Here is a 54,816-nt window from a genome sequence, read left to right on the forward strand (position 1 = left end):
CCTTTCCTGAAAAATATCATTTATTATCAACAAACTGACCTGATGCGGCATCGGCTTGACTCGGGGGGCTGCACCCCCTATCACCCCCGCAACCGAATTGGGGATGCTGGCTTTGAAGGAACCATCCGAGAGCGAGGCCGAACGGGCCCGCGACGCGGCGCGGTTGAAAGAGCTTGAAACCCGATTGGGCGGCATCGGGGGCGAAAAAGGCCCCTCGCGCGTCGGAGAACATATCAACCAGGCGAACATGGCCTGGCGCATGGTGACCGAACTGGTGGCGGGGCTGCTGCTGGGGCTGGGAATCGGATATGGGCTTGACCTGCTGTTCGGCACCTCGCCGATCATGCTGGTCGTCTTTATCCTGCTGGGCTTCGTGGCCGGGGTGAAGGTGCTGATGCGGACCGCCGCTGAAATGGGCAAGAAGCCGGGGCATCCCGGCAAGGACGAGGGTGAATGACGATGGCGACAGAAGAAACGGGCGGTTTGTCCTTCCATCCGATGGATCAGTTTCTGGTCAAGCCGCTGTTCGGCGACGGGGCCGTGCATTGGTATACGCCCACCAACGCCACCCTGTGGATGGGGATCTACGTCCTGGCCATCATCGGCCTGCTGGTCCTGGGCACGCGCGGGCGCGCGATGGTTCCCAGCCGGACGCAATCCATCGCCGAGCTGATGTATGGCATGGTGCGCAAGATGGTCGAGGACATCACCGGCAAGGAAGGCGTCAAATATTTTCCCTATGTCATGACGCTGTTCTGCTTCATCCTTTTCGCGAACTCGGTCGCGCTGCTGCCGATGTCCTTCTCGGCCACCTCGCATATCGCGGTGACGGCAGTGCTGGCGTTGCTGGTCTTTGTCGGCGTCACCATCCTGGGCTTCGTCAAGAACGGCTCGCATTTCCTGGGGCTGTTCTGGGTCAGCTCGGCCCCGGCGGTCATGCGGCCCGTGCTGGCGCTGATCGAGCTGATCTCGTATTTCGTGCGGCCCGTCAGCCATTCCATCCGTCTTGCCGGCAACATCATGGCGGGCCACACGGTGCTGAAGGTCTTTGCCGTATTCGGCTCGATCGCGGCGCTGATGCCCTTCACCGTCCTGGCCATCGTCGGCGTCTATGCGCTGGAGGTGCTGGTCGCGACCATTCAGGCCTATGTCTTCACCATCCTGACCTGCGTCTATCTGAAGGACGCGCTGCATCCGTCGCACTAGGCGGCCGGTCGGGATCACGTCAAACCTTTCCAAAGCCTCAAGGAGCATGAACATGGAAAGCCAACTCGCTCAACTCGGTCAATACCTCGGCGCGGGCATCGCCTGCTTCGGTATGGCCGGCGCTGCAATCGCCGTGGGCAACGTTGCCGGTAACTACCTGGCAGGCGCTCTGCGCAACCCCTCGGCCGCCGCATCGCAGACCGCGACGCTGTTCATCGGCCTGGCATTCGCAGAAGCCCTGGGGATCTTCTCGTTCCTCGTCGCGCTGCTGCTGCTGTTCGCAGTCTGATCCTTTTGCCATCCTTGCGGTTGGGTGGGGGCCTTCGCGCCCACCCGATTGTGAAACGACCGGCATGGGGTAGGATATGATCAGCCTGTTGCAACAGACCGCGCCCGCCGCGGTTGAAAATACCGATCCGGTGACCATCACCGAATCCGCGGATGCGGCAAATCAGGCCGCTGCCGCCGCAGAGGCGGGCGGATTGCCGCAGCTTGACCCCACCATCTTCGGCAACCTGATCTTCTGGTTGGTGGTGGCGCTTGGCGTGACCTATTGGGCGCTGTCGCGCATCGCATTGCCCCGTATCGGCGGCGTGCTTGCCGACCGTCAGGGCGCGATCACCGGCGATCTCATGGCGGCGGAAGAATTCAAGCAGAAGGCCAAGGAGGCCGAGGCCGCCTATGACAAGGCGCTGGCCGATGCCCGCGCCGAGGCGCAGAAGATCGTCGCGGCCAATCGCGCCGAGATCCAGGCCGAACTGGACCAGGCCATCGCCCATGCGGATGCCGAAATCGCGGCCCGCGCGGCGGAATCGGAAAAGCGGATCGCGGATATCCGCGCCTCGGCGCTGGATGATGCGCGCAGCGTCGCCCGCGACGTGACCGAGGAACTGGTGCGCGTCTTCGGCAGCGGCGCCGACCGCAACCTGGTCGATCAGGCCGTGGACCGGCATCTTGGGGGGACCGTGCAATGAAACGCCTTGCCGCCTTGCTGGCACTGACCGCCAGCCCCGCCCTTGCCGCCGACGGGCCGTTCTTCAGCCTTGGCAATACCGACTTCATCGTCACGATCTCGTTCCTCGTCTTCGTCGGCATCCTGGTCTATTACCGCGTGCCGCAACTGATCGGCGGGTTGCTGGACAAGCGCGCCGCGGGCATCCGCGACGACCTGGCCGAGGCGCGCCGCCTGCGGGAAGAGGCGCAGGAGATCTATGCCTCGTATGAGCGCCGCCAGCGCGAAGTCGGCACCCTTGCCGATGAAATCGTCGCCAATGCCCGGCGCGAGGCGAATGCGCAGGCCGAAAAGGCCAAGCAGGAACTGAAGCAGTCCATCGAGCGCCGCCTGAAGGCCGCCGAGGATCAGATCGCCAGCGCCGAAAGCGATGCCGTGCGCGCCGTTCGCGACCGCGCCATCCAGACCGCCGTGGCCGCTGCCGCGGGCATCCTGCAACAGCAGGCCAGCCCGGCGGATCGCAGCGCGGCGATCGACAAGGCGATCGACGAAGTCGCCCATCGCCTGAACTGACGGTCTCGTCAACCGATAGCAAGGCCCCCGTCTGGCGACAGGCGGGGGTTTTGGCATATCCGGCGGCAGATCATGAGAACATGAAAAAACCGGCCCCTTGCCAAGGGCCGGTTTCATGCTGTCGGGCAGCCTTTAGCTGTTGGGGTGGATCAGGATCTCGACCCGGCGGTTCTGCGCGCGGCCTGCGTCGGTGTTGTTCGACGCCACCGGCTGGGCCGAGCCGCGGCCCGTCGTGGTGACGCGCGACTGGTTCACGCCCGCCGCCGTCAGGATACCCGCGACCGAGCGCGCCCGGCGCTGCGACAGGTCCTGGTTATAGGCCTGCGAGCCGGTGGCGTCGGTGTGGCCGATCACCTGGATGGTGCTGTTGGGATATTGGTTGAGGTTGCGCGCGATGGTGTAGAGGTCGTTCTGCCCCTGCGCGCTGACCGCCGCCGAATCAAAGCCGAACAGCGTCGATTCCGGCATGCGCACGGTCAGATACTGGCCATTGTTGACCACCTGGATATTGGGGTTGTTCAACTGCTGGTTCAGCGCGCGTTCCTGCTGGTCCAGCATGCGGCCGCCGATCGCGCCGACCCCGGCCCCCAGGATCGCGCCCTGCGCGGCGCGCTGCTTGCTTTCGCCGGCGCCGATCAGGCCGCCGACGACGGCACCTGCGATGGCACCCTGCTGGGTCCGGCTGGGCGCGGTGGTCTGCCCATATTCGTCCGTGCAGGCGCCAAGCGCGATCAGGCCAGTCGAGGCGATGAGCAACGAGATGCGGGTTTTCATTCGTCTTACCTTTCTTTGAAGGCAGTTCACGACTGCCCGGCTGAAAATGGCGCGCGGTCTGCCGACTGCACGGTCACGTTCAAAACGACGCCAGCCTCTCACAGGTTCCGGGCAAGCGCCAGTATTTATCCCGCGAGGATCGTTGACCTTTTTTCAGATAATCGCGATCAGCCCCGACCGGCGGCGCCTTTCTGCCGATGGCGCCGCCGGTCGAGGGTGCTTGAACTGCCGCGCGGGGCAGGGCATCAGGTCGCCATGACGAAACCGCGCACCCTCCGCCCGCCTCCGGCCCTGCCCTTCGCCAGCCAAGTCGCCTTTTTCTCGCGCCTGCGGGAAGGTAACCCCGAGCCTCGGACCGAGCTGGAATATGTCAACGCCTTTACGCTGGTCGTCGCCGTCGCACTGTCGGCGCAGGCGACGGATGTGGGCGTGAACAAGGCCACGCGCGCGCTGTTTGCCAAGGTCCGGACACCGCAGCAGATGCTCGACCTGGGGCTGGAGGGGCTGACCGAACATATCAGGACCATCGGCCTTTACCGGCAAAAGGCGAAGAACGTCATCGCCCTGTCGCGCATCCTGGTCGAGCAATACGGCGGCGAGGTTCCCGACAGCCGGGCCGCGCTGACGGGTTTGCCCGGCGTCGGGCGCAAGACCGCGAATGTCGTCCTCAGTGCCGCCTTCGGCATGCCCGCGCAGGCGGTGGACACCCATATCTTTCGCGTCGGAAACCGCACCCGTATCGCGCCGGGCCGCGACGTGGACGAGGTCGAGCGCGCCATCGAGGACAATGTCCCCGCCCGCTTCCAGCACGACGCCCATCACTGGCTGATCCTGCACGGCCGCTACATCTGCCAGGCGCGGCGCCCACGTTGCGCCATCTGCCCCGTCGCCGATATCTGCCCCTATGAGGAAAAAACCGCATGACTACCCCCTATGTGATCGGCATCGGCAACGCGGTCATGGACATGATCGCCCCTTGCGAGGATGCCGAGCTTGACCGGCTTGGGATCGAGAAGGGGATCATGCAACTGATCGACCGGCCCCGCGCCGAGGAACTGACCGCGGCCCAGGGAAAGGCGCGGCTGGTTCCGGGCGGCTCGGTCGCCAATACGCTGGCGGGGATCGGGATGCTGGGGCTGCGCACGGCCTTTGTCGGGCGGGTGGCCGCCGATCCGCTTGGGCTGAGCTATGCCGAACAGACCGAGGCGGCGGGGACGGTCTTCGTCAACCCCCCGGTGGCGGGGGATGTGCTGCCGACCTCGCGCTGCGCGATCTTCGTCACGCCGGACGGTGAGCGGTCGATGAACACCTATCTGGGCATCTCGGCCGAACTGGATGAAGAGGACGTGAACCCGGCGGTGTTTTCCGGCGCGCAATACCTGTTCCTGGAAGGCTATCTGTTCGACAAGGACCCCGGCAAGGCGGCGTTTCTGAAGGCCGCGAAGGCCTGTCACGCGGCGGGCGGGCAGGCGGGGATCGCGCTGTCGGATCCCTTCTGCGTCGACCGCCACCGCGCGGATTTCCGCAAGCTGGTCGCGGGGCCGATGGATTACGTCATCGGCAACCAGCAGGAATGGCAATCGCTGTATCAGGCCACCGATCTGGAAAGCGCGCTGAAGATGGCGGCGCGCGACTGCGGGCTGGTGATCTGCACGCGATCGGGCGAAGATGCGATCCTGATCCGCGGGGACGAACGGGTGGGCGTTCCCGTCGACAGGATCGTCCCGGTCGATGCCACCGGCGCGGGCGACCAGTTCGCGGCGGGGCTGATCTGCGGGCTGGCCCTTGGCGTGCCGCTGGCGGCTGCGGGGCGGATGGGTTGCATCGCGGCTGCCGAGGTCATCGCCCATGTCGGCGCCCGTCCCGAAACCGATCTGCGCGCGGCATTCCGGGCCGAGGGGCTGATCTGACATCGCCTCTTGCACCGTTTTTTGGGTATTTGGGTGATGAAGAAAGGGAAGGGGACGCGAGGCAGGGAAGGGGGTCGCCCCTTGCCCTGCCGCTGTCTTCAGGCCGCGTCCTTAGCCGGGGCGAAACGGGTGTAGAAGCTTTCCCCTTTCGCGGCCATGTCCCTGAGGAGCGCGGGGGCGGCGAAGCGGTCTCCGTGTTTTTCGGCCAGCCTGTCGGCGATGGCCGTGGCGGTATCGCTGCCCAGCATGTCCAGCCATGAGAAGGGGCCGCCCGTCCAGGGTGCGAAGCCCCAGCCGAGGATCGCGCCGACATCGCCTTCGCGGATGTCGGTGAGGACGTTCTGTTCCAGCGCGCGCACGGCTTCGAGCGACTGGATGAACATCAGGCGGTGCTGAATCTCGGTGAACTCGGGCTGAGTGTCGGCTATGGGCCATTCGGTTGCGAGGCCGGGCCAGAAGCCTTGCCGCTTGCCCTTGTCGTCATAGTCGTAAAAGCCCGCGCCCGCCTTGCGGCCCATGCGGCCCTGTTCGGCCATGCGGAAGATCACGCCGTCCACCGCATCGTCGGGGTAGGCGTCGCCCATTGCCGCGCGCGTGGCCCGGGCGATCTTGACGGCAAGGTCGATCGAGATCTCGTCGATCAGTTGCAGCGGGCCAAGCGGCATCCCCATCATCCGGGCGGCGTTTTCGATCAGCACCGGGCTCGTGCCTTCGGCCAGCAGGCGGATGCCTTCGTTGATATAGGGGATGATGCAGCGGTTGGCGTAGAAGAAGCGCGCGTCGTTGACCACGATGGGCGTCTTGCGGATCTGGCGCACGAAGTCCAGCGCCTTGGCCACCGCGCGCGGGCCGGTCTGTGCGCCCCTGATGATCTCGACCAGGGCCATCTTGTCCACGGGGCTGAAGAAGTGGATGCCGATGAACTGATCGGGCCGGGCGCTGGCGTGGGCCAGTTCGCCGATGGGCAGGGTCGAGGTATTGGTGGCGAAGATCGCGTCCTGCGGGATCACGGCTTCGGCGCGTTTCGTGACCTCGGCCTTGACGGCGGGGTCTTCGAACACCGCCTCGACGATCAGGTCGCAGCCGTCCAGCGCGGCGTAATCGGTGGTCGGGGTGATGCGGGCCAGCACTTCGGCCTTCTTCTCCTCGGTCGATTTGCGGCGGCTGATGGCCTTGTCCAGCAGACCCGCGGAATGGGCCTTGCCGCGATCCGCCGATTCCTGCGTCGAGTCGATCAGCACCACTTGGATGCCCGCGAGGGCGCTGACATGGGCGATGCCCGCGCCCATCATCCCTGCACCCAGAACGCCCAGCTTTTTCACGGTCTGGTCGGGGGCGTCGGGGCGGTTCGCGCCTTTCTCCAGCGCCTCCTTGTTGATGAACAGGCTGCGGATCATCGCCGTGCTGGAGGGGTTCATCAGGACGTTGGTGAACCAGCGCGCCTCGATCCGCAGGGCGGTGTCGAAATCGACCAGCGCGCCTTCGTAGACCGCGCTCAGCAGCGCCTTGGCGGCGGGATAGACGCCAAGGGTCTTGCCATGCACCATCGCGCTGGCGCCGACGAAGGTCATGAAGCCCGCCGGATGATATGGCGCGCCGCCGGGCATCCTGTAGCCCTTGGCGTCCCAAGGCTTGACCAGGTCGGTATCGCTGGCGGCCAGCACCCATTCGCGCGCGGCGGCCAGCGGGTCGGCGGCGATCTCATCGACCAGCCCCGCCGATCTGGCCTTGGCGGGGTCGTTCAGCTTGCCCTCCAGCAGCAGCGGTGCCGCCCCCATCGCACCCAGCTTGCGCACCAGTCGCGTCGTGCCGCCGCCGCCGGGGAAGATGCCGACCATGATCTCGGGCAGGCCGATCCGGGCCTTGGGGTTGTCGGTGGCAAAGATGCGATGCGTGGCCAGCGGCAGTTCCAGCCCGATGCCAAGCGCGGTGCCGGGCAGGGCCGAGGCGATGGGCTTGCCCCCCTTCTTCGTCTTGCGGTCCATGCCCGCCAGTTCGATCTTGCGCAGCAGGTGGTGCAGGCCCATCACGCCGTCGAAGACCGCCTGCGCGCCGCCCTGTTTCATCCCGGCGATGACGTTGAGGTCCATCCCCCCGGCGAAGTCCTTCTTGCCGCTGGTGATGACGATGCCCTTGACCGAGGCATCCGCCAGCGCCTGGTCGATCAGCGCGTCCAGTTCCGCCGCGCCGTCCAGCGACAGCACGTTCATCGACTTGCCGGGCACGTCCCAGGTGATGATGGCGACGCCTTGGGCGTCGGTCTTCATGGTGAAATCGGTCATGGCTTTCCCTTTCACACGCGTTCGATGATGGTGGCCGCGCCCATGCCCGAGGCGACGCAAAGCGTGGCCAGGCCGGTCGTCAGGTCGCGCCGTTCAAGTTCGTCCAGCAGGGTGCCGATCAGGATCGCCCCGGTCGCGCCAAGCGGATGGCCAAGCGCCATTGCGCCGCCGTTGACGTTGACGATATCCGGCGAGACCTCGAAGGCCTGCATGAAGCGCAAGACGACACTGGCGAAGGCCTCGTTCACCTCGAACAGGTCGATGTCGGAAATCGACATGCCGCTGTCGCGCAGGATCTTTTCGGTGACGGGCACGGGACCTGTCAGCATGATGGTGGGATCGGTGCCGATCTTGGCGGTGGCGCGGATGCGGGCGCGGGGCGTCAGCCCATGGGCCTGACCAAAGGCCGCATTGCCGATCAGCACGGCGGCGGCGCCATCGACGATCCCCGAGGAATTGCCCGCATGGTGGATATGGTTAATCGCCGCCAGATGCGGGTATTTCAGCATGGCCACCTTGTCGAAACCGGGCATGACCTCGCCCATATCCTTGAAGCTGGGCTTCAGCTTGGCCAAGTCCTCGATGGTGGTGCCGGGGCGCATGTGTTCGTCGCGCTCCAGCATCACCAACCCGTTCTGGTCGCGCACCGGCACGATGGATTTCGCGAAACGTCCCTCGTCCCAGGCCCGCGCGGCGCGGCGTTGCGATTCGACGGCCAGCGCGTCGGCCTGATCGCGGGTAAAGCCGTATTCGGTGGCGATGATGTCCGCCGAAATCCCCTGCGGCACGAAGCAGGTCGGGAAGGTCAGGCTCGGGTCCACGGCGATGGCGGCGCCGTCGCTGCCCATTGCAACGCGGCTCATCATCTCGACCCCGCCCGCGATGTAACCCGCGCCCGCGCCGCCACGGACCTGGTTGGCGGCAAGGTTCACCGCCTCCATCCCGCTGGCGCAGAAACGGTTGATCGACAGGCCCGGAATCCGCTCGTCCAGGTCCGATGCCAGCACGGCGGACCGCGCAAGGCAGCCGCCTTGCTCCATCACCTGCGTGGCATTGCCCCAGATGACGTCCTCGACGGCATGGCCTTCCAGCCCGTTGCGGGCCTTGACGGCGTTGAGCAGCCGGGCCGACAGCGCGACCGAGCTGACCTCGTGCAGGCTGCCGTCGGGCCGTCCCTTGCCGCGCGGCGTGCGGGCGGCGTCATAGATGAATGCGTCTGTCATGTTTCCTCCTTGACGGCCGGGCCATGCGGGCGGTGGATTTCTGCATGGACGTAAACCGTATCTTAACCCCTGCAAGATTACGATGACACCGCGGTACAGGCTGGGGAGCCGATGACCGCTGATGGAGAAAGCCCCGACCCACGCCTTGATGCCCAAGGGCCGCGCGCGGGTCGGGGCCGCCTCGTTTTCTTCATCACCCAAATACCCCCGCCGGAGGCGGTCCCGGACGTGCAACCCGGCGCGGCCTTTGCCAGGGGGGCGCGTATCGGGCGATAGGCATGGGCCTAGAACCGCTCGGGCGGCAGCGCCATGACGGGTGCGGCGCCGGACCGGATGCGGGCCAGGTGGACCGCCGTCGCGGGCAGTTGCCGCGCCATGTAATAGCGCCCGGTGTGCAGCTTGGTTTCCAGAAACGCGCGGTCGCCCTCGCCTGCATCCAGCGCGGCCTGCGCGGCGACGGCCATGCGCGCCCACATCAGCCCAAGCACGACATGGCCGGACAGGTGCATGAAGTCGTAGGATCCCGACAATGCCTCGTCCGGGTTCTTCAGCCCCTTTTCCATGAAGAAGGTCGCCGCCGCCTGCATGTCCTTGGATGCCGCCTTCAGCGGGTCGAGGAAATCGGCCTTCAGCGCCGCGTTGCCCTCATGTTCCTTGATGAAGGAAATCAGGTCGCGGAAGAAGGCCATGACATGCTTGCCGCCGTCCGCCGCCAGCTTGCGGCCCACCAGGTCCAGCGCCTGCACGCCGTTGGCGCCCTCGTAGATCGAGGTGATGCGGGCGTCGCGCACGAATTGCGACATGCCCTGTTCCTCGATATAGCCGTGGCCGCCATAGACCTGCTGCGCCAGCACGGTCGCGTCGAAACCCTTGTCGGTCAGGAACCCCTTGATGATCGGCGTCATCAGCGACACCAGCCCGTCGGCATCCGCATCGCCCGTGCGGGTGTGGCGGTCGATCAGGTGGCCGGCCCACATGACCAGCGCGCGCGCGCCTTCGACAAAGGATTTCTGCTCCATCAGGCTGCGGCGGATGTCGGGGTGGACGATCAGCGGATCCGCCGGGCCTGCCTGGTTCTGCGCACCTGTCGGCGCGCGGCCTTGCAGGCGCTCGCGGGCATAGCCCACCGCGTTCTGATAGGCGCCCGAGGCGATGGCGTAGCCTTGCAGGCCGACGCCGACGCGGGCCTCGTTCATCATGGTGAACATGGCGCGCATGCCCTTGTGCAGCTCGCCCAGCAGCCAGCCCTTGGCGCCGTCATAGTTCATGACGCAGGTGGCATTGCCGTGAATGCCCATCTTTTCCTCCAGCGCGCCGACCGAGACCGCGTTGTGTTCCCCGATCCTGCCGTCCTCGCCGACCAGGAACTTGGGCACGATGAACAGGCTGATGCCCTTCGTGCCCTCGCCCCCGCCCGGCGCCTTGGCCAGCACCAGGTGGATGACGTTTTCCGCCATATCGTGATCGCCCGCGGAAATGAAGATCTTCTGCCCGGTGATCAGATAGCTGCCGTCCTCCTGCGGCTCGGCCTTGGTGCGCAGAAGGCCGAGGTCGGTCCCCGCATGGGGTTCCGTCAGGTTCATCGTGCCGGTCCATTCGCAACTGGCAAGGCGCGGCAGATACATCTCCTTCTGCGCCTGCGTGCCGTGGCTGTGGATGGCGGAATAGGCGCCGTGGGTCAGGCCCTGATACATGTTGAAGGCCATGTTGGCGGCCACGAACATCTCGCCCGCTGCAAGGCTGACGACATAGGGCATGCCCTGCCCGCCATATTCGGGGTCGCAATCCAGCGCGGGCCAGCCGCCTTCGCGGATCAGGCCGAACGCCTCCTTGAAGCCGTCGGGCGTGCGCACGATGCCGTTTTCCAGGCGGCAGCCCTGCCGGTCGCCGGTGGCGTTCAGCGGCGCCAGCACGTCGCTGGCCAGCTTGCCCGCGGCGTCCAGGATGGCGGCGGTGAAGTCGCGGTCCAGCTCGTCATGCCCCGGCAGGCCGGATTCGGACAGCTTCAGCACATCGTGCAGGACGAATTGCAGGTCGCTGATGGGTGGTGCGTATTGGTTCATCGGTCCTCCGGTTTCGAGGCGGCCTCGGCCTTCAGCTTGCGCAGCGAGGCCTCGCCTTCCCCGATCTGCTGGTTCAGTTCGGCGATCGCCTGTCCCAGTTCGGCATATTGCTGGCGCATGTCGACCAGGCGTTCGCGCGCGGTGGCCAGCGCCGTCTCGGTCTGCGTGATGTTGCGCTCGGCGGGGTTGTAGAGTTCCAGTATCTCGCGGATCTGTTCCAGCGAGAAACCGAAACGCTTGCCGCGCAGGATCAGTTTCAGCCGGGCGCGGTCGGCCTTGCTGTAAAGCCGCTTCTGGCCGTGCCGGACGGGCGCCAGCAGGTCGCCGGATTCGTAGAAGCGCAGCGCCCGCGGCGTGACGCCGAAGGCTTCGCTCATCTGTCTTATGGTCATCACGTCGTCGTCCGGCATTGCGCCTCCCCTCCGGCTGACTGCGAACGGTCCGAGGATAGGCAGGCTTTACGCGAACGTAAACGTAAACGTGGCGTCAGCTTTCGGGCGGTGACGCCGCGTCGCCGCCTTCCATCCCGCGCAGGATCTGGCGGGTTTCGTCGCGCAGATGGCGCAATTCATCCATCGCTGCCTGCAAATCGGCCAGTTGCGCCGAGAGCGTTTCATACTGGCGGTCCGCCAGTTCGATCCAGGTGCGATATTGCTCGCGCGTGCCCTTCTGTTCGTAAAGCAGCAGCCATTGGCGGATGTCTTCCAGCGAAAAGCCGAAGCGCCTGCCGCGCAGGATCAGCTTCATCCGCGCGATCTCGCGCGGGCCATAGAAGCGCGCGCGGCCGACCTTCCGGGGGCTGAGCAATTCGATATATTCGTAATAGCGCAACGTGCGGGGCGTTACGTCGAAGCGGGCGCACATTTCCTTGAAATTTATGAAGCCGTCTTCAAGCATCAATCACAACTCATCCACGAATGGGATCACGCTAGACCACGGCCCGGCGAAACTCAACATCCATGCCTGCGCGCGAAGCGACGACATCCATGCCGGCGCGCAAGGCGACGACCATGCCCGCAGGCGGAAAGGGGCGGAGATACCCGCGCCGAAGCAGCGACCATACCCGCGCCGGGACGGCGACCATACCCGCGCCGGGACGGCGACGGGCCGTCACGCTTGCGGGCGGGGGCGGGGCTGGTTAACCCTGAAGGCGTCACGGTCAGCGGAAAAGTGAGACGATGGTCCCCTCCGATAATGCGCGGCATCGCGCCAAACTCGCCCGCCAGTTCATCGAGGCGATCCCCCATGCCGCGGCCCTGGGCATGCGCATCGACGGGCTTGGCCCCGAGGGTGCGGTGATCTCGATGCCCTGGGACGCGCGTTTCGTGGGCGATCCGCGGTCGGGGGTGATCCACGGGGGTGTCGTCTCGGCGCTGATGGACACCTGCGCCGGTGCGGCGGTGCTGGGACGCGAGGCGGGGATCGTCTCGACCGCGACGATCGACCTGCGCATCGACTACATGCGCGGCGCGGCGCGCGGGCAGCGGATCACGGCGCATGCGACCTGCTACCATATGACGCGCTCAGTCGCCTTCGTGCGGGCATGGGCCTCGGACGAGGATAGCGAGAACCCCGTGGCCGTCGCCACCGGGGCCTTTACCTACGAACGCGCGGGGGCGGCGACCAGCGAACGCGCGGGGACCGCGACCGACGAACGCGCGGGGACCGCGACCAACGAACGCGCGGGGACCGCGACGCCATGACCGCCCCCGAACCCGTCGAAAGCCTGCGCCGCCGCCGCGACGACGCCCTTGCCGCCATCGTGCAGGGCATCCCCTATGCCGCCTGGCTGGGTGTCGGCTTCGACCGGCGCGGGGACGAACTGACCGCCGTGCTGCGCTACGACCGCAAGCAGATCGGCAACCCGCTGCTGCCCGCGCTGCATGGCGGGGCCATCGCCGCCTTCCTGGAAATCGCCGCCGTGGTCCACCTGACATGGGCGCGAAGCTGGGACGGGATGGAGGCGGGGCGGATCATCCCCCGTGCGGGCGATCCCGACAGCCTGCCGCGCCTGCCCAAGACCATCGACATCACCATCGACTACCTGCGCAGCGGGCTGGCCCGCGACGCCTATGCCCGCGCGCGGATCGTGCGTTCGGGCCGCCGCTACGCCAGCGTCCAGGTCGAGGCGTGGCAGGACAACCGCGACCGCCTTTTCGCACAGGCGACCTGCCATTTCCTGATGCCGCAGGATCAGCCCCCCTTACCCGGAGGCAAGTGACTTGACCGCAGGCGGGGCCGAGGCCCGGACACCGCCCGATCAGGGCGCAAGGCCGGCGCTGACCGACCGGCGGGTGCTGGCGATCGCGCTGCCCATCGTGCTGTCGAACGCCACCATCCCGATCCTGGGGGCGGTCGATACCGGGGTGATCGGGCAGTTGGGCGATGCGGCGGCGCTTGGTGCGGTGGGGCTGGGGGCGGTGATCCTGACCTCGATCTACTGGGTCTTCGGGTTTCTGCGCATGGGCACCTCGGGGCTGGTGGCGCAGTCGCGCGGCGCGGGCGACGCGGTCGAGGAAGGCGCGCACCTGCTGCGCGCGCTGGTCATCGCGCTGGTGGCGGGGCTGGGGCTGGTCGCCTTGCAGGGACCGCTGGTGCATCTGGCCTTTTCGCTGGCGCCCGCATCCCAGGGGGTCGAGGCGCTGGCCCGCGACTACCTGTCGATCCGCATCTGGGGCGCGCCCGCGACCATCGCGCTTTACGGCATCACCGGCTGGCTGATCGCGGTCGAGCGCACCCGTGCCGTCCTGATGCTGCAACTGGTCATCAACGGCACCAATATCGCGCTGGACCTGTGGTTCGTCCTTGGCCTTGGCTGGGGCGTCAAGGGCGTGGCGACGGCCACCCTGATCGCGGAAATGGGCGGCCTGGCTCTTGGCCTGTGGCTGGCGCGGGCGGCCCTTGGCGCGGCATGGCGGGGCACCGGCAGCGCGGCGGTGCTGTTCGCGCGCGACAAGCTGCGCCGCTTCATGGGGGTGAACGGGGACATCCTGGTGCGCTCGGTCCTGTTGCAGGGCAGTTTCACCAGCTTCATGTTCCTTGCGGCGGGGCAGGGCGACGTGACGTTGGCGGCCAACCAGGTGCTGATGCAATTTTTGTCCTTCACCTCTTACGGGCTGGACGGCTTCGCCTTTGCCGCCGAAACGCTGGTCGGGCAGGCGGTGGGCGCGCGCGACCGGGCGCGGCTGCGGCGCGCCGTCGCGCTGACCTGCAAATGGGGGGCGATCGGGGGGCTGGCGATCAGCCTGGCCTGGCTGCTGGCGGGACCGGCGATCATCGACCTGCTGACCCGCTCGCCCGAGATCCGGGCCGAGGCGCGGCTTTACCTGCCCTGGCTGATCCTTGCGCCCGCCATCGGCGTCGCCAGCTATATGCTGGACGGCATCTTCATCGGCGCGACCCGCACGGGCGAGATGCGCAATGCGATGATCGTCTCGGTCGCGGTCTATGCGGGGCTGGTGGCCGTGCTGGCGCCCTTGATGGGCAACCACGGGCTATGGGCGGCGCTGACGGTGCTGAACCTGCTGCGCGCGCTGACGCTGGCGCGCTACTGGCCGCGCGTCCTGTCCGCCGCCGACGGGAATGGCTGACGCGCCCCGGAAAGGGACGCGCCGAAGCGGTCAGGATTCCTCGACGATCTGGCGGCGTGCCTCAAGGCGCAGCTCGGCCATCCTGGCGCGGATGGCGGCTTCGTCGACCTTGCCCGCAAGATCGGCATGCAGCTTGCGAAAGACGTCCTCTTCGCCCGGTTCGTCGAAATCGGCGCTGACGACTTCCAGCGCATAGGCGCGCGCCTCGTCGCCGGACTTGCCCAGGACCTCGGCCGCCCATTCGCCCAGCAGGCGGTTGCGGCGCGCCTCTGCCTTGAAATTCAGCTCGGCGTCATGGGCGAATTTCGCCTCGTAGCCGCGCTCTCGATCGTCAAAAGTGGTCATCCGGGCCTCCGTTGCCTTGGGGGTCGCTGTTTTCCCGTCCGGTATGCGCAAGTGACCGCGTTCCTGCAAGCCCGTATTGCCCAATGCCCCCGACTTGGCCTATAGCCCGTTAAACACGGGAAAGGCGCGACACATGGCCCCACGGCGCAAGAAGATATACGAAGGCAAGGCGAAGATCCTTTACGAAGGCACCGAGCCGGGCACATTGATCCAGTATTTCAAGGACGACGCCACTGCGTTCAACGCGCAGAAGAAGGCCGTGGTCGAGGGCAAGGGGGTGCTGAACAACCGCCTGTCCGAGTTCTTCATGACCGGGCTGACCAATATCGGCGTGCCCAACCACTTCATCCGCCGCATCAACATGCGCGAGCAGTTGATCCGCCAGGTCGAGATCATCCCGCTGGAGGTGATCGTGCGCAATTTCGCCGCCGGTTCCATCGCCAAGCGGCTGGGGCTGGAGGAAGGGACGCCCCTGCCGCGGCCCATCGTCGAATATTCCTTCAAGAACGACGAACTCGGCGACCCGATGGTGTCCGAGGAATACATCATCGCCTTCGGCTGGGCCGCGCAGCAGGATCTGGACGACATCGTTTCGCTGGCGCTGCGGGTCAACGACTTCCTGTCCGGCGTGTTCTTCGGCGTCGGCATCAAGCTGATCGACTTCAAGATCGAGATCGGCCGCATCTGGGACGGCGATTTCATGCGCCTGATCGTGGCCGACGAAATCAGCCCGGATTCGTGCCGTTTGTGGGACGTCAAGACCGGGCAGAAGCTGGACAAGGACGTGTTCCGCCGCGACCTGGGCAACCTGACCGACGCCTATACCGAGGTCGCACGCCGCCTTGGCCTGATGCCCGCCAACACCACCAACATCACCAAGCCCACGCTGATCAACTGAAAGGCCCGCCGATGAAAGCCCGTGTCACCATCATGCTGAAGGACGGCGTTCTGGACCCGCAGGGCGAGGCGATCCGCCACGCGCTTGGCGGGCTTGGTTTCGGCGGGGTCGAGGGCGTGCGGCAAGGCAAGGTGATCGAACTGGACCTGGCCGCCACCGACGCCGATGCCGCACAGGCCGAGGTCGCGCGCATGTGCGAAAGCCTGCTGGCCAACACGGTGATCGAGAAATACGCGGTCGAGATCGTCTGATCCCGGCCCGCAGCCGGGGGGACGGCGATGATCGACCGGCTGAACATGTTCATCACCCTCGCGCGCGAACGCCATTTCGGGCGCGCCGCCGAATCGCTTGGCATCACCCAGCCCACGCTTTCCTCGGCCATCCGCGCGCTTGAGGATCAACTGGGCGTCCAGCTTGTCCGGCGCGGTTCGCGCTTTCAGGGCCTGACCCCCGAGGGCGAGCGGGTGCTGGCATGGGCGCGCCGCATCGTCGCCGACGCCCGCACCATGCAGGCCGAGATGCGCGCCAGCCGCGAAGGCGTCACGGGCCGGCTGCGTCTCGGCGTGATCCCGACCGCCATGCCGCGCATCGCCGAACTGACCGGCCCGCTGCTGGTGCGCCACCCCAATATCGGCGTGACAATCCTGTCGCGATCCTCGGACCAGATCCGCGACCAGATCGAGGCGCTGGAACTGGATGCGGGTGTCACCTATCTGGACAGCGAACCGCTTGGCCGCGTCCAGTCGGTGGCGCTGTATCGCGAAACCTATTGCCTGATCGACCGCACCGAGGCCGCCGGTCCCGTAACCTGGGCCGAGGCCGCGCGCCGTCCGCTGTGCCTGCTGACCACCGACATGCAGAACCGCCGCATCGTCCAGCGCCATCTGACGCAGGCCGGGGCCGAGGCCGCGCCGCGGGTCGAATCGACCTCGATGCTGGCGATCCTTGCCCATGTGACCACCGGCGATTGGGCGGCGATCCTGCCGCGCGGTCTGGTCGAGGGCCTGCCGATGCCCGAGGGCGTCCGCGCCCGCGCCCTGTCCGGGCGCGGCCATATGGTCGGGCTGGTCGCCCCCGCGCGAGAGCCGCATCCCCCGCTGGTCGATGCGCTGCTGCGGGCGGGTCGTGCGATAGAAAAATCCAATGGATAGACGGCACATCGCGATTGTTTCGGCTATCGTTCGCCCCTAACCTGCGGCGAATTAAGCCAGTTTGGAACAGACCAGCCATGCCCTCGACGCCACAGGACAGCGTTTTCGACAGCGATTCGCAGGACCGCCTCGACCGGATCATCGCGACCCATGCCGGGCGCGAAGGTCCGTTGCTGCCGATCCTGCACGACGTGCAGGCCGAATGGGGCATGATTCCCGAGGAAGCGCAGCCGATCATCGCCAAGGCGCTTGGCCTGACGCGGGCCGAGGTCTACGGGGTCGTCAGCTTCTACCACGATTTCCGCGACCATCCCGCCGGGCCGCATGTGCTGCGCCTGTGCCGGGCCGAGGCCTGCATCTCGATGGGCGGCGACGAGCTTGCCGATCAGATCTGCCGCGCGCTTGGCATCGGCTGGCACGAGACGACGCCCGACGGCAGGCTGACGCTTGAGCCGGTCTTTTGCCTTGGGCTGTGCGCCTGCGCGCCCTCGGCGGAACTGGATGGCAAGCTGATCGGGCGGGCCGATGCGGCGCGGATCTCGCGCATGGTGGCCGAGGTGCGGGCATGAGGATCTTCGTTCCCATCGACGCCGCCGCCCGCGCACTTGGCGCGGATGAGGTCGCCAGCGCACTGGAAGCCGCGCTGCAAGATCAAGGGGTTGGCGCGCGGATCATCCGCAACGGCACCCGCGGCATGATCTGGCTGGAACCGCTGGTCGAGGTCGAGCGGGACGGCATCCGCCACGGTTTCGGCCCCGTGACGCCCGAGGACGTGCCCGCGCTGGTCGCTGCGCTGGCGGCGGGTGGGCTGGACCATCCCCGCGCGCTTGGCCCGGTCGAGGATCTGCCCTGGATGCGCGGCCAGACCCGCCTGACCTTTGCCCGCGTCGGCGTGACCGATCCCGTCAGCATGGCCGATTATCAGGCGCATGGTGGGCTGGCGGGCCTGCGCGCCGCCATCGCGGCGGGACCCGAGGGCATCATCGGGCAGGTCATGGAATCGGGCCTGCGCGGTCGCGGCGGCGCGGGTTTCCCGACCGCGATCAAGTGGAAAACCGTGGCGGGGGCGGACGGCCCGCAGAAATACATCATCTGCAACGCCGATGAAGGCGACAGCGGCAGTTTCGCCGACCGGATGCTGATGGAGGGCGACCCCCTTTGCCTGATCGAGGGCATGGCCATCGCCGCCATCGCCACCGGCGCGACGCAGGGCTATGTCTATATCCGCAGCGAATACCCCGACGCGATCCGCGCCATGACCGAGGCCATCGGCGCCGCCCGCCGCCACGGGATGCTGGGCGAGGCGATGCTTGGATCACGTTTCGGTTACGATATGGAGGTCCGCGTGGGCGCGGGCGCCTATGTCTGCGGCGAGGAAACCAGCCTGCTCAACAGCCTGGAAGGCAAGCGCGGCGTGGTCCGCGCCAAGCCGCCACTGCCCGCGTTGCAGGGGTTCCTGGGGCGGCCCACGGTGGTCAACAACGTGCTGTCGCTGGCCGCCGTGCCCTGGATCATGGAACACGGTGGCGCGGCCTATGGCGCGCTTGGCATCGGGCGGTCCAAGGGCACGATCCCGATCCAGATCGCGGGCAACGTCCGCCACGGGGGCCTCTATGAGGCCGCCTTCGGCATGTCTCTGGGCCAGATCGTGATGGAGATCGGCGGCGGCACCGCCTCGGGGCGTCCGGTCAAGGCGGTGCAGGTCGGCGGGCCGCTTGGCGCCTATATCCCGCCCGCGCATTTCGACGTGCCCTTCGGCTACGAGGAACTGGCGGGCAAGGACGGATTGCTGGGCCATGCCGGGATCACGGTTTTCGACGATACCGCCGACGCGCTGAAGCTGGCGCGTTTCGCGATGGAGTTCTGCGCCGTCGAATCCTGCGGCAAATGCACGCCCTGCCGCATCGGCTCGATCCGCGCGGTCGAGACGCTGGACCGGATCGCTGCGGGCGACGGTGATGCCATCCCGATTCTGACCGATCTTTGCAATACGATGAAATGGGGTTCGCTCTGCGCGCTCGGGGGGTTCGCGCCCTTTCCGGTGATGTCGCTGCTGACCCATTTCCCCGATGAATTCACCGGGCCGGCCAACGCCCGGAAGGAGGCCGCAGAATGAAGGATTTCATCATTCCCGACCGCGACATGGGCACGCCCGCGTCGAAGTCCGACGTCATGGTGACGCTGAACGTGGACGGGCGGCAGGTCACGGTCCCGGCGGGCACATCGGTCATGCGCGCGGCGGCCGAGGCCGGGATCGCGGTCCCCAAGTTGTGCGCGACCGACCATCTTGAGGCCTTCGGGTCCTGCCGCCTCTGCGTCGTCCAGATCGACGGGATGCGCGGCACGCCCGCATCCTGCACCACGCCGGTGGCCGAGGGCATGGTCGTCCACACCCAGACCGACGAGGTGGCGCAGATCCGCCGCGGCGTGATGGAGCTTTACATCAGCGACCATCCGCTGGACTGCCTGACCTGCGCCGCCAACGGCGATTGCGAATTGCAGGACATGGCGGGTGCCGTGGGCCTGCGGGAAGTTCGCTACGACGCGCCGAAAAACCACTTCGCCCAACGAACCGCCACAGGCCCGAACCCGGAATACCGGCCCAAGGACCAGTCGAACCCCTATTTCACCTTCGACCCGGCGAAATGCATCGTCTGTTCGCGCTGCGTCCGCGCGTGCGAGGACGTGCAGGGCACCTTCGCCCTGACCATCGAGGGGCGCGGCTTCGACAGCCGGGTCAGCGCGGGGATGGGGTCGGACAGCTTCCTGTCCTCGGATTGCGTGTCCTGCGGGGCCTGCGTGCAGGTCTGCCCGACCGCGACCCTGGTCGAGAACAAGGTGATCGAGATCGGCACCCCCGAGCATATCGTCAAGACGACATGCGCCTATTGCGGCGTCGGCTGTTCGTTCGATGCGCATATGCGGGGCGAGGAAGTCGTGCGCATGGTCCCCAGCAAGGGCGGCAAGGCCAACCACGGCCATAGCTGCGTCAAGGGCCGCTTCGCCTGGGGCTATGCCACCCACCGCGAACGCATCCTGCGCCCGATGGTGCGCGAGAAGATCACCGACCCGTGGCGGGAAGTCGATTGGGACGAGGCGCTGGACTTCGCCGCCACCCGGTTGCGCCGCGCGCAGGACGATCACGGCAAGAATGCCATCGGGGTCATCACCTCGTCGCGCTGCACGAACGAGGAAACCTATCTGGTCCAGAAGCTGGCCCGCGCGGTTTTCGGCAACAACAACACCGACACCTGCGCGCGCGTCTGCCATTCGCCCACCGGCTACGGGCTGGGGCAGGCCTTCGGGACATCCGCCGGGACGCATGACTTCGATTCGGTCGAGGACACCGACCTGGCGCTGGTGATCGGCGCGAACCCGACCGACGGGCATCCGGTATTCGCCAGCCGGTTGCGCAAGCGGATGCGTCAGGGGGCCGGGCTGATCGTGATCGACCCGCGCCGCATCGACCTGCTGGAAACGCCCCATATGGGTATGGGGATGCACCTGCCGCTGCGTCCGGGCACGAATGTCGCCGTGCTGACCTCGCTGGCCCATGTCATCGTGACGGAAGGGCTTTATGATGAGGATTTCATCCGCAGCCGCTGCGATTGGGACGAGTTCCGCACCTATATGGATTTCGCCGCCGACCCCCGCCATTCGCCCGATGAGGTCGAAAAGCTGTCGTGTGTCCCCGCCGGTCTGATCCGGCAGGCGGCGCGCGCCTATGCGGCGGCGCCCCGTGCCAGCATCTATTACGGCTTGGGCGTGACGGAACATTCGCAAGGCTCGACCACGGTGATGGCGATCGCCAACCTTGCGATGATGACCGGCAACATCGGCGAGCCGGGAACCGGCGTGAACCCCCTGCGCGGCCAGAACAACGTGCAGGGTTCATGCGACATGGGATCCTTCCCGCATGAATTTCCGGGCTACCGCCATGTCGGCGATCAGGCCACGCGCGAGCTTTACGAACGCATCTGGGGCGTGCCCCTGTCCGATGAGCCGGGCCTGCGCATTCCCAACATGTTCGATGCCGCGCTGGCGGGGAACTTCCGGGGCCTTTATTGCCAGGGCGAGGATATCGTGCAATCCGACCCCGACACGCAGCATGTCACCTCGGCGCTGAAGGCGATGGATATCGTGATCGTGCAGGACCTGTTCCTGAACGAGACCTCGAACTACGCCCATGTGCTGCTGCCGGGGTCCAGCTTTCTTGAAAAGGACGGCACCTTCACCAATGCCGAGCGCCGCATCAACATGGTCCGCCGCTGCATGACGCCCAAGAACGGCCATGCCGATTGGGAAATCACCCAGATGCTGGCCAACCGCATGGGCGCGGGTTGGACCTATACCCACCCGAGCGAGATCATGGAGGAGATCGCGCTGACCACCCCCAGTTTCGCGGGCGTCAGCTTCGACCTGCTGGACCGCGTGGGTTCGGTGCAATGGCCCTGCAACGAGGCCGCGCCGCTTGGCACGCCGGTCATGCATCTGGACGGCTTCGTGCGCGGCAAGGGGCGCTTCCTGCACACCGAATATGTCGCGACCGAGGAACGCAGCGGCCCGCGCTTCCCGCTGCTGCTGACGACCGGGCGGATCCTGTCGCAATACAATGTCGGCGCACAGACCCGGCGGACCGAGAACCTCGCCTGGCACGCCGAGGATGTGCTGGAAATCCACCCCTCGGACGCCGAGAATCGCGGTGTGCGTCAGGGCGATTGGGTGCGCGTTGCCTCGCGTTCGGGGGAAACGACGCTGCGCGCCCATATCACCGACCGCGTGGCGCCGGGCGTGGTCTATACGACCTTCCATCACCCGACGAATCAGGTGAATGTGATCACGACCGACAATTCGGACTGGGCGACCAACTGCCCCGAATTCAAGGTCACGGCGGTGCAGGTCAGCCCCTCGAACGGGCCGACGGACTGGCAGCGGGACTATCGCAGCCACTCGGACCTTGCGCGCCGGATCATGCAGACGGCGGCGGAATGAAGGATGCGATGGATGTGATGCAATGGCGCGGGGGCGCATGGGTGCCCGGAACGCCCCCGCCCGCGCCCGAGGAAATCCCCATAGCCATCGTGATCGACGGCATGTCCCAGGCCGTGCTGATGGCGACTCCGCATGACTTGCAGGACTTCGCGACCGGATTCGCCCTGACCGAGGGCATGATCGCCGACCCCGCCGACATCACCGGGTTCGAGACCGTCCCCGTCGAAACCCGCGGTCTGCCGGGGGTCGAGGCGCGGCTTTGGTTGCGCCCCGGCCTCTCGGTCGGGCTGCTCGAACGGCGGCGCAGCATGATCGGCCCGGTCGGCTGCGGGCTGTGCGGCGTCGACAGTATCGAGGCCGCGCTGCCCCGGATCACCCCCGTCACGGGCAGCTTCACCATGCCGCCCGAGGACGTCGCCCGCGCGATGGCGGCCATGTCGCAGGGCCAGACCCGCCGCCGTGACACCCCTGCCATCCACGGCGCGGGCTTCTGGGACGGCAGCCGCGCCATCGTGCGCGAAGACGTGGGCCGCCACAACGCGCTGGACAAGCTGGCGGGCGCGCTGGCACGGCAGGGCATCGACGGGGCGGCGGGGGCGGTCGTGATGTCCTCGCGCCTCTCGGTCGATCTGGTGCAGAAGGCTGCGCGGATCGGCGCCCCCATCCTGATCGGCGCCAGCGCCCCCACCGGGCTGGCGCTGCAATGGGCCGAGGCGGCGGGGCTGACCCTGATCGCCCGCGCCCGCGGCGAGGAATTCGACCTTTTCACCCACCCGCGCCGCATCGCGCGCCCGGCAGGATGACCGACATGGCAAGTGACAAGCTGATCCGCATGGCCACGCAGATGGCCGATTTCTTCCGCAACCAGCCCGGCATCGACCCGGCCGAGGCCGTCGGGGGCCATATCAACCAGTTCTGGAGCTACGCGATGCGCCGCGACTTTCTGGCCCTGATCCATGCGGATGCCGATGCCGACCCCATCGTCCGCACCGCCGCCGGTTTCGTCCGGCTTCCCCAGCAGGCGGACTGATCGCCGGTTTCTTCATCACCCAAATACCCAGGGGAACGCCCCGAAAGCCCCGTCGAGGGGCCTTCGGGGCGGGGGGCATAGCCCCCGGCCACGCAGGCCAACCTTGCGAAAGCGTGCCGGTGCGCTTTTGCCCCTGCCACCCGGCTTTCTTCGGTGCTAATCTGGGCGAATGGCTCAGATCCCCTCTCGACAGCAGATCCTCGAATGGGTCGCGGACAATCCCGACGCGACCTCGAAACGCGACATCGCCAAGGCCTTCGGCATCAAGGGCGCCGAGAGGATCGAGCTGAAGCGCATCCTCAAGGAACTCGAATCCGAGGGGCTGCTGGAACGCCGACGCCGCCATTACCTGGATGCCGAGCGCCTGCCGCCCGTCACCGTCGTCCAGATCCTGTCGCCCGACGGCGACGGCGACCTGTTTGCCCGTCCGCTGGAATGGCAGGGCGACGGCCCGCAGCCCCGTATCCTCTTCGTGCCCCGCCGCGCCGATCCCGCCATAGGTCCCGGCGAGCGTATCCTTGCCCGCCTGGTCGAGGTCGCGGGCGAGGATCACCAATATGAGGCCCGCCTGATCCGCCGCATCGGCCACACCCCGCAGAAACTCGTCGGCATCTTCCGCAAGGAAACCGAGGGCGGGCGCATCCTGCCCATCGACAAGGGCCAGGACAAGGAATGGCGCGTCCTGCCCGACGCAACCCAGGGCGCACAGGACGGTGAGCTGGTCGAGGCCGAACAGGCCGGATCGCGCGCCCGTCTCGGCCTGCCGCTGGCGCGCATCACCGAGCGGCTCGGCGATCCTTCCGCCCCGCGCGCGGTCAGCCTGATTGCGATCCACCAGCACGGTATTCCCGACGAATTCTCCGATGCCGCCATCCAGCAGGCCGACGCCGCCCGACCTGCCACCATGAAGGGGCGCGAGGACATGCGCGACCTGCCGCTGGTCACCATCGACCCGGCGGATGCGCGCGATCACGACGACGCCGTCGCCGCGCAGATCGAGGAGGACGGCGGCGCGACCATCTGGGTCGCCATCGCCGACGTGGCCCATTACGTCACACCGGGAAGCGCGCTGGACCGCGAGGCCCGCCATCGCGGCAATTCGACCTATTTCCCCGACCGCGTGGTGCCGATGCTGCCCGATATCCTGTCGGGCGATCTCTGTTCGCTGCACGAGGGCGTCGACCGCCCGGTGATCGCGGTCAGGATGCGGCTGGACGCCGAGGGCAACAAGCTCTCGCACCGTTTCCATCGCGGCATGATGCGCTCGCGCGCCAGCCTTGCCTATGAACAGGCGCAGGCCGCCGCCGACGGCAGCCCCGACGCGCAGGCCGAGCCGCTGATGGACGGCGTGATCCGCCCCCTCTGGCATGCCTACGGCCTGCTGCGACAGGCCCGCGCCCGCCGCCAGCCGCTGGAACTGGACCTGCCCGAGCGGCATATCGTGCTGGCCGAGGACGGGCGGGTGAAATCCGTGAACTTCCGCGACCGCTTCGACGCGCACAAGCTGATCGAGGAGTTCATGGTGCTGGCCAATGTCGCCGCCGCCGAGGAACTGATCGACAAGCGCCGCCCGCTGCTGTTCCGCGTCCACGAGGAACCCAGCCTCGAAAAGATCGACGCGCTGCGCGAGGTCGCGCAGGCCTCGGGCTTCACGCTGGCCAAGGGGCAGGTGCTGCAAACCCGCCACCTGAACCGGCTGCTGGAACAGGCGCAGGGCACCGATTTCGACGAATTGATCAATGTCAGCGCGCTCAGGTCCATGACGCAGGCCTATTACGACCCTGAAAACCTTGGCCATTTCGGGCTGGCGCTGAAATCTTACGCGCATTTCACCTCGCCCATCCGTCGCTATTCCGACCTGGTCGTGCATCGCGCGCTGATCACCGCGCATGGCTGGGGCAAGGACGGGCTGTCGCCGCAGGACATCGAGAACCTTTCGGAAACCGCCCGGCAGATCAGCGAGACCGAGCGCCGCTCGATGGCCGCCGAACGCGACACGACCGACCGCTACCTCGCGGCTTACCTGTCGGATCGCGTGGGGGCGGAATTCACGGGCCGGATCAACGGCGTGCAGCGTTTCGGCGCCTTCGTCCGACTGGACGAGACCGGCGCCGACGGCCTTCTGCCCATCCGCGAGATCGGGCGCGAATATTTTGTCTACGACCCCGATAACCAGACCCTGATGGGGTCCGAAACCGGGCTGGAAATCGGCATCGGCCAGCGCGTCACCGTGCGCCTTTCCGAAGCCGTGCCGCTGACGGGTGGGCTGATGCTGGAACTGCTGGAACTGGAAGGCAAACCCCTGCCGCGCGGCCCGCAGACCCGCAAGGGCGGCGCGCGGCGCAGGCCGCTGCAATCGCGGCTGAAGGAAATCAAGCGCGCCGCCAAGCGCAGGCGCAAGCGCCCCTGACCGCCCCGAAAAGGAAAATGCAGGAAAACGAAAAAAGGCAGGGCCGGACCCCGCCTTTCTTCATCATCCAAATACCCATGCCAAGGATGCCACCAGGCGGCCACGCCGCCCGGTGAACGCGGCCTCAGCCGATGGCGGCGGCGCGCACGTCGTCGTCGATCTTGTCGGCATATTGGGCAAAGTTGTCGCTGAACATGCCGACCAGCTTGCGGGCCTGCGCGTCATAGGCGGTGGGATCGGCCCAGGTCTGGCGCGGGTCCAGCAGCTTGTCCTCGACCCCTGGAACCGAAACCGGCACGTCGAAGCCGAAATTCGGGTCCTTGCGGAACTCGACCCCGCCAAGCGAGCCATCCAGCGCCGCCGCCAGCAGCGCGCGGGTCGCCGCGATGGGCATGCGGCGGCCCGTGCCGAAGGCCCCACCGGTCCAGCCGGTATTGACCAGCCAGCAATGCGCCCCCGATTTGGCGATGCGTTCCTGCAACAGCTTGCCGTATTCCTCGGGGCGGCGCGGCATGAAGGGCGCGCCGAAACAGGTCGAGAAGGTCGGGATCGGCTCGGTCACGCCGACCTCGGTCCCCGGCGTTTTCGAGGTGAAGCCCGACAGGAAATGATACATCGCCTGCGCGGGCGTCAGCCGTGCGATGGGGGGCAGCACGCCATAGGCGTCGCAGGTCAGCATGATGACGTTGCGGGGCTGGCCGCCAAGCGAATCGTCCGATGCGTTCGAGATGTAATGCAGCGGATAGGCGCAACGCATGTTGTCGGTGATCGAGTTGTCCTCGAAATCCAGCTCCAGCGTGTCGGGGTCGTGGACCATGTTCTCGATCACGGTCGCGAAGGTGCTGGTCGTCTTGTAGATTTCCGGCTCGGCCCTGGGCGAGAGGTTGATGGTCTTGGCGTAGCAGCCGCCCTCGAAGTTGAAGATGCCGCGGTCCGACCAGCCATGTTCGTCATCGCCGATCAGCACGCGCGAGGGTTCGGCGGAAAGCGTCGTCTTGCCCGTGCCCGACAGGCCGAAGAAGATCGCCACGTCGTCCTTGTCGCCCGGCGCGTGGTTGGCCGAGCAATGCATCGGCATCACGCCCTTGGCGGGCAGCAGGTAGTTCAGCAGCGTGAACACGCCCTTCTTGTTTTCGCCGGCATATTGGGTGTTGCCGATCAGGATCAGCTTCTTTTCGAAATTCAGCGCGATCACGGTTTCGCTGCGGCAGCCGTGGCGCTCGGGGTCGGCCTTGAAGCTGGGGCAGTTGATGATGGTGAACTCGGGCGTGAAGCCTGCCAGTTCCGCCGCATCGGGGCGGCGCAGCAGGTGGCGGATGAACAGCCCGTGCCATGCCAGTTCCGTGACCACGCGCACATCCAGCCGCAGCGCGGGATCGGCGCCGCCGAACAGGTCCTGCACGAAATAGTCGCCGCCCTTCATATGGGCCAGCATGTCGGCATGCAGGCGGTCGAAGGCCTCGGGGTTCATCGGCTGGTTGTTGTCCCACCAGATCGAATCCTCGACCGAGGGGGTGCGGACGACGAACTTGTCCTTGGGCGAACGGCCGGTGTGCTTGCCGGTGGTGACAAGGAACGCGCCGCCCCGGCCCAGCTTGCCTTCGCCGCGTTCGATCGCGGCGTTGATCAGCGAGGGTTCGAGCAGGTTGTAATAGACGTTGCCCAGCCCCGTGATTCCCTGGTCTTCCAGACGGCAGTTGGGGTTAACGCGCGGTGTGGCCATTGCTCATATGCTCCTGGATGAAGGATCGTCCGCCGGGCGATCATTGCCCCGTGCTATAACATGCAGGTTTCGTGAAGGAAGTCCGCGCGGGCGGCAGTTAGCGCAACCATAAATGTTTAGCGCAATCATTTGCCGCGCGTTTGACCTTTCGTGAGGGTGCCATACCCTGCCATACCGAAAAACGCGCGGTTGCAATCAGGGGGGCAAGGTGATTCGGCCTGTGAACATCCACGGCTCTTGCGTGGCGCTTGGCGGGCGGGGCGTCCTGATCCTGGGGCCGTCGGGGGCGGGGAAATCCTCGCTTGCGCTGGACCTGATGGCGATGGGGGCGGGGCTGGTTTCCGATGACCGGACGCTGCTGTGGCAGGGCGGCGACGGGATACTGGCCGACGCCCCCGACAGGTTGCGCGGGCGGATCGAGGCGCGGGGCGTGGGCATCCTTGCCGCCGATCCGCTTGGCCCGGTCGCGGTCGCGCTGGTCGTCGACCTGGGAACGCCCGAGGACAGCCGCCTGCCCCCCGCGCGCGAATATTTGTTGCTGGACAGGCCCTTGCCCCTTGTTCTTGGGCCATATTCCTTCCATCTTGCCCCAAGGTTAAGGCAGCTTATCGCAAAGGGCAGGGTGCATTAGATGGCTTCCGGCGCGCTTGAAGGCGACAGTGACATGCAGCGGCTGGTGCTGGTGACGGGACCGTCCGGGGCGGGCCGCTCGACCGCGATCAACGTGCTTGAGGACCTGGGGTATGAGGCGATCGACAACCTGCCCCTGTCGCTTGTGCCGCGCCTGCTGGACGGTCCCGCGCGGCCCGTGCCGCTGGCGCTTGGGCTGGACGTGCGCAACCGTGACTTTTCGGCCTCGAACCTGATCGAACTGATCGACCGGCTGACGCGGATGCCCGATTACGCGCCCGAGGTGCTTTATCTGGACTGCTCGCCCGAACATCTGCTGCGCCGCTTCAACGAAACCCGCCGCCGCCACCCGCTGACCCCCGAGGGCGACCCCCTGCAAGGGATCGAGGCCGAGCGCGACCTGCTGGCCCCCATCCGCGTGCGCGCCGATGTGCTGATCGACACCACCGAACTGTCGCCCCACGACCTGCGCGAGGAGTTGTCGCAATGGTTCGGCGGCGGGCGCGACCGGCGGCTGGTGGTCTCGGTCCAGTCGTTTTCCTACAAGCGGGGCGTGCCGCGCGGGGTCGATGTGATGTTCGACTGCCGCTTTCTGAACAACCCCCATTGGGAACCTGCGCTGAGGGCGCTGGACGGCCGCGACCGCGCCGTTCAGGACTATGTGAAGGCCGATCCGCGATTCGCCGAGTTCTTTGAAAAGGTCAGGGATCTTGTTCTTTTCACCCTGCCTGCCCATCTGAAAGAGGGAAAGACGCATCTCGCCATCGGCTTCGGGTGTACCGGAGGGCAACACCGTTCCGTCACTTTGGCCGAGAAGATGGCCGATTCTCTTGCAGAAGCCGGCTGGCAGGTGTCTAAACGTCATAGGGAACTTGAACGCCGTCATCTGGCGACGGCACCCGCGGAGGAACCCGATCCCGCGGTGCCCGCCAGGGATGCGCAGCCGTCGATGTGTGGTGGTAGGAATTGATTGGAATTGTGATCGTGGGGCATGGCGGTCTGGCGCGGGAATATCTTCTTGCCGTCGAACATGTCGTTGGCCCGCAAAAGGGTATCAAGGCCGTCATGATCGAGGAAAATCATGATCGTGGCCAGAAACAGACCGAAATCTGCGAAGCGGCGGATGCGGTCGATACCGGCGATGGCGTGGTAGTGGTGACGGATCTGTTCGGCGGCTCGCCCTCGAACCTGTCGCTGCTGGCCTGTTCGACGGATAATCGCGCGATCCTTTACGGCGCGAACCTGCCCTTGCTGGTCAAGCTGGCCAAGTCGCGCCACATGTCCGTGCCCGATGCCGTGATCGCGGCCAAGCAGGCGGGGCGCAAATACATCAACAGTTATGACGTGAACGCCGCCCCGGTCCCGTCGGTGCAAAGACAGGCGGTTTCATGAGCGCTTCGGTGACCCAGGACCTTCAGATCATCAACGAAAAGGGTCTGCACGCCCGCGCCAGCGCGAAATTCGTCGAAACGGTCGAACGGTTCGACGCCAGCGCGATGGTGGAAAAGGACGGGCTTGAGGTGTCGGGCGATTCGATCATGGGCCTTTTGATGCTGACCGCGCCGCGCGGCAGCACGATCCGCGTCACCGCCAGCGGCGCGCAGGCGGGCGAACTGGTGCAGGCGCTGTCCGAACTGGTCAACGATTACTTCGGCGAAGGCATGTAGGGCGGTCGGTTGGGCCGCAAGAGCTATCATCACGGCGATCTGAAGAACGCCCTGGTCGAAGCCACCACCCGCCTGATCGAGCAGAAAGGCCCGCTGGCCTTCACCCTGGCCGAGGCCGCGCGGCTGGCCGGGGTCAGCGCCGCCGCGCCCTATCGCCATTTCGCCGGGCGCGACGAATTGCTGGCCGAGGTTGCGCGTCAGGGCTTCGTCGAGTTTTCCGACCGGCTGGATGCCGCTTTCGGCGACGGGCGCCCAAGCCCGCTTGGCGCCTTCATCCGCATGGGCCACGCTTACCTGCGTTTCGCGCAGGACCGGCAGGGCCTTTACATGGCCATGTTCGAGGCCGGGGTCAGCTATCCCGCCAACTCGCCCACCGGGATCGCGGCAGCGCGGGCGCATCGGATCCTGGTCGCGGGATCGGCGGCGCTGTTTGCCCATCTGCCCGCCGCCGAGCGCCCGCCCGCGACGATGGTGGCGAATCATCTCTGGGCGCAAAGCCACGGAATCGTGGAACTTTTTACCCGCGGCAACGCTGCCGGCCGCTCGCCCATATCGGCGCAGGACATGCTGGAAAGCGCCCTGCTGATCTATCTGCGCGGGCTTGGCGTCATCCCGCACTGACCTGCCCGCCCGCAGTTTTTCGCCGAAAACTTCCGACGGGGGATTGAACGGCGCCTTGTCTGCCCCATCTATGTTAATGTGATTAACATTGACGCCGCGCCGGATGGGCGGGGCCGCAGAAAAGGGAAGGACCAGGGAATGAACACAACGACCGCGCAATGGATGCCGTCCTCGGGGCGCCATCGATTCGGCCCGCTGATCGCCGCGCGCGACTGGCTGGACGAACGGGGCAAGTTCGCATGGATCATCGCGATGATCCTTGGCTTCGTCGCCTTCTGGCCGCTCGGCCTTGCCATTCTGGCCTATATGATCTGGAGCAAACGCATGTTTTCCTGCAACCACAGCCGCCGCGCGCGTCACGGCGCATTCACGCCCACCGGGAACTCTGCCTTCGACAGCTACCGCGAGGAAACGCTGAAGCGGCTTGAGGACGAACATGACGAGTTCATGGGCTTCCTGCAAAAGCTGCGCGACGCCAAGGACAAGGCCGAGTTCGACGAGTTCATGCGCAGCCGCCAGGAAACCGCCCGGCAGGCATAGGCCTTAACGCGGCGGCCTGCGGTCGGCGACCAGCCTGGGCGTGCGGGGCTTTGCGACAGGTTGAGGGGGTGCCGGTTCCGCCGGCGCCCTTTGCGCTGCCGGTTCGGCGGGCTGCGGACGCGGCATGGCGCGGGTGCTGAAGACGGGCCGCGTCGCGGGCGGGACCGGGGCGGGGGCGGGCTCCTCGGGCGGCAGGTCGTCGGCAGCCATGTCCAGGTCAGGCTGCGGCGCGGGCCGGGGCGCATCGTCGCGGGTCGCGCGAAGCGGTGCGCGTCCGCCCCCGCGTTCCAGCAGCGCGATCATGCGGCGGCTGTTGTCGTGCATCCCGATTGCCAGATAGGCGCAGCCCGCAACCGAGAAAACCGCCAGCAGACCGCCCAGAAGGATGACAAGCGCGCGCAAGAGCGGCTCGGTTTCGCCCTGCGCCTGATAGGCGGTCCAGCCTGCCAGCCCGGCCACGGCAAGGATGGCAAGCAGGGTCAGGATGTTCAGCAGGCGCTCGAAGCCGGTCAGGAAAAAGCGCCGCATGGTCACCTCAATAGCTGCGTTCGGCGTAGATCCGCGTCAGGTCGTGGTTCCACGCGCCGTTGTATTCTTCCAGCAGTTCATCCGCCGGAACGCGGCCATTGTCCACGCTTTCTCGCAAAGTGTTGAGGAAATGTGTCTCATCCGGGACCAGCCCGCCCGCGCCGGATCTTGCGCGGGCGCGCAGGCCCGTTTCGGCGATGTCCAGCACCTCGCGGGCAAGGTCCTGCATCCGCCGTCCGCCGACCTCGGCCTGCAAGGCGTCGCGGCCCGCCGCGCGGCGCCAGCCTTCGCGGGTTTCCGCGTCCCAACCCTTGACCAGATCCCATGCGGCGTCCAGCGCGCCCTGGTCGTAAAGCAGCCCGACCCATAGCGCGGGCAGGGCGCAAAGCCGCCGCCACGGGCCGCCGTCGGCGCCGCGCATCTCGATGAATTTCTTGACGCGGGCCTCGGGGAAAACCGTGGTCAGGTGGTCGGCCCAATCGGAAAGGGTCGGCACCTCGCCCGGCAGGGCGGGCAGGCGGCCTTGCAGGAAATCGCGGAAGCTCTGGCCGAGCGCGTCGATATACTTGCCGTCGCGATAGACGAAATACATCGGCACATCAAGCACATAGTCCACCCAACGCTGATAGCCCATGCCATCCTCGAAGGCGAAGGGCAGCATGCCCGTGCGCGCCTCGTCCAGATTCTGCCAGATATGGGCGCGCCAGCTTTTCATCCCGTTGGGTTTGCCGTCCAGAAAGGGCGAGTTCGCGAAAAGCGCCGTCGCCACGGGTTGCAGCGCCAGCGCCACGCGCAACTTCTGCACCATGTCGGCCTCGCTGCCGAAATCCAGGTTCACCTGCACGGTGCAGGTGCGATACATCATCTGTTTGCCAAGGGTGCCGACGCGATCCATGTAATCGGTCATCAGCCGATAGCGCCCCTTGGGCATCATGGGCATGTCGTCCTGACCCCAGATCGGGGCGGCGCCAAGGCCGATGAAGCCCGCGCCGATGGTCCGGGCGACCTCTTCGACCTCGGCCAGGTGCTGGTTCACCTCGTCGCAGGTCTGGTGAATGGTTTCCAGCGGTGCGCCGGACAGTTCGAACTGGCCGCCGGGTTCCAGGCTGATATTGGCGCCGTCGCGGGTCAGGCCGATGATCTTGCCGTCCTCTTCGACCGGGGACCAGCCGAAGCGTTCGCGCATCCCTTCCAGCATGGCCTTGATCGAGACGGGGCCGTCATAGGGCAGCGGCATCAGATCGCCCTGCCGATAGCCGAATTTCTCATGCTCGGTGCCGATGCGCCAGTCCTCGCGCGGCTTTTCGCCCGAGGCGATGTATTCGACAAGCTGGTCGGGATGTTCGATCGGGCCGCCGCCCTGCTGAGGAATGGACATCGGAGGCCTTTCGTCTGACGTTCAGGAATGACAGGTGGCAAGAGCGCCGCGTCAAGTCAAGCGGGGGTGGCGCTCTATAGTCCAAACGGTTTGCATCGCGGGGCCATCGCGGCCCGGCGCGATGGCGGCGGAAACGCGGCCCATGTCGATGCCGGGCAGCGAAGCGAAGGCGATGGCCAGCCGGTCCGCCCCGGCAGCGGCGACCGGGATCAGCATGGCCTGGCCGTCGCGGGTGCGTAGCTGCCAATGCGGCTGGCCCGACAGCGGCAGGACGGAAATGCGGGTCAGGTCGCGCAGCGCGACCTCGCCCCCCGCCCAGGGGGTGTCTGCGATGGCAGGGGCGTAATAGCGGATCGCGCCCTCGACCACCTCGACCACACCGGGGGCGGTGATGTCGCGGGCGAATCGCATCTGGCGGCGCGCGGCGACGGCCCAGATGGCGGCGACAACGATGACGCCCGCGCCAAGGGGGCGGTAGAACAGCCCGCCCCGCGTCCACAGCCACAGCCCGGCAAGCGCCACGGCAAGGGCCGCGATGACCTCGCGCCAGCGGCGCAGGTGGGCGGCAAGCTCGGGGCGGATCATGGGCGCAGGTCCTGAACCATGTCGCGATGCGGGATGCCCGCGTCGTCATAGACCGGGCCAAGGGCGGTGAAGCCCAGCTTTTCGTAAAAGCCAAGCGCGTGGGTCTGCGCGCCCAGTTTCGCGCGCCGGATGCCGGGCTGGCCACGCAGATGGTCCAGGCCCGCCCGAATCAGCGCAGCCCCCAGCCCCGTGCCGCGCGCATGGGCCAGGACGGCGACGCGGGTGATCTTGCCCGTCTCGCCCTGCAACAGCAGGCGCGCGGTGCCGGCGGGCTGGCCGTCCAGCGTGGCCAGCAGATGGATCGCCTGATCGTCCAGCCCGTCCCATTCCAACTCGCGCGGGACGGATTGTTCGCCGACAAAGACCGTTTCGCGGATGGCGCGGCAGGCGGCGATGTTGCGGGTGACGGCGATCATGCGAACCAGCTTTCGAGGATGCGGCCATAGATGCGGGCAAGGTTGCGGACCTCGGCGGCCGGGACGCGCTCATCGACCTGATGCATGAAGCGCCCGACAAGGCCGAACTCCACCACCGGGCAATGGTCCTTGACGAAGCGCGCGTCCGAGGTCCCGCCCGAGGTGGACAGCACCGGCTGGATGCCGGTTTCCTGCTGGACCACCCGGCTGACCAGATCGACGAAGGGACCGGGCCGGGTCAGGAAAGCCTCGCCCGAGACATGGGGGGTCACGGTCAGCAAGACGCCGGTTTCATCGCTGATGCGGGCCGCGCGGGCGGTGACCTCGCGCGTCAGCCCGGCGCTGTCGTGGCTGTCGTTGAAGCGGATGTTCAGCCGGGCCGAGGCGCGTTCGGGCACCACGTTCGACGACGGGTTGCCGCAGTCGATGGTCGTCACCTGCACGCCCGAAGGGTCGAAATGCGCCGTGCCCCCGTCCAGCGGCTGGTGGGCCAGCCCGTCCAGCAGGCGGATCAGGGCATGCAGCGGGTTCCTGACCAGATGCGGATAGGCGACATGGCCCTGCACCCCCTGCGCCTGAATGTCGAAGGTGATCGAGCCGCGCCGCCCGATCTTGATCATCTCGCCCAGGGTGGTGGGGTTCGACGGCTCGCCCACGATGCAGACGTCCATCCGCTCGTCCCGCTCGGCCATCCAGTCCAGGATGGCGCGGGTGCCGTCGCGGCTGGGGCCTTCCTCGTCGCCGGTGATGGTCAGCACGATGGCCCCGTCGGCGGGCAGGCGGGGGGCGTATCCGATGGCGGCGGCGACAAAGGCGGCGACGCCGGACTTCATGTCGGTGGCGCCGCGGCCCCAGATGATGCCGTCCACCTCGACCCCGGAAAAGGGCGGATGGGTCCAGCTTGCCGCGTCGCCGGGGGGTACGATGTCGGTGTGGCCGTTGAAGCCGAAGCTCCGCGCCGCGCCCCGCGGGCCAAGGCGCGCGAACAGGTTGGGCGTGCCGTGGCGGTCGGCGCGGTGGCACTCGAACCCCGCCGCGCCCAGCAATTCGGCCAGCAGCACCAGCGCGCCGCCTTCCTCGGGCGTGACCGAGGGGCAGCGGATCAGGCGGGCCGTCAGTTCGGCGGGGTCGATATGCATCAATTGGCCTTTCGCGTTCCGGGTTCGCGCCCCAATCGATATATCCCGCAGGTGCCCCTTGCCAACCGCCCGCAGGCCAAACCTGTGTCCGTGGATACACGCATGCGGGTTTTTTTGCGCCTTGCGGGTCACATTACGGACAAGTTCGGCGCGGAAGGCTGTTGGCGGGCATGGTTTTTTCATATCGAGGAGCGAATGCGGCCGAAGAACGGCCGCCGACCCTTTCAACGGATGGAGTGTTCCATGAAGCGTCTTTTCGCCCTGACCGCCGCCGCCGTCGCCGCGTTCGGCCTTGCCGCATGCGAAAGCGGCACGCCCCGCGACGCGAGCTCGGAAGGTGGCATCCCGATGGGGGATTTCGTGCTTGTCGGCATCGGCGCCGACGCGGTGCCCACGCGCAACGTGCGGCTGAACCTGGTTCCCGGCGGGCTGTCGGGCGAAGGTCCCTGCAACAGCTATCGCGGCACGCTGTCCACGAAATTCCCGGCATTCCGCGTGCAGGAAATGACCTGGACCGACATGTCTTGCCGCCTGAACATCGAGACGCGGCTGGAAGAGCGTTATTTCCACGCCCTGACCCAGGCCAACCAGGCGGTCTATGAAGGCGGCGTGCTCAAGCTGATGGGTCCGACCTATCTGACCTTTGAACCCGGCCGTCCCGCCACGCAGGAAGAATTGCAAGCCGCCGCCGCCGCGCAGCTTGCGGGCCAGAACGCGTTGCAGCTGCAGCCGCTTCAGTAACCTCAGGCCGGTTCGGGCGCCAGCCGCGCGATCAGCCGCTGGCGGGCCGGGGGCAGCGCGCGGTCCTGCGCCAGCCCCAGATGCAGGAAATGGCCGGTGATGCGCAGCGCATCGGCCAGCCCGCCATTCCCCGTCCCCCCCAGAAGCGAGGGCAGGGGCAACAGCCGGTCGGCCCATTCGCCCGCCCCCGCATGGCTGACCGCGCGGCCCGTGCGCGGGCTGACATAGGCCAGCCCGTCCCGCGCGCCGGTCACCGCGCAGCTTGTCAGGTCCAGGCCAAAGCCAAGTTCGTCCAGCAGCGCGATTTCCCACATCAGATAGGACAGGGCGAAATCCTGCCCCGCGTCGATATGGTCCAGCAGCGATTCGGTCATGTCGGACAGGCGCGGATGAGGGTCGCGCTCGGGCAGGGCGAAAGCCAGCAGGGCGGTGACCGCGTTCAACCCCGCCAGCGACAGCGCATCGCGCAGCAGGCCCGGACGCGCCCGCGCCGGTTCGGCCTGGAATGTGCCAAGCTGGTCGGCCAGCCGCGCCCGCCAGCGCAGCGACAGGCGGTTGCCCGGTTGCAGCATCGCCGCCCTTTTTGCGCTGGCCCCGCCGGGAACCAGCCCCGAGACGATTCCCGCCTCGTGCGAAAAGACGGTCAGGATGATGCCGTTCTCGCCATGTTTGCGACCCATGATGACGGTCGCCTCGCCGGTCCACTCCATCAATCCACCTCGTCGGCGGAGGATCCGCCCTGTTGCAAGGTGACGCGCAGGTAACGCGCGCGGGGGCCGAAGGCGGTGAACAGCTCGCGCCCGGTGCCGGTCAGCAGCGATTGGGCGGGCAGGGCGCAGATTTCATCGTAAAGCGCGGCGCGGCGGTCGGCGTCCAGATGGGCGGCCACCTCGTCCAGCAGCAGCACCGGACGTTCCGCCGCCAGAGCCCGCGCATTGGCAAGGATCAGCGAGATCAGCAGCGCCTTCTGTTCCCCGGTCGAGGAAATCGCGGCGGGCATGTCCTGCGGCCCCCAATGCGCACCGATATCGGCGCGATGCGGGCCGGACAGGCTGCGCCCGGCGGCCATCTCGCGCGGGCGCATCGCGGCCAGTCGGTCGGCGATGCTGGCGGGGTCGGGGTCGTCCGCCGCGCCCTCGCCCGGCAGCAGGGTCAGGGTCGCGGCGGGAAAGGCGGTGGCCGCGCCCTGCTGCGCCTGCATCAGCCGGGCGATGGCATCCTGCCGGTTGCGGGTGATCGCCGCGCCCGATTGCGCCATCTGCGATTCCAGCGCGCGATACCAGCCGCCGTCGCCGACCTGGTCGCGCAGCAGGCGGTTGCGTTCGCGCATGGCCTTTTCATAGGCCAGCGTTTCCTCGGCATGGTCGGGTGCGAAGCTGAGCGTGATACGGTCCAGGAAACGCCGCCGCGCCTCGGGCGCATCGGTCCACAGCCGGTCCATCGCGGGGGTCAGCCACAGCACCCGGATCAGCCGCCCAAGGGCGATCTGCGGGGCGGGCTTGTCGTCGATCAGAACTTCGCGCGCCTGACCCGGCGCGGCGCCGGTCTGGACCTGCCGGTCGCCGATCTGCGCGCGGATGCGCCAGCCCGCATCGGGACCGCGCCGCGCCTGGTCGGCGGGCGCCACCTGCCGCAGCCCGCGACCGGGCGACAGCATGGAAACCGCTTCCAGGATATTCGTCTTGCCCGCCCCGTTGGGACCGAAAATCGCCAGCGGGCGCGCGTCAAGGTCAAGCCGAAGCCGCGCCCAACTGCGAAACTGCGCCAGCGCCAGCCGGTGCAGGGTCACACGCGCATCGGCATGACGACATAGACCGCGCTGGTGTCGCCGCCCTCGCGGATCAGCGCCGCGTCACCCGAGCCGTTGAACAGAAAGACGGCGTTCTCACGCTCGATCTGGCTGGCGATCTCGTGCAGGTATTTGGCGTTGAAGCCGATCTCCAGCGGATCGTCGGCATAGGCGACGGCCAGTTCCTCGTCGGCGGCGCCCGCGTCGGGGGCGTTGACGGACAGGACCAGCCGGTCCTCGTCCAGCGCCAGCTTGACCGCGCGCGAGCGTTCGCTGCTGACGGTCGCCACCCGGTCCACGGCCTTGGCGAAATCGCCCGCGTCCACCTCGAGCTTGCGGGTGTTCGAGGCGGGGATCACGCGGGTATAGTCGGGGAAGGTCCCGTCGATGACCTTGGATGTCAGCGTGATCGTCGGCGTCGCGAAACGCACCTTGGTTTCGCTGACGGAAACGGCGATCTGCGCCTCGTCATCGTCCAGCAGCTTGCGCAATTCGTTGACCGTCTTGCGCGGCACGATGACGCCGGGCATATCCGCCGCCCCTTCGGGCAGGGGGGCGTCGATGCGGGCCAGCCGGTGGCCGTCGGTCGCCACGCAGCGCAGGGCGGGGCCGTCCTCGGACTGCGCCACATGCATGTAGACGCCGTTCAGGTAATAGCGCGTTTCCTCGTTCGAGATCGCGAATTTCGACTTGTCGAACAGCCGCCGCAGGATCGGGGCGGGGGCGGTGAAATTGGCGCCGTATTCGGTCGTGGACATGACCGGAAAATCCTCGCGCGGGAGCGTCGCAAGGCTGAAGTTGGAACGCCCCGCCTGCACGGTCAGCCGCTCGGACGCCGCATCGACGCTGATCGCGACCAGCGCGCCGTCGGGCAGCTTGCGGGCGATGTCGTTGAGCATGCTGGCCGAAACCGTGGTTGCGCCGGGGCGCTCGACCTGCGCGGGGGCGCGGTCCACGACCTCGGTATCCAGGTCGGTGGCGCGGAAGCTGACGCCCTCGGGCACGGCCTCGATCAGCACGTTGGCCAGGATGGGGATGGTGTTGCGGCGTTCGACCACGGATTGAGCCTGTGCAACGGCTTTCACGAGAACGGCGCGCTCGATCGAGAATTTCATGGTCGGTCCCTTGTTCTCTCACCTGGACGGGGACGCCCGGTCCCCTGCGGTGCCGCGCAATTTCAATGGAATCCGCGCGACGGTCAAGACGCCAAGGACGCCTTACGCCTCAAGAAGGCGGCGAAGCAGGTCCAGATCCTCGGCAATCGTGTGGTCCGAGCCGCGCAACTCCTCGATCTTGCGGACGCCGTGCATGATGGTCGTGTGGTCGCGCCCGCCGAATCGGCGCCCGATCTCGGGCAGGGAACGCGAGGTCATCTGCTTGGCCAGATACATCGCGACCTGACGCGGGCGGGCGACGGTGCGCACACGTTTCGGCCCGATCATGTCCGACAGGCGGATGTTGTAATGTTCGGCGACCTTGCGTTGGATTTCCTCGATCGTCAGCTTGCGGTCGGATGAGCGCAGGATGTCGGCAAGGCATTCCTGCGTCATGTCCAGCGTGATCTCGCGCCCCATCAGGCTGGCAAAGGCGAAAAGCCGTTGCAGCGCGCCCTCCAGCACCCGCACGTTCGAGGTGATGCGGGCGGCCAGGAACTCCAGCACGCCGGGGGCGATGACAAGGCCGGGGTGGCTGGCGCGGAAGGTCTCGGTCTTGGATTGCAGGATCGACAGGCGCAATTCGTAATCGGTCGGGTGCAGGTCCACGATCAACCCGCAGCTAAGGCGCGACTTGATGCGCTCCTCCATGTCCTTGATCTCGCCCGGTGCGCGGTCGGCGGAAATCACGATCTGCTTACCCTGATCGACCAGCGCATTGAAAGTATGGAAGAATTCTTCCTGCGTCGAATCCTTGCCGGCGATGAATTGGACGTCATCGACCATCAGGACGGAAACCGTGCGGAACATTTCCTTGAAATCCATGATGCTGCGTTCGCGCAGGGCTTGGACGAAGCGATACATGAATTGCTCGGCCGACAGGTAAAGCACCCGCGCCTCGGGCTGGCGGGCCTGCATCTCGCGCGCGATGGCATGCATCAGGTGGGTCTTGCCCAGACCCACGCCGCCATAGAGGAACAGCGGATTGAAGGTGACAGGCCCGCCCTCGGCCACGCGGCGGGCGGCGGCATGGGCCAGTTCGTTGGGCTTGCCGACGATGAAATTGTCGAAGGTGAAGCGGTTGTCCAAGGGCGCGGTCAGGTCGTCGTCCTGCCTGCGGACCGTGGGTCTGATGGCCGGGCCCTTGCCCGCCGCGGGCTTGCGGCCGCGGGTGCTGGCGGGGGCCACGTCGAAGGTGATCCGCTGCACGGGGTTGCCGGTGATTTCCAGCACCTTCTGGATGTCGTCGCTGTAATGGCGCGAGACCCAGTCCGACAGGAAGCGCGTCGGACAGGCGATCGCGGCGGTGTCGCCTTGAATCGAGGTCAGCCGAAGCGGTGCGATCCAGGTCGCGAAATTGTCGGTCCCAACGATTCGTTCAAGTTCGGCACGCGCCTGCCCCCAGATTTTATCCATTGTGACCAGTCCGTTCAGAGTCCCCAACCCCTGCCGGAACCCCCGGCAGGACCAGCGTGATCGCCCATCGACATGGGGAACCCGGATGCGGGCGGCGCACGCCCCCGCGCTTTCCGGCGGAAAGCAGGGACGGGCCGCGAGGCAGCCGAAGATCGCATTCAGACAGAAAACCCGTGCCGGTGGCAGCCGACAATCGTGTTTCGCGACCAGAAACGGACAGGGCTGGCCCCGTCAGTCGCTGGCCGGTCCGGCTTTGCCGACGGCAGCGTCGGCATGGCTGGATCGTGTCCCCCAGGTGCGAAAGGTGAATCGCAGGGGCAAGCTAGCAACAAGCTGGCGGCGGGGGCAACCGAACTTCACGCTTGACAGATGTTTTAGCCAAACGAATCTGACAGGGGCGTGACATTTTCTCGACAACCCTTAATATGATTAAAAATCAATGCATTAAGTAAAAACAGCTTGACCCTTGGGCAAGCCGTCATGCCCAAACGGAAAAAGGGGCGCGCCCTGGCAGGCGCACCCCGAAAAGGGACCCGAAGCCCCGGATTTGCAGGCGATCAGGCCGCCGACAGCGCCTTGACGCGGGCAGCCAGGCGCGAGATCTTGCGCGAAGCGGTGTTCTTGTGAACGACGCCCTTGGTCACGCCGCGCATCAGTTCAGGCTGGGCGGCGCGCAGGGCTTCCTTGGCGGAATCGGCGTTGCCGCTGGCGATGGCTTCCTCGACCTTGCGCAGGAAGGTGCGGATGCGCGAGCGGCGCGCCTTGTTGACGGCGGTGCGGCGCTCGATCTGGCGGGCGCGTTTCTTGGACTGGGGCGTGTTTGCCATGGGATGCGGTCCTGTTCTTCAAATGTCCTGATCGCGCAAAAGCCCACGGCACCGTCCCGAAGGACGGTCATGATTCTTGCCTTGAGCGGGCCCACGCGCATGTAGCCCCGGCCTATACAGGCGGCGGGGCCGAAAGCCAAGCGGAAATCAGCGGTCGCGGAACTGCGGCTCGCGTTTGTCCATGAAGGCGCCCATGCCTTCCTTCTGGTCCTCGGTCGAGAACAGCGCGGCAAAGGAACGGCGCTCGAACAGGATGCCCTCGTCCAGCGAGGTTTCCTCGGCACGGTGGACGCATTCCTTGGCGGCCATGACCGAAAGGCGCGATTTCTCGGCGATCTTGCGGGCGATGGCCAGCGCCTCGGGGACCAGCTTGGCGGCGGGGAAGATGCGGCTGACAAGGCCCGCGCGCTCGGCCTCGGCTGCGTCCATGAAGCGGCCGGTCAGGACCATGTCCATCGCCTTGGACCTGCCGATCAGCCGGGCCAGCCGCTGCGTGCCGCCCATGCCGGGAATGATGCCCAGGTTGATCTCGGGCTGGCCGAACCTGGCGGTATCGGCGCAGACGATGAAGTCGCAGGCCATCGCCAGTTCGCACCCGCCGCCAAGCGCATAGCCCGACACGGCCGCGATGACCGGCTTGCGCGTGCCGGTGATGCGCTTGAAATCGTCGCCGAACATGTTGGTGGCAAACACGTCGGCATAGGTTTTCCCGGCCATTTCCTTGATATCGGCCCCGGCGGCAAAGGCCTTTTCGCTGCCGGTCACGACGATGGCGCGGATATTGTCGTTCCGGTCGGCCTCTTGCAGCGCGTCGGCCAGTTCCCGCACCAGGTCCGAGTTCAGCGCGTTCAGCGCATCGGGACGGTTCAGCCGGATCAGCGCGACGTGATCTTCGGTTTCGACAATCAGATTCTGGTATGCCATCTGGCGACGCCTCTTTTCAGCTTCGGACCCGTTGCGCCGATTCCTAGCAGCCGGGCGCGGCCCTGACCAGCCGCGCCGCGTCAGTGCTGGCAGGCGGCGCAGAAGAAGCTGGACCGCCCCGCCTGCGTGATGCGCCGGATGCCGCCCGTGCAGCCGGGCGTGGGACAGGGCGCGCCTTCGCGGTCGTAGACGCGGAAGCTGTGCTGGAAATAGCCCAGTTCCCCGCTCGCCTGCCGGTGGTCGCGCAGCGACGATCCGCCCGCCGCGATCGCCTCGTTCAGCACGTCGCGGATATGGGCGGTCAGCGATTCGATCCGCGCCCGCCCGATCCGCCCGGCGGCGCGGCGCGGGTCGATCCCGGCGCGGTGCAGCGATTCCGAGACGTAGATATTGCCAAGCCCCGCCACGATGCGCTGGTCCAGCAGCGCCGATTTGATCGCCGTGGCGCGGCCCTTCAGCGCGGCGGCCAGCACCTCGGGGGTGAAATCGTCCGACAGCGGCTCGGGGCCGAGCCGGGCGAAGGCGGCGGGTTCGTCGCCCTCGCGTAGCAGATCGACCATGCCGAAGCGGCGCGCGTCGTTGAAGGTGACGGTCGTGCCTTGGTCGGTGGTCAGCACGACATGATCGTGGCGCGGCAGGATCGCCGGGTCGCGGTGGTAATCCGCCGTCGCGGCCCCCTCGATCAGCAGCCGCCCCGACATGCCCAGGTGCAGCAGCAACGTGCCGCGCCCGTCCAGGTCGGCCAGCAGGTATTTCGAGCGCCGCCGCAATCCGACGACCCGCGCCCCGGTCAGCACCTGCACCAGATCGGGCGGCAGGGGGCGGCGCAGATCGGGGCGGCGGGCCTCGGCGCGGGCGATCACGCGGCCCTCGAGGTGGGGGGCAAGGCCGCGAAGGACGGTTTCGACCTCTGGCAGTTCTGGCATTTTCTTCCCATTCGTCGCATGGTGCGCCGCGCGCATCCGCATTAACTGGGCGCGAAACAGGCGAACGGCAAGCATATGAACGATTCGAACCGCAAGGAAACCCATTTCGGCTTTCAGACCGTTGCCGAGGATGAAAAGGCCGGGCTGGTCCACGGCGTCTTTTCCCGCGTTGCCTCGCGCTACGACGTGATGAACGACGTGATGAGCGTGGGTATCCACCGCATCTGGAAGAACGCCATGATGGACTGGCTGGCCCCGCGCGACGGCCAGCACCTGCTGGACGTGGCGGGGGGGACGGGCGATATCGCCTTTCGTTTCCTGGACCGCGCGCCGGGTGCCCGCGTTACCGTCTGCGACATGACCGAATCGATGCTGATCGAAGGCCGCAAGCGGGCCGAGGCCGGGGCGCTGGCCGACCGGCTGGCATGGGTCACGGGCGATGCGATGGCGCTGCCCTTCGCCGATAACAGCTTTGACCGCTATACGATCAGCTTCGGCATCCGCAACGTCACCCGCATCCCCGACGCGCTGGCCGAGGCCTTCCGCGTCCTTCGCCCCGGTGGCCGCCTGATGGTGCTGGAGTTCAGCCACATGCCCGTTCCCGCGATGCAATGGCTTTACGACCGCTATTCCTTCAACGTCATCCCGGCGATGGGGCAGGTGGTGGCGGGGGATCGCGACAGCTATCAATACCTGGTCGAATCCATCCGCAAGTTTCCCGACCAGCAGACCTTTGCCGACATGATCCGCGACGCCGGATTCGGGCGCGCGCAATATCGCGACCTGTCGATGGGCATCGCCGCGCTGCATTCGGGCTGGAAGCTGTAACGATGCGCGGACCTCACAACATCTGGCGCCTGATCCGCACCGGCGCCACCTTCGAGCGCACCGGCGCGATGGGCGTCGCGCTGGATGCCGTCGAGGCGCCCCCACGCCTGCGCGCTGCCGCCCGCATCCTTGGCTGGCCGTTTCGCTGGCTGGGCTACAGGGGCGATCCGGCCCTGCCGCCGGTGACGCGCGCGATCACCGCGCTTGGGCCTGCCTATATCAAGTTCGGCCAGATCCTTTCGACCCGTCCCGACGTGGTCGGGGTCGATCTGGCCAACCAGTTGCGCATGTTGCAGGACCGCCTGCCGCCCTTTGCGCAGGAAGACGCCTGCCAGACCTTCCTGGCCGAGACGGGCCGCCCGGTCGAGGCCGTCTTTTCCGAGTTTTCCCAGCCTGTCGCCGCCGCTTCCATCGCGCAGGTCCATCGCGCGCGCCGCCTGGACAACGGGTGCGAGGTCGCCGTCAAGGTGCTGCGTCCCGGTATCGAATCGGCGTTCCGGCGCGACATCGACGCCTTCCACTTCGCCGCCTCGATGATCGAGGCGCTGTCGCCGTCCAGCCGCCGCCTGCGTCCGCGCGACGTGATCGCGCATTTCGAATCCGTGGTGATGGGCGAACTGGACCTGAGGCTGGAGGCCGCCTCGGCCTCGCAATATGCCGAGAATACCGCAGGCGACGCGGGCATGGCCGTCGCCGCCCCCGTCTGGGGCCTGACCGGGCGGCGCGTCCTGACCAGCGATTGGGCCGAGGGGCTGCCCCTGGGCGACGTGCCCGGCTTGCAGGCGGCGGGCCACGACACCGCTCGCCTTGGCAACCGTGTGCTGGAGTTGTTCCTGCTGCACGCCCTGCGCGACGGGTTCTTTCACGGCGACATGCATCAGGGCAACCTGAAGGTCGCGCAAAACGGCGATATCATCGTCTACGATTTCGGCATCATCGGCGAGATCGACGCCTATACCCGCCGCATCTATGCCGAGATCCTGATGGGCTTCATCAGCCGCGATTACGACCGCGTGGCGCGCGTGCATTTCGAGGCGGGCTATGTCCCCGCCGACCGCGACCGCGACGAATTCGCCCGCGCCCTGCGTGCGGTGGGCGAGCCGATCTTCGGCGCGGATGCCAGCCGGATCTCGATGGCGAACCTGCTGGCCTATCTGTTCGAGGTGACCGAGCGGTTCGGCATGCAGACCCGGACCGAGTTGATCCTGTTGCAGCGCACGATGGTCGTGGTCGAAGGCGTGGCGCGTTCGCTGAACCCGCAGATCAACATGTGGCAGGTCGCCCGCCCCATCGTGGAAAGCTACATCCGCGATACGCTGGGACCGCGCGCGATGCTGCGCGACGGGCTGCGCGTGGTGCAGGCGCTTGGCCGCTACGGCCCGCTGGTCCCCGACGCGATCGAGCGGGGCCTGGGCCGTTTCCTGCGCGACACCGACGAAAGCGGTCCCCCCCGCCGGTCACGGCGCGGGATGGCGGCCAGCTTTGCCGCCGGGGCGGGATTCGCCGCGCTGTTCATCGCGATCGGCGCATGGCTGGCCGGCTGAAAAACGCCCTTCTGCGACAGGTCGGGTCTTGAGTGGTTTCATGCTTTGTCTTAACGCTTCGTGAATGAAAATACTCTATCTTGGCGATGTGATGGGGCGGGCCGGACGGCGCGCGATTTCGGAAAGGCTGGCTGGGCTGAAGGCGCGGCTGCGCGTGGATTTCACCATCGTCAACGGTGAAAATGCCAGCGGCGGCATGGGGCTGACCGCCGCCCATGCCCGGCTGCTGCTGGACGCGGGGGCCGATTGCATCACGCTTGGCGACCATGCCTTCGACCAGAAGGACATGCTGTCCTTCATCGAGACCGAGCCGCGCATCATCCGCCCGCTGAACTTCGCCAAGGATGCGCCGGGGCGCGGGGCACGTGTCTTTACGGCAACACAGGGCCGCAAGGTGCTGGTGGCGCAGGTGCTGGGGCAGGTGTTCATGCGCAGGCCCTTCGACGACCCGTTTTCGGCCATCGACGCGGTGCTGCGCGCCCATCCGGCGGGTGGGCTGGTCCAGGCCGCCGTCGTCGACATCCATGCCGAGGCGACCAGCGAAAAGATGGCAGTCGGCCATTATTGCGATGGCCGCGCCAGCCTTGTCGTGGGCACCCATACCCATGTGCCGACCGCCGATCACCAGATCCTGCCGCGCGGGACCGCCTATCAGTCCGACGCGGGCATGTGCGGCGATTACGACAGCATCATCGGCATGGACAAGGCCGAGCCGATGCGGCGCTTCATCACGGGCATGTCGCGCGACCGCTTCACCCCTTCGGAAGGCGAGGCGACGCTGAGCGGGGTGCTGGTCACCACCGACGACCGCACCGGCCTTGCCAGGGACATCCAGCCGCTGCGGTTCGGCGGCAAACTTTCCCAGACGGATATTTCAACGGCGGGCCAAGGTGACGCGGCCCGCTGAGTTTTGTTTCAAGGCGCCACGGTTATCGGCGCATCGCGTTTTTTCCGGGAGGAAGCGGGCAGAATGTTCGGTATCGAACTGACCGGAACGGCGGCACCGATTGCCGCCCTGGCCATCATGGCCATCACCTTCGTCTTTTTCGTGCTGGAGAAATATCCGCCCGAAGTCGTCGCCATCATTGCCGCCGGGGCCATGCTGGTGCTGGGCCTGATGCCGCTGGACGGCGCGATGGATGCGCTGTCCAACCCCGCGCCCTGGACCATCGCCTTCATGTTCGTGATCATGGGCGGGCTGATGCGCACCGGGGCGCTGGAAATCATGTCCCAGCTCGTTTCCGCCCGCGCGGACATCCACCCGAGGGCGACCATCGCGGCGATGTTCGGCTTCATCATCGCGGTGGCCAGCATCATGAACAACACGCCGGTCGTGGCGGTGATGATCCCCATCGTCATCCAGGTTGCGATAAAAGCCGGGATCGCGCCGTCCAAGCTGTTGATGCCGCTCAGCTATTTCACGATCATGGGGGGGATGCTGTCGCTGATCGGGACCTCGACCAACCTGCTGGTGGACGGTGTCGTCCGCAATGTCGGGATGGAACCCTTCGGCATATTCGAGATCCTGCCCGTCGGCCTTGCCGTTCTGGCGGCAGGCGTCGCCTTTTTCGTCCTGATCGGCCACAAGCTGCTGCCCGAGCGCACGACGCTGAGCGGCGTCCTTGGCGGCAAGCGGTCGATGAAATATTTCACCGAGGTCGCCATTCCCGAAGGCAGCAGCCTGATCGGCACCCCGGTGCTTGAGGTTCCCCTGTTCAAGCGCGACGCCATCCGGGTGATCGACGTGCTGCGCGGCGACGCATCCCTGCGCCGCAACCTGGCCGAGGCGGTGCTGGAGCAGGGCGACCGCGTCGTGCTGCGCACCGAAATGAGCGACCTGCTGGAGATGCAGGGCAACAAGAACCTGCGCCCCGTGGACCGGCTCAGCTCGGTCGCGACGGAAACGGTCGAGGTGCTGATCTCGCCGGGTGCGCGGCTGGTCGGGCGGCGGCTTGGCGACATGCGCTTGCGCCGCCGCTATGGCGTCTATGTGCTGGCCGCCCATCGCCGCAACCAGAACATCGGGCGGCAGATGGACGATCTGGTCATCCATGTCGGCGATACGCTGCTGCTGGAAGGCACGCCCGAGGACATCGGGCGGCTTGCGGCTGACATGGACCTGGTGGACGTGTCGCGCCCGACCGAGCGGGCCTTTCGCCGCAAGAAGGCCCCCATTGCCGTGGCCGCGCTGCTGTCCGTGGTGGCGCTGGCCGCCTTTGGGGTCGCGCCGATCATGGTGCTGGCTTTTCTTGCCGTCGCCGTCCTGCTGCTGACCCGCTGCGTCGATGCCGAGGAAGCCTTCACCTATGTCGATGCGCGGCTGATGGCGATGATCTTTTCGATGCTGGCCATTGGCGAGGCGCTGGACCATACCGGCACCGTGCAACTGATCGTCGATTTCGTCGCGCCCCATTTGCAGGGGCTGCCGCCCGTGCTGACGCTGGTTTGCGTCTATTTCCTGGGATTGACGCTGACCGAGGTGCTGTCGAACAACGCCGTCGCCGTCATCCTGACCCCCATCGCCATCGCGCTGGCGGTGCAACTGGGCCACGATCCGCGCGCCTATTGCGTCGCGGTGATGTTCTCGGCCTCGGTCGCCTTCGCGACGCCGATCGGTTACCAGACGCATATGATGGTCTACGGGCCGGGGGGCTACAAGTTCAGCGATTTCATCCGTGTCGGCCTGCCGCTGGACATCGTGACCGGGCTGGCGGCCTGCCTTGCGATTCCGCTGTTCTTCCCGCTGTAACCGGCCCGCGCCATTTCCGGGCCTTGCGGCCGTTTGCACAACCGGCGAAACGCCGCGGGTCTTGCGCGTCCCACGTGGCGGACAGCCTGCCGAAAAGCCCCCGAATCCCGGTGCCGGCAGCTTGGGAAATTGTCGCAGGCGCGATCCGAAACATGCGAATCTCTGGCTGTATCATGCCCGATCGGGCAGGTTTTCCATAACGGGGGCCGCTGGAAACAGGTGCCGAAGGGGTATCCTGCCGTGTTTGCCCCGCATCTGACAAGCATCGGCTTGAAAACAGGATATCTTCGCCCGATCCAAGGCAGTTTTCCGATTCCAGGTCCGGGTCACCCTGTCGCGCCAGGTTTTTCAGCGGCCTTCAAGGCTGGCACCCGGAATGCTTCTGGCGCCTGTTCCGTTCTGCGGCGATGGTCAGGACCGTGCCAGTCCTTGCGCTGTCGTGGCGGGATGCCGAAAAACACGCCATGCCGGTTTGGAAAAGCCATGCCTGCCTTTGGGCAATTCGCCAAGGCGTCAGTGCCGAAATGCCCCGGAATTTCTGCGTATCCCCAACCCCAAAACCAGGGCGCGCCATCGTGGAAATGCCCTGATCGCTTTGGCAGGCCACATGCCTGCGGTTTGGCCGTCCGGCAAGGTTTCCGGCGGCTGCACTGAGGGCGAGTTGACACCACCCTGATTTCGGCATGCATGTTATCCATTTGAAATGAATGAGACAAGAGAAGCGCAATATGAGTTGATCCGCCCCTGTCTGCCTGTGCAGCGCGGCAAGGTACGGGTCTCCAACCTGACGATGATCAACGCGGTGCTCTTTGTGGCCGAGAATGGTTGCAGGTGGCGGGCGCTACCGCCACGGTTCGGCAATTGACACAGGATCTACACCCGCCTGCGCCGTCGGGCCGAGGCCGGCATGCTCGACCGGCTGTTTGCTGCCTTGCAGAAGCACCGGCTGATCCGGGTCCGGGTCGAATGCCTCGGTCTCGACAGCACCTCGGTCAAGGTTCACCCGGACGGCACGGGCGCGCGGAAAAAAAGGGCCTCAGGCCATCGGAAAATCTCGCGTCGGAGGGAACATCAAGGTTCATCTGGTAGCAAGCGGATGCCCGAACAGCCCTGACGTTCAGCCTTTCCGGCGGCCAGGCCCATGATGCACCCGAGGGACGCGCTCTGTCGGGGCTGGAAAAGGCCGCTCACCGGCCTTCCGATGCTGATGGACCGCGTCTATGAGGGCGAGGAAACACGCCAGCTTGTTCTGGGCCTGGGGTTTGACCCGGTCGTCCCGCCCAAAACGATCCGCAAGAAGCCGTGGGAATACGACCGCGACCTCTACAAGCGTCGCAACGAGGTGGAGCGGATGTTTCGCAGGCTGAAGGGCTTGCGCCGCATCTTCTCCCGTTTCGACAAACTCGCCATCATGTTCAGAGCTTTCCCGAGCTGCGGCCTCATCGTCGACATGATCAAGTGTTAACATCCCTTAGCTGTCCGCTGACAAAATCCGCGGAGCGAAGAGACTGGGCGGAAATCGGGGGAAATCCGCCTTCGGCAGGGAAACCCCCTTTTGGGGCCGATGTTCACCGCATCCAGAATGATTGCCGCGATGACCTCCTCTTGAAACGCTTTTTCAGCAGCCGGTTAGCTGTCCGCCAAGCCGTCCCCGCCGGTGAAGCCCTGCCTGACGGCAGCCTCGGCCTGCGCGGCAAGGGTCTTGCGGTTCTGCCCGGCGACCGGAATGGGCGGATGCAGCGTCACCGTGACGCTGCCTTGCGGATGTTGCGCCAGAACGGCCAGCAGATGCGGCCCCAGTTCCATCCGGCCCCACCAGCCATAAAAGCGCGGATCCTGCCCCGCAGGTGCGACATAGCGCGCGGTCATCGGCTGAACCGCCAGTTCCGCAGGCAGCGCCGGGTCCAGAAAACCCTGAAACAGCGTGGGCTTGAAGGGCAGGATGCGCTGCCCGTCGCTGCTGGTGCCCTCGGGGAAGAACAGCAGCCGGTGCCCGGCACGGGTGCGGGTGGCGAATTCCTCGGCCTGCTGGCGGGCGAAGCGGGGGTCGCGCGCGACGAAATGGGTATCGGTCACGCGGGTCAGGATATTGATGCCAGGCCAGCCCGCCACCTCGGCCTTCGAGACGAAAAACACGGGCAGCGCGGCATTCATCACGAAGATGTCAAGCCAGGTCGAGTGGTTCGCCACAACCGCACCGGCCCCCCGGATCGGCGTTCCGACGCGGTGCCAGCGGATACCCAGAATCGCCAGCACCAACCGACAGACCATCTGGACCCAGGGGCCGGTGACAGGGCGGCGCGGTCCGGCGATCGCCTTTTCGATCAGGCGCATGGGCAGGATCAGCAGGACGCCCAGAAGCAGGACGGTGATGATCGCCCCGCCGCGCAGCACGGCCCGAAGCCAGCCCGCAGGTCCCAAGGGGGGCGGCAGCGGTTGATCCTCGCCTTGCCAGGTCGCGGTCGAGGGGCGGCCGGTCCCGCTCATGCCTGCTGCCTGCGCTCCTCGTAATAGCTGCGGTGCCTGGCCGACATATTGGCGGTGTCGATCATGATCAGCACGTCGGTGGTGTTGAAGTCGCGATCCAGAAATGCCCCGTCGCCAATCGTGCAGCCAAGCCGCAGATAGGCCTTGATCAAGGGCGGCATGGCGCGCATCGCCTCGCGCCGGTCAAGCTGGTCGGCAGGCAGCAGGTCCATGCGCTGATAACCATCATTGCGGGCACGGGGGCGCACGGCCGGGGGCGCCAGGTGGTGATGGTGCAACCAGGACAGGGGCTGCGCCATCGCCGCCGCATCGGTGCCGTGAAAGGACGCGACTCCGAAAAGGATCTCGGCCCCCGTCGTCAGGATGTATTCGGCAAGCCCGTTCCACAACAGAAAAACGCCCGGGCCGCCGCGATATTCGGGCGCCAGGCAGGACCGGCCAAGCTCCAGCAGCTTGCGGCCGGATTGGCGCAGGGGGGTCAGGTCGTATTCGCCCTCAGTGTAGAAATGCCCCGCCTTTTCTGCCCGGTCCTGCGGCAAGAGGCGATAGACCCCGACGATCTGGTCGTCTGGCGGACGCTGCTTGTCGATCAGCAGAAGGTGGTCCGAAATGTCATCGAAACTGTCGCGCTCAAGCCGGTTGGCATGGTCGACCATGACGCCGTCACCGCCCAACTCCTCGACGAAAACGCGATAGCGCAGGCGTTGCGCCGCTTGCAGATCGCTTTCCGAAGATGCGATGCGGGTGGTGAAATAAGGGTTCTCGGCTGTCATCAAGGGGCCGGCTGACGGTTTCTGATGCTGTCCATATTGTGCCGCAGGCCGCTTGGCAACCGGGCGATGAGCGTTGCGCGCATGGGCGTGATCTGGTGGGGCTGCCGCATCTGCTGTCAAGGGATCTTCTTTCTGGTGGGGTTGCTAAAAAGAAAATTGACTTCACTTATGGTTGTTATATGTTCGTTTACCGTAAGCCTTAAGCATTCATACTATCAGGATAAACGCAGCATGCTTGCCCGAAACGACCAACTCGTCGGCATGCGTGAAGCGGGGTCGCCAACCTGTCGGCCATCCGCGTTTGTGTCTGTTCCTTATGCCGGTGCCAGATGATGGGGCGATACATCCGGCGCAGCAGTTCTTGCTCATGGTGCCGATCCGTGTGGAATGATTGATCTTGGGTTGAAAATTAATGAAAGATGCGACGATTTTAGAGGCGGGCGGACGTCCCTTTGGCCATTTCCCGCCATCCGACCAACTGGCCGCATTGATCGCATCGCGCTTGTGCCATGATCTCATCTCTCCTATCGGGGCGATCGGGAATGGGTTGGAGTTGTTGCACTTCTCGCCCCAAGTGCAGAAGATCGCGCATTCCCCCGAGGTGCAATTGATCGCCGACAGCGTTGCGGCGGCGCGCAGTCGGATCAACTGGTTCCGCGTGGCCTTCGGCCAGGCTACCCCAAAGCAGAACCTTGCAGCCGCCGCATTCAAGGAACTGTTGGACGACGCGGATTGCAATGGCCGCATGCGTATCCGCTGCGAACTCGAAAGCGATCTGCCCAGAATCGAAGCGCGGCTGATCCTGCTTTCTCTCATGTGTCTGGAAAGCGCCATGCCCTGGGGTGGACGGGTCCTGGTGTGCCGCAGCGAAAATCGCTGGCGACTGGTTGCCGAGGCAGAGCGGATCAAGCATGACACCATTCTCTGGGGCTGGCTTGACCATGATGCTGTCCCGCGATTACCCATGCCGGCACCGTCGGATATCCATTTTGCGCTGCTGGCAACCTGCCTGCGCAATCTGGATTGCAAGCTGCATTGGGAACTGGGCGAAACCGGCGGCGAGATCAGCTTTTGCAACTTGCATGTGCCGCCGACAGATTCTTCGATCCGCTGATCGTTGAGCAGATGGGATACGGTCATATAGGCTCTCCCAGCAGCTTTTCGCTTGCCCAGGGTCGCGCTTGCTGCGTCATCGGACGACGAATTCTGCATGTAACGCCCCCGCAGCATGGATCGTCTGCAGGATGTCGATCAGATCACGGGGCTTGACGCCCAGGGCATTGAGACCCGCGACCACATCGGACAATGAGGTTTCACCTTGCAGTTCCGCAAATCCGATTCCGGGCTCTTCCGTGATTTCCGCCTGGGTGCGTGGAACGGTGACGGTCTCACCCAGGGAAAAAGGATTCGGCTGCGAAACTACAGGCGTTTCGCGCACCCGGATGGTCAAATTGCCCTGGGACACGGCCACCCGCGAAACGCGCACATCGTCGCCCATCACGATCGTTCCTGATTTGTGGTCCACCACCACGCGCGCGATCGCTTCGGGCCGGACCTGTATATTCTCGATCCTGCCGACGACACGGGCGGGGTTCACGTTGCCCAGAACGGTTGAATTGATCGATACTGTTCCCGAGTCCAGCAGTTCGGCAATATTGACCCCGAAGTCATTGTTGATTGCGGCTTCAATCCGTGCAGCAGTTGTAAAATCAGGGTTTCTAAGTGCTATGCGCAATGTTGTCATCGAGGCGAACTCGAAATTCACCTCTCGCTCGACCCTTGCACCGGCAGGAATTGATCCGGTGGTCGGAACGCCCAGCACGACCCGGGCCGCCTCGCCCGTTGCTTCGGCCCCTGCGGAAAGGATTGCACCTTGCGCAACTGCATAAATTTCGCCATCCGCGGCATTAAGCGGTGTCATGACCAAGGTGCCGCCCAAAAGGCTTTTGGCGTCGCCGATCGCTGCGACACTGACGTCGATCTGAGAACCTGCGCGTGCGAATGGCGGTAGGGTTGCCGTCACGATCACGGCGGCGACGTTCTTGGGCCTGAACGGGTCGTCGGTGACATTGACGCCCAATCGTTCCAGCAGTCCCGCCATGATTTCTTCGGTGAAAGGTGAATTGCGGATACTGTCGCCAGAGCCGTTAAGTCCGACGACAAGGCCGTAACCCACCAGATCGTTTCCCCGAACACCGTCAAACGTTGCGATATCCTTGATTCTGACCGGCGCGGAAATCGCGAGACTTGGGAGGATCAACAAAAACAGACAGAGGACGAACCTGTTCATCGCAGGTAATCCGTCAGCTTCAGTGACGAAATTCTTTCGGTGATGACGTAAATGTTCTGAAGATCCGCCACGGCCTCTTTCAACGCTGTCGCGGTTTCGTAGGGATCGGCGCCGATCAGATTGCTGCGCGCGGTTTGCAAGGCCGCGCTTTCAGATTCGTTGCGGACCTTCGCCCGTGCGGTTGCCTGTTCTTGCATGCCGACATGGGCGCGCAGATCGGTCAGAAGGCTTGCCGCTGTCGTTAGTCGGGTTCCGGAGATCTCCATCAGATCTCGCAACTCAGTGGTGGGGATGCTGTCGCGCCTGTCCCAGGCAAGGGCACCCAGTATCAGACCTTTCAGGGTTTCGCGGATTTCGGGGGCGGCGGCGGTCAAATCCGTGCCGATACTTGTCGATCTGTCGATGGGGATCGGCGCACGACCGTTGTCTGACCCCGTATAGGTATGGTCCAGGAAACCGCCTGCGCCGGCGACCGCATCGAACCATTGATCAACCGCTGTGACGATGTCGCCGACCGTTGTCGCCCCGCTGATAGCGGCCTGTATCTGGGACAACATCTGATCCGCGGAAACCAGCGGAGCAGCATCGGTCTGCTGCCCGGAAAACAGAAAGCGCCCCCCTACGGAGCCATTCAGCATATTGACAACGACTTCAAGGTCATCGGCTGCTTGCGAGGCGTGGATCAACAAGGAATTATGGGACCCCGTGCCTGATCCGGCAAGGATCGACGGTCCGTCGAATGCCACGATATCGTGAATGGCGGTAAGGGTCGATTGCATGTTCGTCAATTCGGTAGTGGACTGATGAATGTTCATCATGAAGGTTTTCAGTGCTTCGATCCGTCCTTCGATCTGATTGACTTGGGAAAGATCGCCGCCGTTTGCCTTGGCGATGTCCGATTTGACGCCGGTTGTTACCTCGCCTACCAGGGTATCAATCCGGCTTTTGATATTGTAATTTGCCAATCTTAGCTGAAAGGAACGGGACAAATCACCGATGGATGAAAAATTGCTCATGATAACCTCAGGAGTTGATCCAGCATATCGTTTGCGGCCTGAATAACCTTGGCGTTTGCAGCATAGGCCTTTTCAAGCTGGATGAGTTGCTCGATTTCTTGATCGCTGTCCACGCCATGTGCAGCAAGCATCATTTCGATACCTTCGGAATAGGATTTGCTTTTTTGTGCTCCTGCTTCGGATTTCAGCCGATCATTGGCGGCAAAGGTCAGGATCTCCGATGCGAAAGTCGTGGCAGAGTGGTTGGTCACACCGGTCCGGGGGATCATCGCGCTGTCACGGCGGGCCAGCGCGTCGCGAATATTGTTCAATATCGTCCCGTCGGCGACGTTTTGAGACGATAGTCCGTAAAGACCATCACGGATGCGCGACAAGATGCCGCCATTCTCGGGGTCAAGTGCCGCGTTGACTTCAATCCGGTTTGCAAAGCCAGTCAGGTCGACGTTCGACAATGTGGATTGCCGATCCGTGAATAGGCCGGGCATGCCGGTCCCGATCGTCGGATCGACGGTGTCGGTCGCCACCCGGCGATAGAGATCAGCGGCATAGGTGTCGATGGTGGACTGATAGCCGGGCGCCAGATTGTCGCGGATGTCGAAAGCGGCCTCGAGACTGCCGCCCCGGAAGAGCGACATCTGGTTTCCACTGAGTGCCATGCCGTCGAAGGTGATGCCACCAAGCTGACCATGCTGGAAAGACATTTGCGGCGTGATGACTGGCGTCGCG

General features: G+C 65.9%; 56 protein-coding genes and 1 pseudogene (1 of these 57 running past the window's edge). 32 read left to right on the plus strand and 25 right to left on the minus strand.

All coding sequences use genetic code 11. The features are described from left to right. Nucleotides 1-184: 184 nt before the first annotated feature. From Q0O97_RS01855 to Q0O97_RS01875, 5 genes are all read left to right on the plus strand, one after another. Nucleotides 185-457 (plus strand): AtpZ/AtpI family protein, encoded by a 273-nt coding sequence (locus tag Q0O97_RS01855; protein ID WP_294924198.1) that lies wholly within the window; start codon nt 185-187, stop codon nt 455-457. A gap of 2 nt (nt 458-459) precedes the next feature. Next, nucleotides 460-1,206, plus strand: a complete 747-nt coding sequence (locus Q0O97_RS01860; RefSeq protein ID WP_294924201.1) for a F0F1 ATP synthase subunit A — start codon at nt 460-462, stop codon at nt 1,204-1,206. 52 nt (nt 1,207-1,258) lie between these two features. Then, on the plus strand, nt 1,259-1,495 hold the full coding sequence (locus Q0O97_RS01865; RefSeq protein ID WP_294923998.1) for a F0F1 ATP synthase subunit C: 237 nt from the start codon (nt 1,259-1,261) through the stop codon (nt 1,493-1,495). A 76-nt stretch (nt 1,496-1,571) separates the two neighbouring features. Next, nucleotides 1,572-2,180, plus strand: coding sequence for a F0F1 ATP synthase subunit B' (locus Q0O97_RS01870; RefSeq protein ID WP_294924001.1), 609 nt, complete (start codon nt 1,572-1,574; stop codon nt 2,178-2,180). Further along, a complete protein-coding gene (locus tag Q0O97_RS01875) occupies nt 2,177-2,731 on the plus strand; it encodes a F0F1 ATP synthase subunit B (RefSeq protein ID WP_294924003.1) in 555 nt (184 codons plus the stop codon). The genes Q0O97_RS01870 and Q0O97_RS01875 overlap by 4 nt, the downstream gene beginning before the upstream one ends. 132 nt (nt 2,732-2,863) lie before the next feature. Here the strand turns inward: Q0O97_RS01875 and Q0O97_RS01880 are convergent, their stop codons facing one another. Then, nucleotides 2,864-3,505 carry an OmpA family protein gene (locus Q0O97_RS01880; protein ID WP_294924006.1) on the minus strand — a complete coding sequence of 214 codons (642 nt, stop codon included), beginning with the start codon at nt 3,503-3,505 and terminating at the stop codon, nt 2,864-2,866. 255 nt (nt 3,506-3,760) lie between these two features. On the opposite strand from Q0O97_RS01880, the gene nth reads away from it, so the two are divergent. Beyond that, on the plus strand, nt 3,761-4,429 hold the full coding sequence (nth, locus tag Q0O97_RS01885; protein ID WP_294924009.1) for an endonuclease III: 669 nt from the start codon (nt 3,761-3,763) through the stop codon (nt 4,427-4,429). Continuing rightward, nucleotides 4,426-5,415: an adenosine kinase gene (locus Q0O97_RS01890; protein ID WP_294924012.1), complete on the plus strand. Its 990-nt coding sequence runs from the start codon at nt 4,426-4,428 to the stop codon at nt 5,413-5,415. The genes nth and Q0O97_RS01890 overlap by 4 nt, the downstream gene beginning before the upstream one ends. A gap of 98 nt (nt 5,416-5,513) precedes the next feature. Here Q0O97_RS01890 and Q0O97_RS01895 read toward each other — a convergent pair whose 3' ends face one another. The 5 genes from Q0O97_RS01895 to Q0O97_RS01915 all read right to left on the minus strand — a co-directional run bounded on the left by Q0O97_RS01895 (nt 5,514) and on the right by Q0O97_RS01915 (nt 11,880). Then, on the minus strand, nt 5,514-7,697 hold the full coding sequence (locus tag Q0O97_RS01895; RefSeq protein ID WP_294924015.1) for a 3-hydroxyacyl-CoA dehydrogenase NAD-binding domain-containing protein: 2,184 nt from the start codon (nt 7,695-7,697) through the stop codon (nt 5,514-5,516). An 11-nt stretch (nt 7,698-7,708) separates the two neighbouring features. Beyond that, a complete protein-coding gene (locus Q0O97_RS01900) occupies nt 7,709-8,920 on the minus strand; it encodes an acetyl-CoA C-acetyltransferase (protein WP_294924018.1) in 1,212 nt (403 codons plus the stop codon). A gap of 284 nt (nt 8,921-9,204) precedes the next feature. Further along, nucleotides 9,205-10,983, minus strand: a complete 1,779-nt coding sequence (locus Q0O97_RS01905) for an acyl-CoA dehydrogenase C-terminal domain-containing protein (RefSeq protein WP_294924021.1) — start codon at nt 10,981-10,983, stop codon at nt 9,205-9,207. Beyond that, on the minus strand, nt 10,980-11,393 hold the full coding sequence (locus Q0O97_RS01910; RefSeq protein ID WP_294924024.1) for a MerR family DNA-binding transcriptional regulator: 414 nt from the start codon (nt 11,391-11,393) through the stop codon (nt 10,980-10,982). Before Q0O97_RS01910 ends, Q0O97_RS01905 begins: the two co-directional genes overlap by 4 nt. 76 nt (nt 11,394-11,469) lie before the next feature. Continuing rightward, nucleotides 11,470-11,880 (minus strand): MerR family DNA-binding transcriptional regulator, encoded by a 411-nt coding sequence (locus Q0O97_RS01915; RefSeq protein ID WP_294924204.1) that lies wholly within the window; start codon nt 11,878-11,880, stop codon nt 11,470-11,472. A gap of 281 nt (nt 11,881-12,161) precedes the next feature. Here Q0O97_RS01915 and Q0O97_RS01920 point away from each other — a divergent pair, with 281 nt between their 5' ends. The 3 genes from Q0O97_RS01920 to Q0O97_RS01930 are packed head-to-tail and all read left to right on the plus strand — an operon-like array spanning nt 12,162 to nt 14,573. After that, nucleotides 12,162-12,686 (plus strand): PaaI family thioesterase, encoded by a 525-nt coding sequence (locus tag Q0O97_RS01920; RefSeq protein WP_294924027.1) that lies wholly within the window; start codon nt 12,162-12,164, stop codon nt 12,684-12,686. Next, on the plus strand, nt 12,683-13,204 hold the full coding sequence (locus tag Q0O97_RS01925) for a PaaI family thioesterase (protein ID WP_294924030.1): 522 nt from the start codon (nt 12,683-12,685) through the stop codon (nt 13,202-13,204). The genes Q0O97_RS01920 and Q0O97_RS01925 overlap by 4 nt, the downstream gene beginning before the upstream one ends. Nucleotides 13,205-13,262: 58 nt before the next feature. Then, nucleotides 13,263-14,573: an MATE family efflux transporter gene (locus tag Q0O97_RS01930; protein WP_294924207.1), complete on the plus strand. Its 1,311-nt coding sequence runs from the start codon at nt 13,263-13,265 to the stop codon at nt 14,571-14,573. A gap of 30 nt (nt 14,574-14,603) precedes the next feature. On the opposite strand, the gene Q0O97_RS01935 is transcribed toward Q0O97_RS01930, so the two are convergent. Then, nucleotides 14,604-14,918: a DUF1476 domain-containing protein gene (locus Q0O97_RS01935; protein ID WP_294924033.1), complete on the minus strand. Its 315-nt coding sequence runs from the start codon at nt 14,916-14,918 to the stop codon at nt 14,604-14,606. Nucleotides 14,919-15,051: 133 nt separating this feature from the next. Here Q0O97_RS01935 and purC point away from each other — a divergent pair, with 133 nt between their 5' ends. The 9 genes from purC to rnr all read left to right on the plus strand — a co-directional run bounded on the left by purC (nt 15,052) and on the right by rnr (nt 25,399). Next, the gene (gene purC / locus Q0O97_RS01940; RefSeq protein ID WP_294924035.1) at nt 15,052-15,816 is read left to right on the plus strand and encodes a phosphoribosylaminoimidazolesuccinocarboxamide synthase; all 765 of its coding nucleotides are present in this window, start codon (nt 15,052-15,054) and stop codon (nt 15,814-15,816) included. Nucleotides 15,817-15,827: 11 nt separating this feature from the next. After that, nucleotides 15,828-16,067, plus strand: coding sequence for a phosphoribosylformylglycinamidine synthase subunit PurS (gene purS / locus Q0O97_RS01945; protein ID WP_294924038.1), 240 nt, complete (start codon nt 15,828-15,830; stop codon nt 16,065-16,067). A gap of 27 nt (nt 16,068-16,094) precedes the next feature. Next, nucleotides 16,095-16,967, plus strand: a complete 873-nt coding sequence (locus Q0O97_RS01950) for a LysR family transcriptional regulator (RefSeq protein ID WP_294924041.1) — start codon at nt 16,095-16,097, stop codon at nt 16,965-16,967. 77 nt (nt 16,968-17,044) lie between these two features. Further along, entirely contained in the window at nt 17,045-17,536 is a 492-nt protein-coding gene (locus tag Q0O97_RS01955; protein ID WP_294924044.1) for a formate dehydrogenase subunit gamma, read from the plus strand. Next, nucleotides 17,533-19,083, plus strand: a complete 1,551-nt coding sequence (locus tag Q0O97_RS01960; protein ID WP_294924047.1) for a formate dehydrogenase beta subunit — start codon at nt 17,533-17,535, stop codon at nt 19,081-19,083. The genes Q0O97_RS01955 and Q0O97_RS01960 overlap by 4 nt, the downstream gene beginning before the upstream one ends. Then, a complete protein-coding gene (gene fdhF / locus Q0O97_RS01965) occupies nt 19,080-21,959 on the plus strand; it encodes a formate dehydrogenase subunit alpha (protein ID WP_294924050.1) in 2,880 nt (959 codons plus the stop codon). The genes Q0O97_RS01960 and fdhF overlap by 4 nt, the downstream gene beginning before the upstream one ends. A gap of 8 nt (nt 21,960-21,967) precedes the next feature. Then, nucleotides 21,968-22,762, plus strand: a complete 795-nt coding sequence (gene fdhD / locus Q0O97_RS01970) for a formate dehydrogenase accessory sulfurtransferase FdhD (protein ID WP_294924052.1) — start codon at nt 21,968-21,970, stop codon at nt 22,760-22,762. A 5-nt stretch (nt 22,763-22,767) separates the two neighbouring features. Continuing rightward, on the plus strand, nt 22,768-22,989 hold the full coding sequence (locus Q0O97_RS01975; RefSeq protein WP_294924055.1) for a formate dehydrogenase subunit delta: 222 nt from the start codon (nt 22,768-22,770) through the stop codon (nt 22,987-22,989). 169 nt (nt 22,990-23,158) lie between these two features. After that, nucleotides 23,159-25,399, plus strand: a complete 2,241-nt coding sequence (gene rnr / locus Q0O97_RS01980) for a ribonuclease R (protein ID WP_294924058.1) — start codon at nt 23,159-23,161, stop codon at nt 25,397-25,399. A gap of 124 nt (nt 25,400-25,523) precedes the next feature. Here rnr and Q0O97_RS01985 read toward each other — a convergent pair whose 3' ends face one another. After that, complete coding sequence (locus tag Q0O97_RS01985; RefSeq protein ID WP_294924061.1) at nt 25,524-27,122, minus strand: phosphoenolpyruvate carboxykinase; 1,599 nt, start codon at nt 27,120-27,122, stop codon at nt 25,524-25,526. 208 nt (nt 27,123-27,330) lie between these two features. On the opposite strand from Q0O97_RS01985, the gene Q0O97_RS01990 reads away from it, so the two are divergent. The 6 genes from Q0O97_RS01990 (at nt 27,331) to Q0O97_RS02015 (ending at nt 30,580) form a co-directional block, all read left to right on the plus strand. Beyond that, a complete protein-coding gene (locus Q0O97_RS01990) occupies nt 27,331-27,753 on the plus strand; it encodes a serine kinase (protein ID WP_294924064.1) in 423 nt (140 codons plus the stop codon). 33 nt (nt 27,754-27,786) lie between these two features. Further along, nucleotides 27,787-28,722 (plus strand): RNase adapter RapZ, encoded by a 936-nt coding sequence (rapZ, locus tag Q0O97_RS01995; RefSeq protein WP_294924210.1) that lies wholly within the window; start codon nt 27,787-27,789, stop codon nt 28,720-28,722. Further along, nucleotides 28,719-29,144, plus strand: coding sequence for a PTS fructose transporter subunit IIA (locus Q0O97_RS02000; protein ID WP_294924067.1), 426 nt, complete (start codon nt 28,719-28,721; stop codon nt 29,142-29,144). The genes rapZ and Q0O97_RS02000 overlap by 4 nt, the downstream gene beginning before the upstream one ends. Continuing rightward, nucleotides 29,141-29,419: an HPr family phosphocarrier protein gene (locus Q0O97_RS02005; RefSeq protein ID WP_294924069.1), complete on the plus strand. Its 279-nt coding sequence runs from the start codon at nt 29,141-29,143 to the stop codon at nt 29,417-29,419. The genes Q0O97_RS02000 and Q0O97_RS02005 overlap by 4 nt, the downstream gene beginning before the upstream one ends. A gap of 9 nt (nt 29,420-29,428) precedes the next feature. Next, entirely contained in the window at nt 29,429-30,040 is a 612-nt protein-coding gene (locus Q0O97_RS02010) for a TetR/AcrR family transcriptional regulator (protein ID WP_294924072.1), read from the plus strand. A gap of 162 nt (nt 30,041-30,202) precedes the next feature. Beyond that, nucleotides 30,203-30,580, plus strand: coding sequence for a DUF2852 domain-containing protein (locus Q0O97_RS02015; protein ID WP_294924213.1), 378 nt, complete (start codon nt 30,203-30,205; stop codon nt 30,578-30,580). 3 nt (nt 30,581-30,583) lie between these two features. Here Q0O97_RS02015 and Q0O97_RS02020 read toward each other — a convergent pair whose 3' ends face one another. The 5 genes from Q0O97_RS02020 to dapE are packed head-to-tail and all read right to left on the minus strand — an operon-like array spanning nt 30,584 to nt 34,626. After that, nucleotides 30,584-31,108 carry a hypothetical protein gene (locus Q0O97_RS02020; RefSeq protein ID WP_294924075.1) on the minus strand — a complete coding sequence of 175 codons (525 nt, stop codon included), beginning with the start codon at nt 31,106-31,108 and terminating at the stop codon, nt 30,584-30,586. A gap of 7 nt (nt 31,109-31,115) precedes the next feature. Continuing rightward, nucleotides 31,116-32,486, minus strand: a complete 1,371-nt coding sequence (locus tag Q0O97_RS02025) for a glutamate--cysteine ligase (protein WP_294924077.1) — start codon at nt 32,484-32,486, stop codon at nt 31,116-31,118. Nucleotides 32,487-32,537: 51 nt separating this feature from the next. Next, a complete protein-coding gene (locus tag Q0O97_RS02030) occupies nt 32,538-33,071 on the minus strand; it encodes a hypothetical protein (RefSeq protein WP_294924080.1) in 534 nt (177 codons plus the stop codon). Next, entirely contained in the window at nt 33,068-33,487 is a 420-nt protein-coding gene (locus tag Q0O97_RS02035; RefSeq protein ID WP_294924083.1) for a GNAT family N-acetyltransferase, read from the minus strand. Before Q0O97_RS02035 ends, Q0O97_RS02030 begins: the two co-directional genes overlap by 4 nt. Further along, nucleotides 33,484-34,626 carry a succinyl-diaminopimelate desuccinylase gene (gene dapE, locus Q0O97_RS02040; protein WP_294924086.1) on the minus strand — a complete coding sequence of 381 codons (1,143 nt, stop codon included), beginning with the start codon at nt 34,624-34,626 and terminating at the stop codon, nt 33,484-33,486. Before dapE ends, Q0O97_RS02035 begins: the two co-directional genes overlap by 4 nt. A gap of 243 nt (nt 34,627-34,869) precedes the next feature. On the opposite strand from dapE, the gene Q0O97_RS02045 reads away from it, so the two are divergent. Further along, nucleotides 34,870-35,367, plus strand: a complete 498-nt coding sequence (locus Q0O97_RS02045; protein ID WP_294924089.1) for an META domain-containing protein — start codon at nt 34,870-34,872, stop codon at nt 35,365-35,367. Between the two features lie 2 nt (nt 35,368-35,369). Here the strand turns inward: Q0O97_RS02045 and recO are convergent, their stop codons facing one another. The 7 genes from recO to mutM form a co-directional block, all read right to left on the minus strand. Then, on the minus strand, nt 35,370-36,077 hold the full coding sequence (gene recO / locus Q0O97_RS02050; RefSeq protein ID WP_294924092.1) for a DNA repair protein RecO: 708 nt from the start codon (nt 36,075-36,077) through the stop codon (nt 35,370-35,372). Beyond that, nucleotides 36,077-37,156, minus strand: coding sequence for a DNA replication/repair protein RecF (gene recF, locus Q0O97_RS02055; RefSeq protein ID WP_294924094.1), 1,080 nt, complete (start codon nt 37,154-37,156; stop codon nt 36,077-36,079). The genes recO and recF overlap by 1 nt, the downstream gene beginning before the upstream one ends. Next, a complete protein-coding gene (gene dnaN, locus Q0O97_RS02060) occupies nt 37,153-38,271 on the minus strand; it encodes a DNA polymerase III subunit beta (RefSeq protein WP_294924097.1) in 1,119 nt (372 codons plus the stop codon). Before dnaN ends, recF begins: the two co-directional genes overlap by 4 nt. 102 nt (nt 38,272-38,373) lie before the next feature. Further along, entirely contained in the window at nt 38,374-39,726 is a 1,353-nt protein-coding gene (gene dnaA / locus Q0O97_RS02065) for a chromosomal replication initiator protein DnaA (RefSeq protein WP_294924100.1), read from the minus strand. A 557-nt stretch (nt 39,727-40,283) separates the two neighbouring features. Further along, nucleotides 40,284-40,553 carry a 30S ribosomal protein S20 gene (gene rpsT / locus Q0O97_RS02070; RefSeq protein WP_294924103.1) on the minus strand — a complete coding sequence of 90 codons (270 nt, stop codon included), beginning with the start codon at nt 40,551-40,553 and terminating at the stop codon, nt 40,284-40,286. Between the two features lie 147 nt (nt 40,554-40,700). Beyond that, entirely contained in the window at nt 40,701-41,477 is a 777-nt protein-coding gene (locus Q0O97_RS02075; RefSeq protein WP_294924106.1) for an enoyl-CoA hydratase, read from the minus strand. Nucleotides 41,478-41,557: 80 nt separating this feature from the next. Beyond that, the gene (gene mutM, locus Q0O97_RS02080; RefSeq protein ID WP_294924109.1) at nt 41,558-42,403 is read right to left on the minus strand and encodes a bifunctional DNA-formamidopyrimidine glycosylase/DNA-(apurinic or apyrimidinic site) lyase; all 846 of its coding nucleotides are present in this window, start codon (nt 42,401-42,403) and stop codon (nt 41,558-41,560) included. A 75-nt stretch (nt 42,404-42,478) separates the two neighbouring features. Between mutM and ubiE the strand changes: the two genes are divergently transcribed. The 5 genes and pseudogenes from ubiE (at nt 42,479) to Q0O97_RS02105 (ending at nt 48,989) form a co-directional block, all read left to right on the plus strand. Then, entirely contained in the window at nt 42,479-43,231 is a 753-nt protein-coding gene (gene ubiE, locus Q0O97_RS02085) for a bifunctional demethylmenaquinone methyltransferase/2-methoxy-6-polyprenyl-1,4-benzoquinol methylase UbiE (protein ID WP_294924112.1), read from the plus strand. 2 nt (nt 43,232-43,233) lie between these two features. After that, complete coding sequence (ubiB, locus tag Q0O97_RS02090) at nt 43,234-44,775, plus strand: 2-polyprenylphenol 6-hydroxylase (RefSeq protein ID WP_294924115.1); 1,542 nt, start codon at nt 43,234-43,236, stop codon at nt 44,773-44,775. 64 nt (nt 44,776-44,839) lie between these two features. Then, the gene (locus tag Q0O97_RS02095; protein ID WP_294924118.1) at nt 44,840-45,682 is read left to right on the plus strand and encodes a TIGR00282 family metallophosphoesterase; all 843 of its coding nucleotides are present in this window, start codon (nt 44,840-44,842) and stop codon (nt 45,680-45,682) included. A 63-nt stretch (nt 45,683-45,745) separates the two neighbouring features. Further along, nucleotides 45,746-47,524: an SLC13 family permease gene (locus Q0O97_RS02100; protein ID WP_294924121.1), complete on the plus strand. Its 1,779-nt coding sequence runs from the start codon at nt 45,746-45,748 to the stop codon at nt 47,522-47,524. A 703-nt stretch (nt 47,525-48,227) separates the two neighbouring features. Next, nucleotides 48,228-48,989, plus strand: a pseudogene (locus tag Q0O97_RS02105) (IS5 family transposase). Nucleotides 48,990-49,153: 164 nt separating this feature from the next. Here Q0O97_RS02105 and Q0O97_RS02110 read toward each other — a convergent pair. Beyond that, nucleotides 49,154-50,011, minus strand: coding sequence for a lysophospholipid acyltransferase family protein (locus tag Q0O97_RS02110; protein WP_294924124.1), 858 nt, complete (start codon nt 50,009-50,011; stop codon nt 49,154-49,156). Continuing rightward, nucleotides 50,008-50,784, minus strand: coding sequence for a GNAT family N-acyltransferase (locus Q0O97_RS02115; RefSeq protein ID WP_294924126.1), 777 nt, complete (start codon nt 50,782-50,784; stop codon nt 50,008-50,010). Before Q0O97_RS02115 ends, Q0O97_RS02110 begins: the two co-directional genes overlap by 4 nt. A 412-nt stretch (nt 50,785-51,196) precedes the next feature. On the opposite strand from Q0O97_RS02115, the gene Q0O97_RS02120 reads away from it, so the two are divergent. Then, complete coding sequence (locus Q0O97_RS02120) at nt 51,197-51,898, plus strand: histidine phosphotransferase family protein (protein ID WP_294924129.1); 702 nt, start codon at nt 51,197-51,199, stop codon at nt 51,896-51,898. Between the two features lie 75 nt (nt 51,899-51,973). On the opposite strand, the gene Q0O97_RS02125 is transcribed toward Q0O97_RS02120, so the two are convergent. The 3 genes in view from Q0O97_RS02125 to flgK are tightly spaced (each overlapping or abutting the next) and all read right to left on the minus strand, a layout consistent with a single transcriptional unit that may run on beyond the window. Next, complete coding sequence (locus tag Q0O97_RS02125) at nt 51,974-53,074, minus strand: flagellar basal body P-ring protein FlgI (protein ID WP_294924132.1); 1,101 nt, start codon at nt 53,072-53,074, stop codon at nt 51,974-51,976. Beyond that, the gene (locus Q0O97_RS02130; RefSeq protein WP_294924135.1) at nt 53,071-54,090 is read right to left on the minus strand and encodes a flagellar hook protein; all 1,020 of its coding nucleotides are present in this window, start codon (nt 54,088-54,090) and stop codon (nt 53,071-53,073) included. The genes Q0O97_RS02125 and Q0O97_RS02130 overlap by 4 nt, the downstream gene beginning before the upstream one ends. Then, nucleotides 54,087-54,816: the 3' portion of a flagellar hook-associated protein FlgK gene (gene flgK, locus Q0O97_RS02135; RefSeq protein ID WP_294924138.1), read on the minus strand. Its footprint extends 722 nt past the window's final position; only the last 730 of its 1,452 coding nucleotides appear in the window; the start codon falls outside the window, past its right edge — the gene reads right to left on this strand; it ends in the stop codon at nt 54,087-54,089. Before flgK ends, Q0O97_RS02130 begins: the two co-directional genes overlap by 4 nt.

Source organism: uncultured Paracoccus sp., assembly GCF_945915435.1.
GTDB lineage: Bacteria > Pseudomonadota > Alphaproteobacteria > Rhodobacterales > Rhodobacteraceae > Paracoccus.

Excerpts from the sequence above, each read along its gene's own strand:
- Q0O97_RS01860 (WP_294924201.1), top strand. The coding sequence starts at position 460 with ATGGCGACAGAAGAAACGGGCGGTTTGTCCTTCCATCCGATGGATCAG.
- Q0O97_RS01865 (WP_294923998.1), top strand. The coding sequence starts at position 1,259 with ATGGAAAGCCAACTCGCTCAACTCGGTCAATACCTCGGCGCGGGCATC.
- Q0O97_RS01870 (WP_294924001.1), top strand. The coding sequence starts at position 1,572 with ATGATCAGCCTGTTGCAACAGACCGCGCCCGCCGCGGTTGAAAATACC.
- Q0O97_RS01875 (WP_294924003.1), top strand. The coding sequence starts at position 2,177 with ATGAAACGCCTTGCCGCCTTGCTGGCACTGACCGCCAGCCCCGCCCTT.
- Q0O97_RS01880 (WP_294924006.1), bottom strand. The coding sequence starts at position 3,505 with ATGAAAACCCGCATCTCGTTGCTCATCGCCTCGACTGGCCTGATCGCG.
- nth (WP_294924009.1), top strand. The coding sequence starts at position 3,761 with ATGACGAAACCGCGCACCCTCCGCCCGCCTCCGGCCCTGCCCTTCGCC.
- Q0O97_RS01890 (WP_294924012.1), top strand. The coding sequence starts at position 4,426 with ATGACTACCCCCTATGTGATCGGCATCGGCAACGCGGTCATGGACATG.
- Q0O97_RS01895 (WP_294924015.1), bottom strand. The coding sequence starts at position 7,697 with ATGACCGATTTCACCATGAAGACCGACGCCCAAGGCGTCGCCATCATC.
- Q0O97_RS01900 (WP_294924018.1), bottom strand. The coding sequence starts at position 8,920 with ATGACAGACGCATTCATCTATGACGCCGCCCGCACGCCGCGCGGCAAG.
- Q0O97_RS01905 (WP_294924021.1), bottom strand. The coding sequence starts at position 10,983 with ATGAACCAATACGCACCACCCATCAGCGACCTGCAATTCGTCCTGCAC.
- Q0O97_RS01910 (WP_294924024.1), bottom strand. The coding sequence starts at position 11,393 with ATGCCGGACGACGACGTGATGACCATAAGACAGATGAGCGAAGCCTTC.
- Q0O97_RS01915 (WP_294924204.1), bottom strand. The coding sequence starts at position 11,880 with ATGCTTGAAGACGGCTTCATAAATTTCAAGGAAATGTGCGCCCGCTTC.
- Q0O97_RS01920 (WP_294924027.1), top strand. The coding sequence starts at position 12,162 with ATGGTCCCCTCCGATAATGCGCGGCATCGCGCCAAACTCGCCCGCCAG.
- Q0O97_RS01925 (WP_294924030.1), top strand. The coding sequence starts at position 12,683 with ATGACCGCCCCCGAACCCGTCGAAAGCCTGCGCCGCCGCCGCGACGAC.
- Q0O97_RS01935 (WP_294924033.1), bottom strand. The coding sequence starts at position 14,918 with ATGACCACTTTTGACGATCGAGAGCGCGGCTACGAGGCGAAATTCGCC.
- purC (WP_294924035.1), top strand. The coding sequence starts at position 15,052 with ATGGCCCCACGGCGCAAGAAGATATACGAAGGCAAGGCGAAGATCCTT.
- purS (WP_294924038.1), top strand. The coding sequence starts at position 15,828 with ATGAAAGCCCGTGTCACCATCATGCTGAAGGACGGCGTTCTGGACCCG.
- Q0O97_RS01950 (WP_294924041.1), top strand. The coding sequence starts at position 16,095 with ATGATCGACCGGCTGAACATGTTCATCACCCTCGCGCGCGAACGCCAT.
- Q0O97_RS01955 (WP_294924044.1), top strand. The coding sequence starts at position 17,045 with ATGCCCTCGACGCCACAGGACAGCGTTTTCGACAGCGATTCGCAGGAC.
- Q0O97_RS01960 (WP_294924047.1), top strand. The coding sequence starts at position 17,533 with ATGAGGATCTTCGTTCCCATCGACGCCGCCGCCCGCGCACTTGGCGCG.
- fdhF (WP_294924050.1), top strand. The coding sequence starts at position 19,080 with ATGAAGGATTTCATCATTCCCGACCGCGACATGGGCACGCCCGCGTCG.
- fdhD (WP_294924052.1), top strand. The coding sequence starts at position 21,968 with ATGGATGTGATGCAATGGCGCGGGGGCGCATGGGTGCCCGGAACGCCC.
- Q0O97_RS01975 (WP_294924055.1), top strand. The coding sequence starts at position 22,768 with ATGGCAAGTGACAAGCTGATCCGCATGGCCACGCAGATGGCCGATTTC.
- rnr (WP_294924058.1), top strand. The coding sequence starts at position 23,159 with ATGGCTCAGATCCCCTCTCGACAGCAGATCCTCGAATGGGTCGCGGAC.
- Q0O97_RS01985 (WP_294924061.1), bottom strand. The coding sequence starts at position 27,122 with ATGGCCACACCGCGCGTTAACCCCAACTGCCGTCTGGAAGACCAGGGA.
- rapZ (WP_294924210.1), top strand. The coding sequence starts at position 27,787 with ATGCAGCGGCTGGTGCTGGTGACGGGACCGTCCGGGGCGGGCCGCTCG.
- Q0O97_RS02005 (WP_294924069.1), top strand. The coding sequence starts at position 29,141 with ATGAGCGCTTCGGTGACCCAGGACCTTCAGATCATCAACGAAAAGGGT.
- Q0O97_RS02015 (WP_294924213.1), top strand. The coding sequence starts at position 30,203 with ATGCCGTCCTCGGGGCGCCATCGATTCGGCCCGCTGATCGCCGCGCGC.
- Q0O97_RS02020 (WP_294924075.1), bottom strand. The coding sequence starts at position 31,108 with ATGCGGCGCTTTTTCCTGACCGGCTTCGAGCGCCTGCTGAACATCCTG.
- Q0O97_RS02025 (WP_294924077.1), bottom strand. The coding sequence starts at position 32,486 with ATGTCCATTCCTCAGCAGGGCGGCGGCCCGATCGAACATCCCGACCAG.
- Q0O97_RS02030 (WP_294924080.1), bottom strand. The coding sequence starts at position 33,071 with ATGATCCGCCCCGAGCTTGCCGCCCACCTGCGCCGCTGGCGCGAGGTC.
- Q0O97_RS02035 (WP_294924083.1), bottom strand. The coding sequence starts at position 33,487 with ATGATCGCCGTCACCCGCAACATCGCCGCCTGCCGCGCCATCCGCGAA.
- dapE (WP_294924086.1), bottom strand. The coding sequence starts at position 34,626 with ATGCATATCGACCCCGCCGAACTGACGGCCCGCCTGATCCGCTGCCCC.
- Q0O97_RS02045 (WP_294924089.1), top strand. The coding sequence starts at position 34,870 with ATGAAGCGTCTTTTCGCCCTGACCGCCGCCGCCGTCGCCGCGTTCGGC.
- recO (WP_294924092.1), bottom strand. The coding sequence starts at position 36,077 with ATGGAGTGGACCGGCGAGGCGACCGTCATCATGGGTCGCAAACATGGC.
- dnaN (WP_294924097.1), bottom strand. The coding sequence starts at position 38,271 with ATGAAATTCTCGATCGAGCGCGCCGTTCTCGTGAAAGCCGTTGCACAG.
- dnaA (WP_294924100.1), bottom strand. The coding sequence starts at position 39,726 with ATGGATAAAATCTGGGGGCAGGCGCGTGCCGAACTTGAACGAATCGTT.
- rpsT (WP_294924103.1), bottom strand. The coding sequence starts at position 40,553 with ATGGCAAACACGCCCCAGTCCAAGAAACGCGCCCGCCAGATCGAGCGC.
- Q0O97_RS02075 (WP_294924106.1), bottom strand. The coding sequence starts at position 41,477 with ATGGCATACCAGAATCTGATTGTCGAAACCGAAGATCACGTCGCGCTG.
- mutM (WP_294924109.1), bottom strand. The coding sequence starts at position 42,403 with ATGCCAGAACTGCCAGAGGTCGAAACCGTCCTTCGCGGCCTTGCCCCC.
- ubiE (WP_294924112.1), top strand. The coding sequence starts at position 42,479 with ATGAACGATTCGAACCGCAAGGAAACCCATTTCGGCTTTCAGACCGTT.
- ubiB (WP_294924115.1), top strand. The coding sequence starts at position 43,234 with ATGCGCGGACCTCACAACATCTGGCGCCTGATCCGCACCGGCGCCACC.
- Q0O97_RS02095 (WP_294924118.1), top strand. The coding sequence starts at position 44,840 with ATGAAAATACTCTATCTTGGCGATGTGATGGGGCGGGCCGGACGGCGC.
- Q0O97_RS02100 (WP_294924121.1), top strand. The coding sequence starts at position 45,746 with ATGTTCGGTATCGAACTGACCGGAACGGCGGCACCGATTGCCGCCCTG.
- Q0O97_RS02110 (WP_294924124.1), bottom strand. The coding sequence starts at position 50,011 with ATGAGCGGGACCGGCCGCCCCTCGACCGCGACCTGGCAAGGCGAGGAT.
- Q0O97_RS02115 (WP_294924126.1), bottom strand. The coding sequence starts at position 50,784 with ATGACAGCCGAGAACCCTTATTTCACCACCCGCATCGCATCTTCGGAA.
- Q0O97_RS02120 (WP_294924129.1), top strand. The coding sequence starts at position 51,197 with ATGAAAGATGCGACGATTTTAGAGGCGGGCGGACGTCCCTTTGGCCAT.
- Q0O97_RS02125 (WP_294924132.1), bottom strand. The coding sequence starts at position 53,074 with ATGAACAGGTTCGTCCTCTGTCTGTTTTTGTTGATCCTCCCAAGTCTC.
- Q0O97_RS02130 (WP_294924135.1), bottom strand. The coding sequence starts at position 54,090 with ATGAGCAATTTTTCATCCATCGGTGATTTGTCCCGTTCCTTTCAGCTA.